This is a genomic window from Lolliginicoccus lacisalsi (assembly GCF_014841105.1).
GTDB classification, from domain to species: domain Bacteria; phylum Actinomycetota; class Actinomycetes; order Mycobacteriales; family Mycobacteriaceae; genus Lolliginicoccus; species Lolliginicoccus lacisalsi.
On the sequence record NZ_JACYWE010000001.1, the window covers coordinates 91,828 to 149,498 of the forward strand.

The following is a 57,671-nucleotide window of genomic DNA, read 5'->3' on the forward strand; positions in this document are numbered from 1 at the left end:
GCCACCAGGGCGTCCTTGCTCCCGAAATGGGTATACAAGGTGGCTGCGGAGACTCCGGCCTCTTGCAGAAGCTCGTCGACCGGAGTCCCGCGGATCCCACGATCGAACAGCACGCGGTCGGCTGCCTCAAGGAGGCGCGAGCGGGCGGGTGATCGCTGGGCCGTGGTCACGGTTCCAGTCTAGTGATCCCTTCAAACAGAACGATCGTTTTGATACGGTGTTACGCGCGTTCCGGTACCCGATATTTCCCAAGGGGGCGCGATGCGAGCTCTCGTGATCAGCGGAATGGCCCTGATCGCCGCCACCTACGGGCTCGCGCGCTTCGGGTTCGGGCTCTTCCTGCCCCGGTTCACCGATGCCTTCCAGATCGGCCCGTCGGTCTCCGGGCTCATCCAGTCCGGGAGCTTCCTGTCCTTCTGCCTCGCAGCCGTGATGGCCGCCCGCATCGCCGCCCGCCCGCGGCTCGTCGTCGCCTGCGCGGGCACGACTGCCACGCTGGGCTCGATGGGAATCGCGAGTGCCCCCAGCGCGATCATCCTCGCCCCGAGCACGATCCTCGCTGGCGCCGGCGCCGGGTTCGCCACCCCCGGCCTCGTCGCGCTCGTCGAGCGAAACATCCCCCGGCAGCGCCGGGACAGCGCCGGGACGATCGTCAATGCCGGCACTGGCGCCGGAATCGTCGCTGCGGGCATCCTCCTGCTCCTCACCTCCAGTCAATGGCGCCTGGGCTGGCTGGCCATCGCGGCCCTGGCCAGCCTGGCGACCATCGCCACGCTCCGCTCTGACCGGGCCGCCGACGAGCCTCCGGACCCACCGCAGCGGGCGTCGATCCTGGCACCGCTGCGCCTTGCGCTCGTGGCCGCAGGGCTCGCGGGAGCGTCGAGCGCCGCGATCTGGACGTTCGGGCGCACCGTCATGGTCGACTCCCGCACGGAAGGCGAAACGTACTCCATCATCGCGTGGATGGTGCTGGGAGCATTCGGCGTGCTCGGTGCCATCGCCGGAAGGCTCGCGCACGCGATGAGCCTGCGAGCCGCCTGGATGCTCACCGCTTCCGCCATGGCCGCCTCGGCCATCGTCCTGGCAGCGGCACCCGCGGCGCCGCTCGCCTCGTATGCCTCGGTCGCCGTGTTCGGCGCCACCTACACCGCTGTCTGCGGCCTGCTGATCGTGTGGGCATCGCGAGTCGTCCCCGGTCACGCCGCGCAAGGCACCGCCGCGCTGTTCATCGCTCTCGCCACCGCGCAGGCGTTCGGCGCGGCCTTGATCGGCGTCATCCTGGGTAGCACATCGCCCCTCGTGGCTTTCGGCATCGCCGCCGCGGTCGGGTTCCTCGCCGTGCTCCCCGCGACCCGGCGAGCCACCGAATCACCAGCTACCAGCCACCACGGGTTCTCCTGAAGCACAGCCTCCCGGCACTGAGCCCCATGGGGGCAACGCAGTGCGTGCTTCTTGAATGAGTGCAATATTCGAGAAGCCCCGAACATGCCCGCCACACCCGTGAACAGGAGGAGGAAGATCAAGCGCGAATCTGGAGACCGCTTACCACCAGGAATCGTTTCCCCACCCAGAACTCTGCGGCCACTACGACCGCTCAGCCGTAGAGAGGCCGCGACCGGGTATGAACATCGCTGCCCTGTTCGAACTACTGAAGCGCACGATCCTCCGCTACAGGCAATTCGAGCACGGTCTCATCTCGGTTCAACTTCGCAGGATATGCGGCGACTTTCAGATCCTGGCCCGAACCGCTCGACGTTGGAGTGAGGCCGATTACCTCGAGTGACGAATTCCGAACCGGAAGCATTTCGTCTCTGGGCGAAGCCGTTGCACAGCGGAAGGTGAAGCGCGGCCAGCATCGTCAGATCGACCGAGCAACATATCGCTGTGTCGGCTGACCAATAGCCAAACTGGGCGACCCAGAGTCATAAACCCAGCTCCGTCGGTCCGCCCATTTCGCCCCCTGTGCGCAACATCATCCCATCCTATACAACCAATATAGCATTGTAGCCCTGCTTCTGCCGCGAAAACACTCAGAGACTAGGGCCGCACAGGGCAGCATCCCAGCGCACAACTATGCCTGAGCGCCCAAGTACGGCTATCAAGATCGAGTACAATCACGAAATCGCACCCCTCAACAAGCCCGTGATGGTCTAGGCAGGTACGGATAGAGCTGAAGGCTGTACCACCGCCGGTACGGGTAACCTTGAGTTCCACCCCGATCTCAGAGTCAAAGGTGATCGCCTGCGGAGTTGCTCGGAGCCCGAGCCGCCAGGCTAGCCACCTATTCACAAGGAATCCACTTCCCCGAGCTTGGTCGTAAGTGACCTTCTGGCGCACGCCGACTTTGCAGCCAGACGCCACCATGTAATCAGGTCGGGCTGGTTCTATTTCCTTCGGCTTTACAGCCCCATGCTCCACGAGCCAGATCCGACCATCGGGCATTCGACCTATCCTGTAGTCGTCTAAGCATTGATTGATGCGCCAGGAAGTGACATCATGAACCGCTGCAACCTTGCGGACCAATTCAGCGGCATGCTGGGGACCATGCTCCTCGAGAATGTCGAGAATGGCAGGTAGGGCACTACTGTAGATTGGTCGATCTACGCTTCCGGCAAGCGCCCACCAGCCCTTTGATAAAGAAATAAAGTCATCGAAATGATCGAGTGCTCCACGAACCGAATTTGCACTAAGGCCCGTCCTTACGCAAATTTCATTCCACGGCAACGCACCGTTCATCAGCACTGCCGCAACTCGATCGTGCCGCTGAGCGTTTTTGCGTACAAAAAACGGGCTGAACTCAATTATAGAGTTGCGCCAAAGCACATGTTCACGGAAAGCAAATGGCAACTCTGATGACTCATATGCCTCGTCCCACTCCTCCTTCAATATCGGACCAGTAAGCGCAAGGGACTTCATAGCTACCTCCACAGCTTGGGGGTCGCCCGCGTACCACCACTTTACCTGCTTCACCGGATGCAAATTAAGCTCCTCAAGGATGACAGGGGCATACGACAATCCCACCTCATCGGCACTGATTGTTTGAGCAACATGGCTAAAGTGAACGACGGTCCTCCCACTAAGGGAATCAGCAAAGCGCCGTCGCCATCCAGGGGCGATGGTGTCCAACGAGTGTTGCAGCGAGCTCTTCGCCTTGCTCTCAAGCTGACGAATCCGTTCGCGGGACACTTGGTACTTCTGGCCGAGCTCTACCAGGGTGCGGGCACCAACAGCCTGCCCGTACCCATGACGCAATAAGGCATCCTGCTCCCTGGGGTCAAGTAGCAGGAGTTGCTCCTTCAAGCGTTCTAGCCCCGCAGGGCCGAAAAGGAAGGAAACGTCCGCAGGGTCGGTCATTGCTCGATCACCCTGATTTCTGTGCCAAGCTTGAGCTCAAGCGTGCGAATGAGTGACTTCACATCACTGGTTAGCGGCTGGGAAGGCGTGGTGACAACGACCAACTGGACTTCACAGTAGGATGGAGCAATCAGTCCAGCCCACACTATGTGCTTGAGGTCGGAAGGAGCACCCCAGATAACTGAAACTTCAATATCATCCTGGCCTACGGCTATAAACCTGGAAGGCTTGACATCAATGGTGCTTTCACGCACTTGCCACTGATCACCAAGCAGAAGAACAGTGATCTTACCCTCCATGGCCCTGGCATTGGGCACATACTTTGCATACGGCCCCAGCCCGCGCCTAGCCCTCTGGTACTCCTTAATCGGACCGTCTTTGATCCAGACTCGGATTCGGTCATTTGGCAGGTACTCCCCAATTACGCCGCCGACCTCAGGGTCGACTACCCATTTGCTATAGGTAGCAGAGCGCTCCGCGAAGGTTAAGTCCTCCCAGCCCACTTCGACTGCACGACGAAGGATCGTACGTGACACGTCCTCGCGAACTCTTGCTGGCATCCTCCCAATGGCCATCGGAACTATCCTTCCGTTCGCAACGCAACTCAGGCGGGAACTGCAGCCTGACGTCTTCTCCAGAATACTCTACGTCAGCAGCGTCCTTCAGCCAATGGTCGAGAAGTGTGCCGATTGTCCTATCGGAGAACGTGATTTCACTAGCTACTGCAGGATTCAGGTTGAGACGTTCAGTCTCACCATCAATCTCGCGACGAAGCTTCAGCGTGGCAGCCACTCGTCGTACGTCGGTGACGAAATCAAGAACCTTTAGCCGGTGCTTATTCGGGGCGAGTCGGAGCCCACGGCCAAGCTGCTGGACAAAGATGCGGCGGGAGTGGGTAACGCGAAGGAACGCAATGATGTTCACGTCGGGAACGTCAACACCTTCGTTTAGCACATCAACGCAGGTCAGAATTGGCGCCCGACCCAGCTTAAATTGGTTCAACAGGATGTTGCGCCGTAGGGAGGAAACGCCTGAGTGGAGTGCAGACGCGTTGTTCCATTCTGGGTTGTTCTGCCGCAGCAAACGGGCGAACTCTTCTGCGTGTGCAATCGTGCGGCAGAATACTATCGCTCGAGGTTCGATCGTACTCATCCACACATTCCGAAGTTCATCGAGGATCCTAGCGTCACGCTGAGGAAGAAATAGCCTGCTATTGAGCTCCCCTATCGAGTATCCGTTTTCTGACTCTGAGCGGACAAGTTCCCAGTCGATATCGTCGACATACATGCGATAGTCAACTTCGGATAGCCAGCCCCGCGCCATACCTTCCGCTATTCCCATTTTGTAGGACGCCTCGCCAAACACTGAAGATAGATCGAACTCGTCGCCTCTCCAGGGTGTAGCCGTCACTCCAAAGTACGGCACGCCAGGAACTAGATCGAGCAGCTCTCGGTAGCGACTGTTCTCCCCGACGTGGTGGGCCTCGTCGATCATAATTAAATGCGGAAGGTAGCCTTCATGGATTGCACCCAGCGCCGACTCGATAGTCGCGGCTAACACACCGTCAAAGTTTGCGGGAGTAGCCTCGCCGGTCAGCAAATTAGTGTGTACCTTCTTTGAAAGATGGTACCACATCGCACGTTCGAGTTGCGCAGACAACTCTTTAAGGTGCGAAAGAATCAATATCCTTGCTCCAGGATTGCGGTTTAGAAGACTACTGATGACGTAACCGCCGACTACTGTTTTTCCTAATCCGGTGGCCAGGACAAGTAGAGCCTTTTGGTTGTTTCCCAGATCTCGCTCTATAGCCTCGACAGCAGTCTTCTGGTAGTCCCGAACATCATGGCGGTTGGGCACTCTATCGAACATGGCAGATCCAATAGCTTCAAGACTCGCCCCATTCCACACATCGATCTTAAGGCCAAGACGCTTCAACTCTTCCGCCCGTGCTCGCGCTGGTCTAGTTAGGTCGGTATTCGTAACCAATACAGCCCGCTCTGCCCGATAATATGCGAACGCCTCATTAACTTCGTTGACGCCAGCAGCATCGATGGCTCCATTCAGCGACCATTTGCATTGAATAACCCATTCCTCATTGTTGCGAACCGCGAGTATATCCGCACCCCTGTCTCCCGCGCCGTCAATGGCGCGCACATCACTGAATCTCAGGTGCCAGAGGACCCGTTCGATCGCTTTGACCAAGCCGACTGGGCCGCCGCTCCTAAGCGCAGAATCGCTTAGCCACGCTGGGGCGCTCATGCCTGAACAATTTTCTGCTCTAGCATTTCTAGCGACAACCGAGCCCGCTTGAGAATGTTGAGTGAAGCGATGCCCTTCTCTTCGGAGGCTACCGAGGCGCAATCAAGAAGCAGGCTCATGAGCTGAGCCTTGACTACCTGCTTGGCTTCGTCCGACGCAAGGTGCGTATAGCGATCCTCAAATACGGCGCCATCGGTGAAGACCTCCGGCCATTCTTCGAGCAATCGCACTAGGTAGAGAGCTGGTACATCGGAAACAAAGTCCGAGTTGGTCGAGCACAATACTTGGCCCCGGGATGCGTATTTTGTTTCCAGTCGCGAGATATCCTGAGTACTGAGTAGCATCCACGCGCGCTGGGGGTCCGCATCAACGTGCACTGCGACGAGCATGCGGATTTGGTCAATGACACTACGGGTGGACTCCTGGACTGTAGTGAAGTCCAAGTTCGCGTCTTTAAATGTGTCCCGGCGCAGTTCGGCAACTAGCTGCGAGATGCTATAGCCATTGCCGATGACACTCCGACGGACCCCAAGAAAATAGGCGACTTCAGCGACTGCGACATCTAGCGCCTCGGCCCCCTGAGTTCGAAATAACTCATGTGTCACGTCAATGAACAACTCAGCGTCCCCGCCGCCTGTCGGGTACAGGTAAACCGGCGATGATCTAGCATTCTCTTTCATCTTTATTGGTTCCCCGACGACCCATGCGGTTACGTTTAGGTAGTCGCTGATCGCGTTTATCCGGTACTCACGGCTCAAATTTGTTTCAGCTTTGGCGCCCTTATGGAGCGCTTCGACCTGTTCTGAAAGGCTGATTGGCCTAGCTGCTAAGCCGTCGCCGATGGTCTCAGCGTCGGAATCGACGCCATGCACGATTCCCGTCGTACCGTCCGATATAGTAGACGTCGGATCACCTAAGGCGCGAAGTATTGCATCTTCATCGCTAGAACCGCTCGATTCGGGAGCGGGCGCGTTCTTGCGCGCGACTTCTGCCTCGTGGTGAAGCACCGCCATCCACCACTTCTCATCGGTCTGATAGCGAGCATCTCCGCGGTGGAACATCTGACCCCATTCAGCGGCTTGCCAATGAGTGGCATTCTTGCCGTCACCCGGGATCAGGCACTTTCGCCCTGGATCGTTGCGCTGGTACCCACGAAAAAGGCGACCAATGGGCGAATCATTCTGGTCGTATCCGGCCCTCTTAGCTGCTTGCGGGCGCAGCGGCCCCTCGCCGCGCAGGTAGTTAATTGCGTAAATCCAGTCCCGCGATGATGTCTCAAAGCGATCCTTCTTATAGTCAACCGGAACGTGATCAAGATGGATTTCGCCAACAATTCTACCTTTGGTAGCTGGAATCTCAATTGGGTACTCATGCTGTCCAACAATAGAATCGTTAGGGTCCTTCCACTCAAAAACTGATTTGTCGTGCACGAGGATTTTTCGCCCATTGCGAATGAAATCTATTCCATAATTGTTGGAGTCCAGGTATCGCTGTATTCCGACCCATCCGTGTATCCGGCGCGCACGCAGCTTTAGGGAGGTACTGTTGCAACGCTCACATTTATATTGTCCTAGGCTTTGCCAGTGACCGCACATTGTGCAAGCCTGGGCGTCACTTAGCTGCTTTTCAACCTTGATTATCGCTGGGATTTGCTCGTGATTTCGACCTTTTCCGTAGTTGACGTATCGAGACCTGTCCCACACACAGTGCGCGCGCGGCCGAACAACTTTTCCGTTTACACGCAAATTCACTGGGGTAGACTCCAGGAGCCACGAATAGACTTCACCTAGCCGCGTCCGGATTACCTCGGCACGACCTGTCATAAACTGATACCTGGACGGGTCGAGGCGAGTAATGCGGACTCGAGTTCCGTGAGCCCCCGGATCAGATTTCGGGAGCGTGAACTCTGGGACACTGAAGTCTTCACCAATTTTATCTAGGTCGATCCGAACACCACGCCACTTCAATTCGCCCGCCGTGGTCGTAATCACTTCAGTAACTCGTCCCAGTCGCGCAGTCGCGACATTGAATCCCATTCCGAAAAGTCCGAGATGTTCAAATGGGTCGTTACCAGTCCAACCAGCACGCACGGATTTGCGAAGTTGGTCCTCGCTCATACCGCGGCCACGATCCCGCACCTCAATTTCGGCGTTGGAAAGTTCAGTCTTAGGAGAGGGTAAGAGGACTTCGATCTGTGAAAGCGTATCGACTTCATTACAGTTCAGCACCTGCTTATCATTGCGTTTTTGGATCTCGTCGATACTGTTGTCGATGAGTTCCGCTAGACATTGCCAGTCAGCAATTTCTATCTCACCGAGCATCGACAGAATGCGCGGGGACGGGGTGATTTGCAAGCGGTACTCCTTGCCTACCGGCCTACTAGACGCGGCGTGAACGTTTCCGCACGCACAAACCTACAGGCGCTGGTACTGGTCTGGTGCTATTCAATGTACGTCGATACCTCGCAAGATCATTTCCCAGAGTGGCTCACGGTGGGGACCGGCTTGTGGTCACCAGTGCGTCCGTAGTCAAGTCTACTAGAGCTCGATGGGGCTGCGTTGGTCGATTTCGAATGCTCTCGGTTGGCCTGCTCTCCGACCTACGTATCGACTGCAGCCACCCGTTGCTGCTCTTGGTTTGGTCGCAGACTTTGGCGATTGTTCGATTTGGGTAGGTCGTCTACTGGCGTTCGTATCTTGAAGGAGCCCTCGATGCACTGCCTGGCTCAGGCAGCTACAATAGCACTGGACACCGGTCCACACCCACCATACTCTTCCATGTTCGGTTCGAGTCCTAAGCCCGGCGGAGCTAGTGCGGGGGCCCAGGATTCACGGCGGACTTGGCGTCCCTATATGGTTGGTGGCATGCGTTCAGTAGAGCTCTTCGCAGGAGCTGGCGGCTTGGCTCTCGGATGTGGGCTTGCCGGCTTCCGGCCGGTCATCGTATGTGAGTGGGACAAGTGGGCTTGTGACACGGTCCGCCAGAACCGTGACGCGGGGTACCCCCTTGTGTCCGGTTGGGACGTCCGGGAGGGAGATGTCCGCGACGTCGATTGGAGCGGCATCCGAGATATCGATCTCGTCGCAGGTGGGCCGCCATGCCAGCCGTTCTCGGCGGGAGGCAAGGCCCGTGCAGCCGAAGACAGGAGAGACATGTTTCCTGTCACCGCCGAGGTCATTCGCCAGTTGAGACCACTAGCGTTCATCGTCGAGAACGTACGTGGACTTACGCGTCCTGCATTCGCGAACTACTACTCATATGTCCAGGCACGCCTTCGGCTTCCCGAGATGGCGGCACACGACGGCGAATCGTGGCCGGACCACTACGCTCGCCTCCAGGTAGAGGCTACATCCGGAAAGCACGATTCGCTCGAGTACAGCGTCATCCCCACCCTTGTGAATGCAGCGGATTACGGTGTCCCACAACAGCGCTGGAGGGTTTTCCTAGTCGGGTTCCGGCGCGACGTCGAGGCTGAGTGGAGCTTTCCGGCCTCGACTCATTCCGCTGACGCCCTGCTGCGCGACCAATGGATTACGGGAAGCTACTGGGAACGCACTGGTGTTCCGAAGGCAGACCGCCCAACTGCCACGGCGCGGCAGATCGCACGCGCAGAGCGGATCCGAATCGGGGAGGTGGCGATCTCTGGCAAACCATGGAGGACTGTCCGCGAGGCGCTGGCGGGCCTGCCCGCACCAACACGAATTAGTAGCAAGCGGCACCTAAATCACGTACTGAATCCCGGAGCCCGCAGTTACCCTGGCCATACTGGGTCGCCGTGGGACCAGCCTGCAAAGGCACTCAAGGCAGGCGCGCATGGTGTGCCTGGAGGCGAAAACATGCTCCGTCGGTCCGACGGTTCGGTCAGGTATTTCACTGTCCGAGAGTCGGCTCGCATTCAAACCTTCCCAGACGGGTACGAGCTGCACGGCTCATGGGGTGAGGCGATGCGACAGCTTGGCAACGCGGTGCCCGTCCTCCTTGCCCAGACTGTAGCTGCATCGGTTCGCACTCACCTTGAATTGGCAGCGGTTCGGCAAAACTCCTTAAAGGCCCCCTATTTAGGGGTGCTGGCATGAGATTTTGTGCACGCATAAATCTGCACGGTCTGCATGGGTGATCGGAGTTGACGACCAAGGTAGCGTTCTGCCGAAGCGGCAACGAACCACCGCAATTGGGCGCTGTTCGCTCGTGCAGGTGAACGGTCAAGCAAAGAATACCCACCATAAGCGCGACATACTGTATCTCGCCGGGCCGGTTCGCCACACACACGGACAATTCGACGGCGCAGCGAAGACTTGCCACGGGTCGAGCACACTGCTCTCTCTCGCAATCTATTGCTGAACTACGCAGTTTGCAAGGTCCTCGAGTTGGTATGACTGCACGATCACCGCAGCGATTCGATTGTTTCCCGGCGGCAATCCTATAGCGTCTTGCGGGATCACGTTCGACTCCCGGGGCGGGGCTACACGATATCTGCGAACACCTGGAATATGCCGGACTCGCTCGGGCAAGAACTGTGGGCAAGTGGCCGAAAACATCAGTAATTCTTTTCACTGCCGTGGGCGTAACCGCTCGCGCTGTTTAGAATCTGCGTTCGCTGTAGCGAGCAACGACCAAGGCACCCGCTGACGCGCCAGCACGCCGTCACTCGTGTTTCGCGGTCTCTGCATCCTTCATGGCCTGCCGGAGCGCGTCGCGCTCGTCGCGCTCCGTGCGTAGCGCGGTGATGTCGGCGCGCAGGTCGCTGATGCGCTCGCGGGCGTCGGCGAGCTGCTGGCGCTGGTTGTCCATGGCCTCGCGGTGGCTGGCCGTTGCTTCTTCGAGCGCATCGCGGCGCGCCTTCTCGAGGTTCTGGCTGTGGTCGCGGGCGTCGGCGAGCCGGGCAGCCTGCTCGGCGCGCAGCTCGCGGGCGCGCTCGGTGAGCTGCGCGCGCAGGCCCCGGGATTCGTCGACCGCCTCCGTGCGGGCTGCCTCGGCACGGCCTGTCGCATCGCGGGCCGATTCGAGCGCTTGCTCGAGCCGCCCGATGGCCGCGGCATGCTGGGCATCGCGGTCGCGCTGCTGCTGATCCCATTCCTGGCGGGCGCGCGCGTGCTCCTGCCCGACGGTGTCGATGTGCTGGTGGAACTCCTGGCGCGCTTCCTCGAGCTGGGCACGGGCGGAACGGGTGGCGCCTTGTTCCTCGTGGAGCTGCTGCTCGAGCTGCTCGCCGCGCTCCCATGCCTGGGCGGCGGACTCGACCGCCTCGTCGCGCTCCTTGCGGGCGGTCTCCTCGGCGGCGCGCGCCCGTGCGAGCGCGGCCTTGGTCGTGGCGGTCTCCTGCTGGGCGCGGGCGACCTGCTCCGCGCACTCGGCGCGGATGGTCTCGAGCTGCTCGTCGACCGCGGCGGGATCCGCGATGCGGGCGAGCGCCTTGTCAATGCGCTCGGCCACGGCAGTGAGCTCGCGAAGATGCTGGCCGGTGGCGGCGCGCAGGGCGGGAATGGTGGCCGCTAGCGACTCGACTGCTTGCTCGGGCGTCTCGGGTTCGGCAGGCGCGTCTCCGGCGAGCTGCTTCTCGGCCTGGCGGGCGCGCCAGGCGCGGGCTCGCTCGGCCGCGGTGGCGTACTTGCGGACGCGCCCACCGGTGGGTGGCGCCTCACCGACCTGGGTGGGAGCAGCAGCGTTGTCGGTATTCGTTCCGGCCACCGGCACAGGGTACCCCAGCCGCGATCGCCGTCACGGCGGCGCGGAGACTGATCACCGAGGGGCCGCTGGGGGTCACCCGATCGCGGCGAGGAGCTCGCGGCACGTCTCCTCGCAGCGGCGGCAGACCTTCGCGCACGCGCGGCAGTGCTCCATCGCTTCGCCGTGCTCCTCGCAGTGCTCCGCGCACTCGGTGCACGCGGCCAGGCATGCATGGATCGTGGCCTTGACGACCTGCGCGCTCGTGCCCTCCTGCCGGGACAGGATCTGACTGGTGGCGCGGCACAGCGTCGCGCAATCGAGGTTGGTGGCGATGCAGGTCACGAGGTCGGATACCGCATCCTCGGCGAGACAGGCATCGGCGCACGCGGTGCAGGCCTGCGCGCACTCCATGCAGGCCTCGATGCAGGAGACGAGCGCGTCGCGGTCACCGGCGATGCGGGCGGCGCCGGGATGGGTGGCCAGCATGATCGATGGGGTGCCCATGGGGAGCTCCTTCGTTGTCGGGGGCGTTTCGTCGGTCATGTCCCGTCATCGGGGCGGATGGTGCATACCCGGACCCGAGGCAGCCAAACCCCCTTGCACCATCCCCCTGCGCGCTACGCGTCCGTCCGGTTTGCCTGCCTTGTCCGCGGGTAGGCGACGATCATGTGGTTTGACACTCTTGAGGAAATCATCCGGATCATCGTCGTCGGCACCGCGGCCTATGTCGATCTCATTCTCGTGCTGCGCATCTCGGGCAAGCGCACGCTGGCCAAGCTCAATGCTTTCGACTTCGTCGTCACAGTCGCCCTCGGTTCCACGCTCGCGACCATCGTTCTCAGCGGGGACGTCTCGTGGGCAGAGGGCGCCACGGCGCTCGTGCTGCTCGCTGCGCTCCAGTTCATCGCCGCCTTTGTCAGCAGCCGCATCCCTGGTGCCCGGGACGCGCTGACCGCCGCCCCGACGCTGCTTCTCGAGGACGGGGCGATCGTGGAGCCCGCGCTGCGTGCACAGCGGGTCTCGCGGGCCGAGGTCATGCAAGCAGTGCGCTCGACCGGCCTTGGTGATCTGTCCCGCGTCGCGGCGGTGGTGCTGGAGACGAACGGTTCGCTGAGCGTGATCCCGGCGGATGCGCGTGGCGATGGCTCGAGCCTGGCAGATGTGCGGGGCCGTGGCGCGGCCGAGGATGCGTAGCGGCGGGCTTGCCGGGCGGGTTCCTGCTCGACAACATTCGTTCGCGTCGTACGTTCGTTCGTGCGTTCGTTGCGCAACGCATGGACATCGCCGTGAGGACACCTTGAGCTGGGGCGATCATGCGGGGCGCGGAAGGATGTTTCATAAACGTCCGTTTTTGGCACATAACGAACGAGCCCCTGGAGCCACATTGACGACCAGGGGCAACGATGGTGCAAAACCTCGTTTCATAACCAATGATGCGAAACTCAGCGATCTCGCGGGATATGAAACAAGCCCCGCGCAGGGGGCGCCAGCGGAGGGTCCACCGGGCAACGAGGCGGGAGCGGGGCGCCGGGGCCGCAGAAGCGAAATGAGCGGCGAAAGGCGGCGGGGCCCAAGCGGGAAGGCCTTAGCGACCCTCGGGCGGGGTGTAGCTCCGCGACCGGCGGGCCAGGTCCGAGAGGGATTGGACGAACACGGCCCGGTCCTCGTCCGCGAAGCCGTCGAAGAACGCCTGCTCCGCGCGCAGGACCTGCTGGGAGAGCATCTGGTACTGGGCGATCCCCTCCGGGGTGGCGATCACGGTGCGGACCCTGCGGTCGCTGGGATCGTCCTGGCGCTGCACGTAGCCCGCGCTCTGGAGGTCATCGACGAAGTACGGCATGACGGTCCGGTCGATCCCGAGGTAATCGGCCAGGGCGTTCTGCGTCGGGATGCGCTTGTGGACGACGGTGTGCAGGAGCTGATAGCCGCGGGCTCCCCGGGGGAAGTTCTCGAAGACGGGATCGACGATGGCCGCGTACCGGCGCCCGAGCATGGCGATGGACCATCCGAGGTCGCATGCCTCCCGCGCCGTGGTGTCTTCGTTCATTACTTGATGGTACGACGCCCTGGTGCACCCCATGCACTTACGGTATGTTGCGCATATGGTTGTGATTACAAACGATCGCCTCGGGACCCGCATTGCCCCGGCCACGCCGGGCGAATCCACCGGCATCGCTTGAGCACCTCGAAGGCCAACCGGCCCTCGGGACGCGCCAGCACCAGGAAAAGGAAACTCGAACATGGTTGACACCACTGCAGATCGCAATCCCGCGGCCGATCCCGCGGAGCACAATGCCTTCTTCCCCTCGCCCTACTCGCTGAGCCAGTACACCGCGCCGCGGACCGACTTCGACGGCCTCTCCACCGAGGAGAAATACACCGGTGGCCGGTGGAAGATCCTCGTGATCGCCACCGAGGAGCGGTACATGCTGATGGAGAACGGAACGTTCTTCTCCACCGGCAACCATCCCGTCGAGACGCTGCTGCCCCTGCACCACATGGCCGAGGCTGGCTACGGCATCGATGTCGCCACGGTCGGTGGCGCGCCCGGCAAGTTCGAGTGGTGGGCCTTCCCGAAGGAGGACGAGGCCACCAAGTCGGCCTGGGAGGCCACGAGCGAGTCGTTCAAGGCCCCCAAGAGGCTCGGAGACGTTCTCGCCGAGGGCCTCGACGACTACGCGGCGATCTTCGTCCCCGGTGGGCACGGCGCCATGAACGGTATCCCGTTCAGCAAGGAGATCCAGCAGGCCATGGACTTCTTCCTGGAGAAGGACCGTCTCATCATCACCCTGTGCCACGGGCCGGCCGTGTTCCTCGTGGGCGGCCTCGATCGCGAGAAGAACTCGTTCGCCGGCTACAAGATCGTGGCGTTCCCTGATTCCCTGGACTTCGGGGCGAACATCGAGATCGGCTACCTGCCCGGAGAGATGCCGTGGAAGCTGGGCGCCACCCTGAAGGCTGAGGGCATCGAGGTCGTCAACGACGACATGGCGGGGGCCACCACGCGCGACCGCAATGTGCTGACCGGCGACAGCCCGCTCGCGGCCAACCAGCTCGGCAAGGAATCCGTCGCCGCGCTCCTCGAGAAGTTCGGCAACTGACACAACCGCCCCTCGGTGCAAACGCGATAGAAGCCGCCCAGAACTTAGGTCCGCTTCTATCGCGTTTAGCAGTTTCTATCGCGTCTGGCGCACTCGAGCCCCCGCTAGTCGCCGCCTTCGAGCCGAGGGCGCAGCTTCGCCCAGTACGCCACAAGCTGGCGGGCAGCGAGTGCTGGCGCGAAGCGCTGCACGAGCACGGCCCGCCTGGCATCGGGATGGGTGATGACGCGGTACGTGCCGCGATCGACCGCGTGCACGATCTGTCGCGCGACATCTGCCGCGGTGACCTTCGATGACTTCATGAGCTTGCCCATCAGCCCCACCATTGCGGGATCAGGACTGCGCATGCGGTCGCCGAGATTGGTGGCGAAGAACGACGGGCACACGACCGTTGTCCTGATCCCGTAGGGCGCGAGCTCGTGCCGGAGCGTGTCCGACAGCGAGATGACCCCAGCCTTCGACACGTTGTACGAGGCCATCCCGGGCACATTGAGCACACCGGCCATCGAGGCGATGTTGACGATGTGGCCACGACCGGCCTGCTTGAACAGTGGTGTCACCGCGCGGCATCCGGCGACAACACCCATCAGGTTGATCCGCAGGATCCAGTCCCAGTCGCTGGCCGGGATCCGTTCGAACCGGCCCGCCGCCGCCACCCCGGCGTTGTTCACCAGGATGTCAAGCCCGCCCCATTCCGCGGTGCACCATTCCACGGCATCAGCCCAGGCGGATTCGTCGGTCACATCGAGCGCGCGGAACTCGACCACACCTCCGGCACCAGCGAGCTCCGCGCACGTGGATTCGCCCGCCGCGCTGTCGATGTCGGTGATGAGCACGCGTGCCCCCGTCCGCAGGAAGGCCGCCGCGACCTCTTTGCCGAGGCCCGAGGCGCCACCGGTCACCAGGACGCGCCTGCCCGCCGTCACGGGTTCCTGCCTTCATCCGCGCCGGGGCGGGCTCGCTTGTAGTCGCCGAAGGGTTCATCGCGCTCGCGCACCGCCTCGCGAAACCCGACGGTGGCCGAGCGCAGCTGGAAGGCATAGCCCTCGCGGGTATGGCGGGAGACGCCGTCGAATACCGTACTGATCATCCCGGAGTTGGCGACTCCCTGCGCGAGCAGCGCCGAGTTCAGTGCCAGTTTGGCCATCATCAACTGGTTCACCGGCATCATGGCGATACGGCCGACGAGTTCCTCGGTCCGCGCATCGAGCTCGTCCGCGGGCCAGGACTCGACGGCAAGCCCCCACTCCTGCGCTCGCTTTCCATCGATGCAGTCGCCGGTGAACAGCATCCGCTTGGCGCGCTGGTCACCGATCCGGTGGGCCCACATCCCCGCCGCGGGAATCCCCCAGACGCGCGTGGGCGGGTAGCCGATCTTGGTGTCGTCGGCGCAGATGATCTGGTCGCAGTACAGCGCGATGTCCGTGCCACCGGCGACCGCGAACCCGTGCAGCTTGGCGACGGTCGGCTTGTTCGCGTGCAGCAGCGAGGAGAATCCCCGGTTGAAGCGGCTCATCATCGCGTAGTCGGCCATGGGATCCCAGGTGCCCCAGGGATTGTGGTTGCTTGCCTGGACTGCGGGATCGACGACGGTCCCGGCCGCGCCATCAGGTCCGTCTGCTGTATCGAAGCCGCTCTCTGCGAACATCTCCAGGTCGTATCCGCCGCAGAACCCTTTGCCGCGCCCGGAAAGCAGGAGCACGTGCACGCGCGGGTCCAGGTCGGCTCGCTCGACCGCGTCGGCCAGCTCGACCGGGGTATCGGAGGTAATGGCGTTGCCACGCTCGGGGCGGTTGAACGTGATGCGGGCGATACGCCCATCGCGCTCATAGGTGAGCGTGCGATAGGTGCGCTCCTCGTCCGGATCGGGGCGCCCCGCCCAGGGCGATCCAGGCGTCTCGGCCCAGTTCTCCTGCCATGCGGCTGCCCTCGTGCCCGAATGCTCGTTGTGGTCCACGAGTGTCCCCTCTACTTCTCGGTCGTTCTGGAATCGGCGAAGCTGCCGTGGCGCCCGAGGCCGGCGGCGAACCTGCCGGCACCGGAGAAGGCGTCGACCAGTGAGACCATGCCGCGCTTCCATTCGTTGGCGATCGCCTCATCGAGCGGCAGGCTCTCCTGCTCGTAGCTCGATAGGCGGTCCTGCCTCATGCACTCTTGCGGGAACCGGGCGAGCTGCTCGGCGAGCTCGATGGCCTCGTCCAGGGCCCTGCCCGGTGCGCTGACCCGGTTCGCGAGCCCCATTCGCTGGGCTTCCTCCGCACCGACCGGGCGACCCGTGAGGATCATGTCGAGGGCGTGCGAATGCCCGATCAGCCGCGGCAACCGTATGGTTCCGCCATCGATGAGGGGCACGCCCCAGCGGCGGCAGAACACGCCGAACGTCGCTCCCGGATCGGCCACCCGGAGATCGGCCCAGATGGCGAGCTCCAGTCCCCCTGCCACCGCGAAACCGTCGACGGCAGCGATCACGGGCTTGCTGAGCAGCAGGCGGGTCGGGCCCATTCCGGCTGGTCCCTCGTCTCCAGGCTCCGCGATATCGATGTCGTCCTTCGCGACGGCCTTGAGGTCCGCTCCCGCGCAGAAGTTGCCGCCCGCGCCGTGGAACACTGCGACAGAAGCGCTCTCGTCGCTATCGAATTCCTGGAACGCCTCGGTCAGTGCGCGCGCATGGTGGTGGTCGACGGCGTTGCGGACGTCCGGGCGATCGAGGGTGATGACGGTGATCGGCCCGCGCCGCTCGACGGTGACAGTCATGAGCCCACTTTCGGGTTCGCGCGATCGATGATGGTGCCGGTATCGATGCCGGTGGGCAGGATGCCGAACACGTCGCCCCAGTTCTCGCCCAACCGGCTCGCGGTGAAAGCGTCGGCCACCGCGGAGTGCCCGTAGCGGACGAGCAGCGACCCCTGGAGCACCTTCGCCATCGCGCCGACGATGCCGCGGGCGCGGTACTGCATGGTGTCGAAGTCCGTGAACTGGGCCTGGAGCCCCGAGATTGCCTGGTCCAGGCGCTTGTCCGCCCCGGCCGCGGCTCGCACCTCGTCGAAGAACACCTCCAGCGTCTCGGGCTGCTTCGCCATCGCGCGCAGCGTGTCCAGCGCGGCGACGTTGCCGGAGCCCTCCCATACCGACAGCAACGGGGCCTCGCGGTAGATCCGCGGCATCCGCGACTCCTCGACGTACCCATTGCCGCCAAGGCATTCCAGCGCCTCTCCGGCGTGCACCGGGCCGCGCTTGCACACGTAGTACTTCGCTACGGCCAGGCTGATACGGCGCAGTGCGATCGCGCGCTCATCGCCGGCGGTTGCCTGGTCCGTCAGGTCGGCCAGCCACAGCCCGACGGTGGTTGCCGCCTCGGCCTCGATAGCGAGGTCCGCGAGCACGTTGCGCATGGCGGGCTGGTCGATGAGGAAGGCGCCGAATGCTTGCCGGTGCGCGGCGTGGAACGTCGCCTGCTGCACGCCAACGCGCATGAGGACGCTCGTGCCGAGGGTGCAGTCGAGGCGAGTCATGTTGACCATCTCGATGATCGTGGGAACGCCGCGTCCCTCCTCGCCGACGCGCCAGCCGGTCGCGTTGTCGTACTCGATCTCGCTGGAAGCGTTGGAGTGGTTGCCGAGCTTGTCCTTGAGCCGCTGGAGCGCGATCGCGTTGCGTGTTCCGTCCGGAAGCACCCGTGGCACGAAGAAGCACGTCACCCCAGCGTCCGTTTGCGCGAGGGTGAGGAAGAAGTCCGACATCGGCGCGGAGGTGAACCATTTGTGGCCGGTGATGCGGTAGCTGCCGTCGGGCTGGAGGACAGCGCGGGTGGTGTTGGCCCGCACGTCGGATCCGCCCTGCTTCTCCGTCATGGACATGCCCGCGAGCAACGATTTCTTGGTGTCCGGGGGCGCGAGGACGGGGTCATAGGAACGAGCCGCGAGCAGGTGCTCGTACCGCGCGGAGAGCTCCGGGTTGTGCCGCAAGGCTGGCACTACGGCGTAGGTCATCGAGATGGGGCACTGGTGGCCGGCGTCTGCCTGGCCCCACGTGATCATCTTCGCCGCGCGGACGAGGTGCGGGCTGGGGGCTGTGTCCACCCACGGTGCGCCGTGCAGTCCGAGGCTCGTCGCGTGCGTCATCAGCTCGTGGTAGGCGGGATCGTAGGCGACCTCATCAATGCGGAAGCCGTATCGGTCGTGGGTCTTGAGCACCGGGGGGTGCGCTTCAGCGAGGTCACCGAGGTCGAGCGCGTGCTCGGTGCTCGCGAGGGCGCCCGCGTGCTCCACCTCCGCCCATCGGCCTAGCGCGCCAGCCCGTTCGAGGGCTTCGGCGATCGGTGGATAGCTGGCCGGATTGTAGCCAGTGGTCTGCACTGCTTGGTTGAGGACTTCATGGGTGGGCATGGTCGGCTACCTCGCCTGGGTTGGTCGCGCCTGGGTTGATGGTGGCACCGAGAGCACGGGAGACGAATGCCTCCAGCTCGGCGATCGTTGCTGCGGGATCGGCATGCTGCACCAGTGGCGCGAGCAGTACGTCGTTGATCGCTCCGACGATGGCGGCGCCGGAGATCTTAGGGTCTTGCCGGGGGAACTCGCCGCGCGCGATTCCCGCCTCGACGACTGTCGCGAACAAGTCAGTGAAGGCCGCGCGGAACACGAGGCGCTCCGCGTCGACCAGCGGATCGACAGGTTCCGCGAGCAGCGCGTAGGCGAGCCTGGGCGATTTGAGCGCCCGGTGGCAGAACGTGCGCACAGCGGCGATCGCTGCCTCATGCGGCGATTGCTGCGCGAAAGCGCGATTGCCGGCCTCCGTAACCGCGGCAACCTCCCGGGCGACCGCCTTGCGGAACACCTCGGCGAACAGCTCCCCCTTGCTGGGGAAGAACCGGTACGTCGTGCCGGTGGCTACCCCGGCCCGCTCGGCGACCCGCGCCATCGAGCATCCCGCGTAGCCGTGGTCATGGATGAGCTCGGTCGCGGCGGTGACGATGGCGCGCTTGGTCTCGTCGAGCCGTGCCTTGACCGCTGGTGTCTGGCGGTATGCCATGAAAGAAGTGAACACTAGTTCATAGCTTAGGTCAAGGGTTCGCGCGCGATGCGGCATGAATCGCAACCCGAGCCCCGCGCGCCGCGACCGTGCACGCCCTGCTCGGCCCAAGCACGCGGGCAGCTAGCCGTGGCACTCCCGTCCCTAGCTGATCGCCTAGCCCACGGCGTAGCCTGGGACGATGCGGTACACCGACTGGGGTGAGCGCGTCGGACGCTGGTCCGGAATTCGCAGCGAGACAGTCAGTGTCCACGGCACGAAGGTGCACTACCTGGTAACCGATCGAACGACGACGCCAGCTGCGCCGGTCCACCTGCTCGTTCCCGGCGCAGCAGGCAGCGCCTCGCAGTGGCTCGATGTGCTCGCGGAACTGCGGCCCCGCGCGCACGCGATCGCGATAGACCTGCCCGGCACGCTGGTCGGCCACACTGCGCTGCCGAACCGGCGCGCGGTAGGCATCGAGACCAACGCGGCGTTCCTGCGCGATTTCACCGACGCGCTCGAGCTCGATCGGGTCGTGGTGCACGGCTGGGCGGCGGGCGGGATGATCTCGTTGCTGTTCGCCGACCAGTCGCCCGAACGGGTTGACGCGCTCGTCCTGGTGGCGCCGGCGCTTCCTCCCCCGCTGAGCCACCGCGAGGCGCGCATGTGCAAAACCCTCGGCAGGGCGGGATTGGCCGTCATCGCGCCGGTCGCCCGTGTGCTGCTCCGCCTGTCGGGGCGGCGCATGCTCGCAGCCTCGCAGCGGCACCTGGCCGATCCCGCGTCGATCGCGGACACGAAATGGAATGCGGGCGGTGGCATGACACGAATGTCGCCGGAGATCCTCGGTCTCATGCGGGAGGAGATGGCGGCGGTCGAGCCGAAGCGCATGGCAAGCATGGTCACGGTATACGCCTCGCTGATGTCGCTGATTCTCGTCCGGCGGCGCTCCGCGCTCGAAGCGATGCACCGCGTCACTGCGCCGACTCTCCTGGTCGTCGGCGATGAGGATCGTCTCGCTCCCCGCGCGTCGATCGATGACTGGACGGCGCAGCGGCCCGACTGGAGCGTGATGGTCCTCAACGGCGTGGGTCACGCGCCGCCGTTCGAGGTCCCCGCCGATTACGCTCGCACCGTCATCAAGTGGTGTGATTCCCGGGTGCGCGACCGGTAGGGCTACACGGCGCCCTTGCTCAGCGGACGCGCGCGCGAGGCCGACGCACTAGTTGTGCAACACTTGCCGATCATGGGCGAACTCCTCGGCTACGCGCGCGTGAGCACCACCGACCAGACCACAAGCCTGCAGCAGGACGCGCTCAATGCCATTGGCTGCTACCGCATCTGGACCGAGACCGGCAGCGGCGCGAGCACCACCCGGCCGCAGCTCGCCGCGATCCTCGATGCCCTGCGCCCCGGCGACACGCTCGTCGTGTGGCGGCTCGACCGGCTCGGCCGCTCCCTGCCCCACCTCATCCAGACCGTCGAGGACCTCAACGCCCGGGGTGTCGGCTTCAAGTCCCTCACCGAATCGATCGACACGACCACCCCCGGCGGCAAGCTGATCTTCCACATCTTCGGTGCGCTCGCCGAGTTCGAGCGCAACCTCATCCGCGAGCGCACCAACGCCGGGCTCGCCGCGGCCCGGTCCCGCGGCCGCACTGGAGGCCGTCCCCCCAAGCTCACCCCGGCGAAGCTGCGGCAGGCCAAGCGCATGCGCGAGTCCGGTGCCACCCTCGCCGAGATCGCTGCCGTCGTCGACGTCTCGCGCACGACCCTCTACCGGCACCTGTCGAAGGCTTAGCGCAGAGCGCTGCGGGCCGGGAGAACCCCTCGGCAACCCGGCCCGCTGCGCTCGATCGCCGGCGAACGCGATAGAAGTTGTCAAACGCGATAGAAGCGGAGCTGGTATTTCGCTCAGCTTCTATCGCGTTTGGGCGCTTTGGTTGGCTTGGGCGATAGGCCCGTCCCGCTACTCGACGATGACGGTGGCGGTCATCCGCGGGTGGTAGAAGCACACGTAGTCATAGGTGCCAGGCTCGGTGAAGGTGCGGCTGTAGGACTCGCCCTCGGTGAGGTCACCGGACTCGGTGCCGTCGGTGAAGTCCACGGTGTGCAGGGAGTCATCCTTCTGCACCCAGGTGACGGTGGATCCGGCGGGCACGGTGATGGTGCCCGGCGCGAACCGGAAGTCAATGATGTCGATGGTTTCCTCCACCGCGTCGGCCGACGCGGACGGCTCCTGCGGAGCAGGCGCCTGGGTGCTAGGCGCCTGGGTGGCCGGGGGCGGCGTGGGCGCGGTGGTCTCCCCTGCCGCGCTCGTGGTCACCCCGGTGGCCTGGGCGGTGGTCGTGTCATCGGCGGCGGTGCAACCGGTGAGGAGCAAGGCCGCGGCGACGGCTGGAGCGAGGATCGTGGTGCGCATGGCGTACTCCTAGGTGGTCAGCTCGGCGAAGGCGATGATGTTGTCGCGGTAGCTGTCCGCGCCCTGGTCGAACTCGCCGCCGCACGTGATCAGCCGCAGCTCGGGCTCGGGGGTGGGCAGCCACACCTCCTCGGTGGGGAACAGTGCCTTCGCGTGCTGCTCGATGCCGGTGATGGTGAAGACCAGTTGCTCGCCGCCGGTGGTGGTTATGGTGACGGTGTCGCCGGGGCGCAGTTCATGGAGCCGGTAGAACACATCGGGCCCGCTGCGGCTATCGACGTGGCCGAGGATGCCCGCCGGCCCGGGGTTGCCCGGGGTGGCGCCCTCGTCGTACCAGCTGATGTCACCGAACTCCGGGACCGCGAGAGTGTTGTCCGGGTTCAGCCCGGTGTAGGAGAGCGGAGCGTCGATGCCGAGCGCGGGTATGGTGATCCGGGCCGGCGGCGCGGTGTCGCGCTGCTCGCGCACGGACTGGAACTCCCGGACGCTGTCGAGGTTTGCGGGCGGAGCAGCCGCGACGCTCTGCGAGACCGCGGGGCCCGGCGGGGGCGCGGAGTCATCGGTGGCCGCCCCGCAACCGGTCACGAGGATCGACGAAGTGGCGAGAACAGCAGCGAGCCTTCGGAGCATGGTGGTCATTCCCCCTGGATAGGACTGCTGGTGGCACAAGGGTCGCTCGTGCCACCAGCAGGGTCTGTCGGGCGAGGTGGAGGGTGGTTACTTCACCGCTCCGCCGGCGCCGGTCTCCACGCCACCTGCGGGCATCGAGTCACTCATGAAGGCGACGATGCCTGCGGCGAGAGCCTCGGCGGTGCCATACATGTGGGTGTAGGCGTCGTATGCCTCGCTGAACGCGGTCTCGTAGTCACCGGCGTGGTAGGCGTCGATCTGCGCCACGAGCTGGTTGACGTGCGTCTGGAGGCCGTCGGCGACGACATCGGCGGGGATGTTGCCGTTGGACGCGGTGTCGAGGAACTGCGAGAAGTCCTGGCGGTACTGCGACAGCCGCTCGAGCGCATCCTCCTGGGCCTGCTCGTCCTCCTCCGCGACGCCCACGGTGTACTGGACGAAGAAGTCGATGTGGTCGGACCACATCTCCATGAACGCCTGTCCGCCTTCCTCGCCGAACACTCCGCTGATCGAGGCGGTCAGGTCCTGGGTGTTCTCGTTGAGAGCACCGGCGAGGGCTTCGAAGTCCTCTCCTCCGGTGACCCCGGCGCGCATGGCCTGCACCGCGAGCTGAGCGTGCTCGCCGAGCTGCTGGCCGAGGCCGGAGCGCAGGTCAATGGCCTGGTTCTCAACCGAGCCCGTGATCCCGTCCTGAGTGGTGCTGATCGCGCCGGCGAGGCCCTGGGCGGTGCCGAACATGTGCGCGTATGCCTCGCGCGTCTGGGCCGCTGCGGTGGTGTAGTCACCGGCGGCGTAGGCGCGGACCTGCTCGACGAGCTGGTCGACGTGCATCTGCAGGAGGTCAGCGACCGCGTTGGCGGGAAGCTCGCCATCGGTGGCGCCGTCGAGGAAGCCGCCGAAGTCGGCGCGGTACTGGTCGAGGCGCTGGATGGCCTCATCCTGTGCCTGCTGGTCGTCCTCGGCGAGCCCGACGGTGAAGTCAACGAAGAAGCCGATGTGGTTGCTCCACAGTTCGTTGAACTGCCCGGCGGCCTCGTCGCCGTAGACAAGACGGATGGACTCGGTGAGGTCCTCGGTGTTCTGGCCAAGGGACGCGGCCGCGGCATCGAACTGCGGCTGCCCGGCGACACCGGCGCGCATGGCCTCGACGGCAAGCATGGCGTGCTGGCCGAGCTGGCGCTCGAGGATGATGCGCAATTCCTCGGCGGTGACGCTGCTGTCCTGGACGAGCACGATCTCGCCCGGGGTGTAGGTGCGGTCAAGGAAGCTAGAAGTGGTGCCCACGGTCACGACGCCGCCGGCGAGGACGCCTGCGGTGGCTAGCGCGGCGAGCTGGGTCTTGGAGATCTTGAGCATGACTGCTCCTCAAAGGTTGAATTATTGATCTTCCATCAAGCATTCGCCGCCCTGGCCCTAGCGGATTGGTGCAAACGCGACTATCCGAGTCGGAGCTCCTAGCTCGCCGGCACGGCGCACCGGCGGGCCTAGTGCTGTTCGACTGCCGCGGGCAGGGGCTCCCAATCAAGGCTGGCCAGCGGATCAGCGGGGGCAAGCGCGTGGGCAGCCAGCGGAAAGGTGCGCGCGGGCCCGGGCCCGGTAGTGCGCGTCTCGAAGCGGACGGTGATCACCCCTTGCCCGCACCCTTGCACCCACCCGTGGCCGTGCTCGGGGTGATGCACATCAAGGCCGGGCCAGTAGTCGGACTCGTACCGCGCGGGCAGCGCGACGTCGGGAGCCTCCTCCAGCGGTGGCGAAGCGTCGAGCTCCGGGAAGAGGATCTCCTGCCGGGAGTCGCTCAGGCCGGAATAGCTCACCCCCACGAGCCGGATGGCGCCGAACGTGGCGGGGTCGACGGCGAGCTTGTGCGCGGCGCCGAGCAGGATGTCCTTGTCGCTGGTGGCGTGGGCGAGGGTGGTCGAGCGGGACTGGATGGACATGTCGGCCCTGCGGAGCTTCACCGTGACGGTCCGGGCGCCACGCCCATCGCGCTCGAGCCTGCGGTGCGCGGCGATGCCAGTCGCGGTGATCGCGGACCGCACTTCGCCCCGGTTGATGAGATCCCGCGCGAAGGTCGTCTCCGCGCTGACCTGCTTGGCCACCGCGCGTTCCGTCACGGGACGATTGTCGATCCCCCTGGCCAGCTCATGCAGCGCGCCGCCTACCGCGGACCCCAGCAGCCTCCCCGCTTCGTCCGCGCTGATCGCCGCGAGCTCGCCGATCGTCGTGATGCCGGTCGCCCGCAGCCGCTGCTCCGCGACCGGGCCGATGCCCCACAGCTTGCGCACCGGCAACGGTGCGAGGACCTCAAGCTGCTCGGCGGGCTCGATCACCCGATGGCCCCGGGGCTTGGCCATGCCCGAGGCAATCTTCGCGACCTGCTTGCCCGGCCCCGCGCCCACCGAGGCCTCCAGCCCCGTCCGCTCCCGCACCCGGTCCCGCAGCGACGCGCAGAACTCCGCGACCTCGCGCCCCGTCGCCCCGCGCAGTTCCACGGGCTCACCGAAGGCCTCATCGAGCGACAGTTGCTCGATGACCGGGATGACCTCCCGGACCTCGGCGAACACACGCCTGCTCGCCTCGGAATACACCACCCCGCGCGGCGGCAGCACCACCGCCGTCACCCCCACCATCGCGCGCGCCTGGTGCATTGGCATCGCCGATCGTGCGCCAAACACACGGGCCTCGTAGCTCGCCCCTGCCACGACGCCCCGGCCGCCCGCTCCACCGACAAGGACAGGACGACCCCGCAGCGTGGGCCGCGCGAGCTGCTCAACGGACGCGAAGAACGCATCCATGTCCAGGTGCAGCACCCAGCGCGACGAACCATCCACGCTGCCTAGTATGACCGCGCGCACCGACAATCATGGCGCGCGCCAACCATCGACCTAGCTATTGCTCCAATCGAAGTCGTAGCCGATCCAGTTGGTGTCGGTGAAGGCCAACGACAATCCACCCGCGTTCACCTCGAAGTCGCCGATGCCGCAATTGCCCTCCGTCCAGATGAAGCCCTCCGGCAGGACGATGCGCGCCTCATGCTTCTCGTTGGTGACAGGATTGCGCAGGCTCCTGCCCGTCGCGGTGCCATGCCCCTCCGCCGTCATGACCTGATCGATGCCCTCGCCCTCGAAGGAGAGCGGAGCCCGCTCGAGGCCCACGACCTCGAAGGTGCTGCCGAGGATCGCCCACGGATCACCGCCGAGCGAACCCGTATAGATCTGGCTGAGGCACTCGACCTGCTCCTCGGTCACCGACGGGTCGACGATGAACACCGCGCGCCCGCCGCCGTCGTGGATCGCATGCGGCCAGTCCACCACAGCGATGGCCTTGACCCCCGCGAGGTCGACATCCCCGCAGTGGCCCTCGGCGATGTCGTTTCCGACCATCGCCCTGCAGGCTCCATCCGACGAGCTCGGGAACCCGGAGAAATTGCAAGTGCAGCCCGGCTGGCAGCTGCAGAACTCGTATCCCGTGCCTCGGATGTGCCACCGTGTTTGTTGCATAGTCGCGGACATGAAGTCCCCTTTCTCACATCAGGATCGCCGCGAGGCCGGGTGAGACCAGCAATGCCACACCGAGCGCGGCGAACGCCATCCCCGCGGCCATGCCTAGCGCGCGGCCGTGCGGGGCGGTCTTCTCGATCAGGATGATGATCGCCACGACCACCATCCACACCAGGTTCATCGCGCCGAGCGCGATCATCAGCCCCATCAGCATCCAGCAGCAGCCCAGGCACACGACCCCGTGCCGCAACCCGGCGACCATCGCGCCCACCGGTCGGTCAAGGTGCTTGCCGTGATGCAGGAAGAAGCCCAGCGGGCTCCGGCAATGCGCCAGGCACGCTTGCTTGAGCGGCGTCAACTGATACACGGCCGCGAGCAGCGCGACGATCCCGGCGACCCGTGCCGCTGACGGGCTTGCCTCCTGGATGGGACCGTTCCACTGCTGCCACGCCACATAGCCGGGAAGGCCCACCGCCGACCACACCGCCAGGTAGCCGACGACGAAGAACGGCACCGGGGCGACCCGGCCCTGCGCGGCGGCACGCGCATAGATGCGCACGACGGGCGCGGTCGCGGGGAACATCATGGCGGTCATCATCACGACCCACGCGACGAGGAAGCCCACGAAGGTCATGGTCATGCCTTGCTCGGCCATGTCCATCCCGGAGCCGGTCATCTCGCTGCCGGACATCGATGGGCGGGTCGCGAGCCACCACCAGCCAGCGATCGCTATCAGCATCATCACCGCGGGTGGCATGCTCTCCCGCATCCACTCGCGCTTGCGGTCGCGTGTGATCTTCTGCGATGTGACCATATGGGGCACGTCCCGCATCTGTTGCCGCGCTCGCCCGGTTCGGGGCCTTTCCCGACCTCTTATTGTCCCACCTAGTGACGGCGGCGCATAGGGTTCGCGTGATCCCGTTCGATCAGTTGCTTCCGGGCCGCCGAGCATCGCCCTAGGCTGGAAGCATGCCAAGTGATCTCATGCTCAAGACGATGAATGCCGTGCACCGGGGGATCGTCAAGGCCTCCGGCGGCCGCCTCGGCAACACGCTCGCCGGAATGCCCGTGATCGAGCTCGTGACCGTGGGCCGCAAGTCCGGCCAGGAGCGCGTGTGCTACCTGACCTCCCCCGTGCAGCGCGGCGACACCCTCATCGTGGTGGCCTCCCGGGGCGGGGACGACCGCCACCCTGCCTGGTACCACAACCTGCAGGCCAAGCCTGATGCGGAGATGATTCGCGATGGCAAGCGCATCCCCGTGCACGCCCGGACCGCCACGCCGGAGGAGCGGGCGGAGCTGTGGCCCGAGGTCGTGCGCCGCGCCCGCAACTACGGCGGCTACCAGAAGAAGACCTCCCGCGAGATCCCGTTGGTGCTGCTCGAGCCGCGGTAGGGAGCGGTAGCTACTCCTCGGGGAGCATTGCCGCGAAGAGCTCGGCAAGATGGTGGCCAGGCTTGGGCGCTAGGTCAGCGAGCTGCGTGCGGCATGAGAACCCGTCGGCGAGCACGATCGCGCCGGGCTCGGCGTCGCGCACAGCGGGAAGCAACTGGTGCTCGGCGACCTTGACCGATACCTCGTAGTGGCCTTGCTCCACCCCGAAGTTCCCGGCGAGGCCGCAGCAGCCGCCGAGCCGCTGCACCTTCGCTCCGGCCTGGGCGAGGAGGCGCGCGTCGGCGTTCCAGCCCATGACGGCATGGTGGTGGCAGTGCGGCTGGGCGACCACCGTGGTTCCTTCGAGACGGGGTGGTTGCCAGCCCCGCTCGGTCAATAGCTCGGCGAGGGTTCGGATGTTCTCGGCAACGGGCGCCGCCGTTCTCTCGCCCAGCAGCTCGCCGGCATCGGAGCGGAACACACCGGTGCAGGACGGCTCCATGCCGACGATCGGCATCCCGCCAGCCGTGTCGTCGCGGCGGGCATGATCGCGCAGCGCGCGGACGCTACGGCCGAGGATGCGGCGCGCCGCGTCGAGCTGCCCGGTGGAGATCCAGGTGAGGCCGCAGCATTGCTGCCGCTCAGTGATCTCCGGGCGCATGCCCGCCGCCTCGAGCACCCGGACGGTGGCGATGCCCACCCCTGGCGTGAAGTGGTTGGTGAACGAATCGACGAACAGCAGCACCGGGTCGCCGGTGGTGGCGCGCTGATCGGCGGTGCGGCGGAACCATTCACGGAACGTGACGGGCGCGAAGGCCGGAATATTGCGGCGCGGATCAGCCCCGGCAGCCTTCAGCGCGACCTGCCCGCCCGCGCGCGTGACCGTGTTGACCAGACCGGGCGCGATCTCGGCGAGGCGCGCCCAGCGGGGCAGCCAGCCGAGCGAGTAGTGCGAGGGCGGCCGCACCCGCTTCTTGTAGGTCTGGTGCAGGACCTCCGCCTTGTACATCGCCATGTCCACCCCGGTGGGGCAGTCCGAGAGGCATCCCTTGCAGGACAAGCACAGGTCGAGCGCCTCATGGACCTCGGGCGAGGCCCATCCGCCGTTGACGCTGGTGCCGTTGAGCATTTCCTGCAGCACGCGGGCACGGCCACGGGTGGAGTCCTTCTCCTCGCGGGTGGCGAGGTAGGACGGGCACATCACCCCTCCGGTGCCCGTGTTATCAGCCCGGCACTTGCCGACGCCGGTGCAGCGGTGCACGGCCTGGGTGAAGTTGCCGGCGTCGCCGTGGTAGCCGAACGCGAGATGGCGGCGCAGGGGTGGAGCGGCGGGGATGCGCAGATCCGCATCGATCGCGGCCGGTTCGACCATGACCCCGGGATTGAGCAGGTTGTCGGGATCGAAGACGCGCTTGACCTGCTGGAAGAGCGCGATCGCCCGTTCGGAGTACATGTAGGGCAGCAGCTCGCTGCGCGCCCGGCCATCACCATGCTCGCCGGAGAGCGACCCGCCGTAGGTGGCGATCAGCTCGGCCCCGGCCGTGACGAACTCGCGGTAGACCTTCCGCCCGTCGGGCATGTCGAGGGGCAGGTCGATGCGGATGTGCATGCAGCCATCGCCGAAGTGGCCGTACGGGATCCCCGTGCAGCCGAACTCAGCCATTAGCGCGTCGAGATCGCGTAGGTAGGAGCCGAGCATGTCCGGCGGCACGGCCGCGTCCTCCCATCCCGCGTGGGCAGGCTTGCCCGCGGGGCTGCGGGCGGACAGGCCAGCACCGTCGGCGCGGATGCGCCACAGGGCGGCCGCGGTGGCGGGATCCTCCTCGATGAGCGTGCCGACCGCCCCGGACCCGGCCGCGAGCTCCTCGGCCTTGGCCCGCGCCTCATCCCGGGTATCGCCGGTGACCTCAGCGAACAGCCACGCCTCCCCCGCCGGCAGGCTGGGCACGGCGTGCGCGCCCCGGCGCTCCCGCACCACATCGGTGATGCGCTTGTCGATCCCCTCGCAGGCCGTCAGCCCAAACCGCAGCACAGTGGGCGTGGCGTCGCCCGCCGTGCCGATATCGGGATAGCCGAGCACCACGAGCATCGTCGCGCGCGGCTCGGTGGCCAGCGAGACGGTCGCCTCGGTGACCACGGCGAGCGTGCCTTCGCTGCCGACGAGCATCCGTGCCACATCGAAACCCCGCTCGGGCAGCAGGTGCTCGAGCGCGTAGCCAGACACCTGGCGCCCGAACCGTCCGAACTCGGTGCGGATGGTCGCGAGGTCGCTGCCAGCGACGCGCTCGAGATCATCGAGCAGCGCCGGTCCACGCCGCAGGTCGCGCCCTGCGGTGGTCGAGTCGATGCGCAGATCCTCGCCTTTCGCGGTGAGCAGGCGGGCGGAGACCATGTTGTCGACGGTCTTGCCGTAGCCGAGCGTCCGGGTGCCGCAGGCGTTGTTACCGATCATGCCGCCGATGGTGCAGCGGGTGTAGGACGACGGATCGGGGCCGAAGAGCAAGCCGTGCGGCTTGGCCGCCTGCTGCAGGTCCACCTGGATGACCCCGGCCTCGACCGTGGCGGTGCGCGCATCCGGGTCGATATCGAGGATGCGATTCATGTGCCGCGAGAAATCGATCACCACACCCGTGCCGACAGCGTTTCCGCACAGCGAGGTCCCGCCCCCTCGGCTGGTCACGGGGATGCCGTTGGCACGGCACGCATCGAGCGTCGCGGCGACCTCGTCGTGATGCCGCGGCCGGACCACGACCATCGGTGGCACCCGGTAGAGGCCCGCGTCGGAGGAGTAGGCGGCGATCGTGGTCGAGTCAGCGAGCACCTCCCCGATCCCTCGGGCACGGAGTTCGGACGCAACAAGATCGGCCATGCTCATCTCCCCGATGCTAGCTGCTCGGCGGGCGCGCGGCAGGGCTGTCGGCGACGGCGAGCTAGGCGCTGTAGCGGTGGAGCGCGGGGGCAAACGCGATAGAAGCTGCCGGGAACCCGGCCAGATTTCTATCGCGTTTGGCAGTTTCCCGTGCTTTTTCGACCGATCGGGCGCACGGCACCCCCGCGCCGCCGACGGCGAGCCAGGCGCTAGCGCTTGCGTTAGTCCCGCGATGCGTCGTCGCGCTCAGCGGGCGCTGCCTGCGACGCCCACACACCCACCAGCCGGGCCACCACGATCGTCAGGAACAGCGTTCCCACCACGGTCTCGAGCGACGCTAGGGCACGCGCCCACGGCGCCACCGGCAGGATCTCCCCATAGCCGAGGGTCGCCATGGTGACGTAGCTGTAGTAGATGAACTGCTGGAAGCGCATCTCGGTGTTCTGCGGATCGCTGAAGCTTCCCGGCGCCGCCAGCTCGATCAGCGAGAACACCGTTGCGAAGAAGCCGCCCAGGATGAGGTACACGCACACCGCCGCGAGGATCAGCGAGACCCCGCCGGAGCTCGACCTGCGGAAGACGTAGCCCATCAGCTCGACTATCAGCAGCAGCATGAACGTGCCCACGCTCAGGAGCATCCCGGCGTATGCCACCGTGCTGTGCTGGGCGAGCGCGAACCACAGCGCGAACCCGGCGAAGAGCAGCCCCACCACCATCGTCGGCGTGCACGCTCGGCCCCGGCCACGCACCACCTGCACGCCGAAGAAGATCATGCCGCCGTAGAACATCAGGTACGCGGCTGTCCACCACTCGCTGTAATGGGTGAGCGGATACCCGAACTGCAGAAGCACCACGAACGCCAGCAGCAGGCCAAGCTTTCTCTCCATGCTCGGCATCTAACCATGCACGGCGCCTGTGATAGCTTCGGCCCATGCAGTCGCCCAGTGCTGTCCTGCGCCGTACGAATAACGGTCACGTCGGGACCGTCGAGCTGTTCTTCGACCTCGTCTACGTCCTCACGATCATCCAGCTCTCCCACTTCCTGCTCTACGACCTCTCCCCGCGCGGGGCGCTCGAGGCACTGATCCTCTTCGCCGCCGTGTGGTGGGGCTGGAACTACTCGGCTTGGGCAATGAACTGGCTCGATCCGGATCATCCCAAGGTGCGGCTGCTCGTGGTCTCGCTCATGCTCGCGGCCCTGACCATGGCGATCGCCATACCGGACGCGTTCGGCGATCGGGCCGTGCTGTTCGTGGCGGGCTATCTTTTCCTGCAGCTCGTGCGGTCGGCATTCATGGTGGTCGCGTTCCGTGGTCAATTGATGGCCCGCAACTATGCCCAGCTCCTCGCCTGGAGCGTCGGATCGGGCGTGCTGTGGGTGGCGGGCGCCCTGGCGGATGATGAGGCCCGGATCTACTTGTGGATCGCCGCCCTCGCGGTCGACTACCTCGCCCCTATCGCCGGCTTCTATCTCCCGCGACTCGGGGCCACGTCGATGCTGGACTGGCCGCTCACCGAGGAGCACCTCGCGGAGCGTTGCCGCCTGGTGTTCATCATCGCGCTCGGGGAATCGATCCTCATCCTCGGCGGTGTCCTCGCCGATGCCGAGCTCGACCCGGGTACGGTCACCGCCGGCGTTGTCGGTTTCGCCTCGATCGTGCTGATGTGGTGGCTGTACTTCAGCCCGCGCCACGGAAACGTGGAGAAGGAACTCCCCTCGCACCTCTCGTCGGCTGCCATCGGCCGCGCCGCCTACACCTACGGGCACGCGTTCATGGTCGGTGGCGCCATCGTTGTGGCCGTGGGCATCGAGCTCGTGACTACCCACCCCGCCGACGCTGCCTCGTGGGCCGCCGTGCTCACCATCCTCGGCGGGCCCGCTATTTACCTCATCGGCAACATCATCTTCAACGAGTCGCGCAATCAGCAGATCCCCGCGTCGCGCGTCCTCGCCCTCGCGGCATTCGTCCTCGCCGGAGCGATCGTCCTCCTGCTCGGCGCCCCCTACCTCGTGGTGGCGCTGACTGCCCTCGGAATCCTGCTCGTCACCGGTTCGCTGACCAAGGAACTGTGGGAGCGCCCCGCGCACCGCCGTGCCGCGGTGGAGCAGCACTAGGGGCTCGGCGAAGTTTGGCGGCGGCGGCCTTCGCGGCGGCCTTGGCGGCGGCGAAGTTTGGCGGCGGCGGCCTTGGCGGCAAACGCGATAGAAACTGCCGGGAACCCGGCCTGATTTCTATCGCGTTTGGCCGTTTCCGGTGCTTTTGCCGCCACGCGAGCACCTTGCGCAGGCACCCCGCTCGCCCGCCACGCCCCCCGTATCCGCACCAGAACCCGCCACGTCGCTAGACGCGGATGCCCGCGGTGAGGATCTCTGCCGCCGCCCGGTCCCCGTGGATGGCCAGCTTATCGAGGGAGTCGCGCCGCCACAGGGCGAGCAGGAGGTCCTGGGCGCGGCCGCGGAGCGCGACGTCACCTTTCGCATGCTCGTAGGTGGCGGCGGCCTGTCCGTCGGCGAAGCGGATCATCCATTCGGCGCGGTCGGTGTCGGTGCCGTGGATGTGCACGCTCCGGCCGTCGAGGTCGGCGCAGACCGTGCTGCCTTTCGCGATCGCGCGGGGGATCATCACCTGGCACCATTCGTCGATCCCATCGGCGGCGGCTACCGGATCGGCATCATCGGGGCTGCCTCCCCCGGCGGCGTTCAGCGCGTAGGCGATGTCGAACCGATGGATCGTCGCCTCGTGGGCCTGGCGGCGCGCCCACCACGCCACGGCTCGTGGGCCGAGGAAGGTGGTCGTGGGCTGATCCGGGTCGCGGCGGGCCAAGTCGTCGGCGAGCTGGGTGACCGCATCGCGGTAGGCCTCGATGCAGGCCTCGCCGCGCGGCATGACCGGCATCGCGGAGGGATCCGGCATGGGCGCGCTCGCGGGCAAGCGAAGCGCTGCGAGCACCCAGGAATGGACTTTCGCGGTGTGCCGCACGACATTCTCGACCGTCCAGCCGGAGATGGTGGGCACGGGCAGCGCCAGGGCGCCCGGGCTGGTGGCGGCAATCCGGTCGCCCTCCGCGCGGAGGACGGCGATGAGGTGCTCGGCGGGCACTGCGGGGCCTGGTGCGTCCAGCGGTGACGCGTCGCTGTGATTGTCTGCCATGGTGACCGACCCTACCGGTGCGCAGGATCCAAGCGAATCGGCCATACTGGACGCCCCGGCTGCTCGAGAACCGTGAGGTGCACCATGGCGAATCGTCGCCGCCCGTCTCGTCGTCCGATCCTGCTCGCGATCGCGGCGATCCTCCTGGTGTTGCTCGTGGTGCTGCTCTACCTGTTCCAGCCGTGGAAGCTGTTCGTCGATGAGACCGTGGACGAGGCAGCGCCGTTCACCGCGGCCACTACTACCGCGGCCACTACTACCGCGCCCGCGGCCCCAGGCTCACCAGAGACCGACCCACCGGCGCCGGCCCGCACGGAGCCACGCATGATCGCCCGGGGCACCTTCATCTCCCACGAGCACGCCACCTCGGGCAGCGTCGTCATCTATGAGTCCCCGGATGGATCGCGGGTGCTGCGCATCGAGGATCTCCGCACGTCCAACGGGCCTGACCTGAAGGTGTGGCTGACCGACGCCCCGGTGATCGAGGGCTTCGCAGGCTGGGGCGTGTTCGACGATGGCCAGTACGTTGACCTGGGCGCGCTGAAGGGCAACATCGGCAGCCAGAACTACGAGATCCCCCCGGACGCCGACCTCACGGAGCTGACGAGCGTCTCGGTGTGGTGCGCGCGCTTCCGCGTGTCGTTCGGGGCAGCCGAGCTCCTTCCGGTGTGACGGCGCGCTAGGGTCGGTCTCATGTGCGTGATCTTCGTGGCGTGGCAGGTTCATCCGGGTTGCCCGTTGATCGTGGCGGCGAACCGCGACGAGTTCCACGAGCGCCCCACCGAATCAGTGCACTGGTGGGCTTCCGAGCCAGAGATCCTCGCGGGCCGGGACGCGAGGTCGGGCGGCACCTGGTTGGGCGTGACGCGCACGGGCCGGTTCGCGGCCGTCACGAACTATCGTGGCCCCGACGAGGCGGCGGGCACCGTCTCTCGCGGCGACCTACCGGTCCGGTTCCTGCTGGGCACCGCCACCGCCGGGGACTACGCGGCCGGGGTCGCGGCGGCCGGGGACGAGTACGCGGGCTTCTCGCTGCTCGCCTCGGACGGGAACGAGCTCTGGTATGTCTCCAATCGTGGTGACGGCGCCCCGCGCGCGGTGGAACCAGGGTTCCACGGCTTGTCCAACGCCAACCTCGATACGCCCTGGCCGAAGGTCGAGGCCGGTCGTGCTGCGTTCGCCGAGGCAGTGGGGGCGGATCCGGATCCGTTGGGCGGGGGTGCTGGCGCTGACCGGTGCCTGAGGTTGCTGCGCAATGCCGATATCGCTGTGGCCGATCTCCCGGATACCGGCTTCTCCGAGGAGATGGAGCGGGGCTTGTCGAGCATCTTCGTGGAGCTCCCCGGCTATGGGACTCGTAGCAGCAGCGTCCTTGCCCTGCGCGATGGACGAGGCCGTTTGGTGGAGCGACGCTTCGGCGCGGATTCAACAGTGCTCGGGACCTCCGCGACGGAGTGGTGAAGCGCCGCCCAGCGAACTGGCTGCTCAGCGAGTGCTGGCCACGATGCCCTCGGCAAGGTCCCCGAGATCCACAGCAGTGAGTCCGGGCCATCCGTGCAGCATCGCGACGAGATCGTCGGGAAGGCTGCTCGCGCCCCAGCGGGCACCAACGAGCATTCCGGTGATCGCAGCGGTGGTGTCGGTGTCGCGGCCCGCGCGGACCGCTCGCTCCATCGCCTCGTGCGCATGAGTGGGCGCGCCCGCATCGGTGGTGGTGATCGCCCACCATGCGGTTTGCAGCGCGTGAACGACCCAGCCATTGCTGGCGAAGTCCGCGGGGCTGCCCGTCTCGGCCTGATCGAATAGCGGTGACCAGTAGGAACGGGTCGATCCCGCGACGCCGTCAAGGTAGGCGCGCGCGCCATCGAGGGTGCCAGTGAGCACTGCGTGGCGAATGGCTGACGACCAGATCTGGCACGCCTCCCGCGCCCGCTCGTCGTCGTGGGTGAGGTCGCTGACCAGCGCGGCAGCATCCGCGCATCCTTCGGGGTCGTGGAGGTAGGCGAGACCGATCGCGGCGGTCCGCATGAGCGATCCATTGCCTCCCTTGAGGCCGGTGATCGCGCTGGCCCGTCGTGCCATGGATGCGGCGTCCGGACCAGCTTCGTGCAGCACGCGCGCGGTCTGGTTGCCGATGTCCTTGGGTTCCGAGCGCAGCCAGTCGAGGAATCCTGCCGCGACGGCATCGAGGCCTGCTGCGGCGCGCAGGTCCAGGCCGGAGTGGGCGGCGCGGGCGACCGCGATGGCCATGCTGGTGTCGTCGGTCCACTCCCCGGGGGCAAACGGGCCGATGCCGCCACCGATCATGCCGATCTCATCGCTGGGCGCCGGGTAGGTGAACTCATAGCCCGCGCCCAGCGCGTCACCGAAGGCGCAGCCGATCAGGGCGCCGCGCGCTCGATCGAGGACGTTTCCGGACCATTGCTCGCGTGGATCCATGCCACCCTGCTTCCTTGTCGATGTGGTTTCCCGAGGCTATCCCGGGCGGTCGGTGGTTGACGGGAATGACCCCCAATCGGCCCGCACCAAGATCACATGGTGATAACAGTCACAGGTTTCTCGTAACAACGCGCCACCCAGGGTTGATCAACAACACGTCACGACACGCAAGTCTTGCTGCCGCCCAGCGCGGCACACGGAGGGGGAGCTACACGATGATTTCTGCCCGCAACACAGCACTGACGGCCTTGCTAGGGGTCGCGCTGCTCGCCGGTCCCGCATGCGGATCGGGCGTCGATGTCACCCCGGTATCGGGGTCGTCGAGCGCCAGCCCTACCGAGAACGTGATCGACAATGGCCAGGACGCCGGGCCGCGCGCGGACGGAAACAGCACGGGTGGCGCAAGCACTCAGGGCTCCGGCGCGAGCGTCCCGGGGAGCGAGGCCCCCGCTACTGGCTCGCCAGCCTCGAGTACCTCTGGTCCCGGCTCCATCCTCGTCGAGACGAAGACGTTCTCCGGCGCCGCTATCCCCAGCGTGCCCGTCTCCCTCATGCTCGCCGCGGAATGCGACGCCGCCAACCGTGACATCCCGCTCGGCGCGGACTTCACGACGATCTACGACGGCGTCACCAATGCCGCGGGCGAGGCCCTGTTCGCCGACATGCCGCTCGGCTGCTACCGCGCCAACATGGATGTGCCGCAGAACACCAACCCCGTTCCCGAGGGAATGCACACGGTGATCCTGACCGAGGCGATCCCCGACCAGTCGTTGTGGTTCCGCTTCACCGATGATCCCATCGGCGAGGGCAACCTGCGCCTCGGCCAGATCTTCGTGCGCGACAGCGTGGGCAATCCGATCTCCCGCGCGGCACTCGAGCTGGAGCAGTGCGGCACCAGCAACCGCATGACCACGGTCAACAGCGACCGGGAGGGCCGCATCCTCCTTGAGGTTCCGCGCGCCGAGTGCTACACCGTTGTGGGTACCTCCGGCACCTCCGAGTGGACCCTGACCAGCCGCCCGGTGATCGATAGCGGAACCAGCAACTTCGCCCTGGACATCGTTCTCGAGCGCGCGGGCACCGAGCCCACGTGCGAGGCGACGGCGATCGAGGCCGATCTGGCCCTGCCCTACGAGTACGGCACCACCCCGGTGTCGGTGGATTGCGCCGACGGCTGGGCCGCGATCCGCTGGCCCGAGTCCCCCGGCGACAACCAGCGGCTGGTGCAGCTCGTAGACGGCGAATGGACCACCTACATCGGGTTCCCGCACCAGCAGTGCTGGGCCGAGGCGCGCGGCAACGGCGTGCCCGACCGCTTGCAGAAGTACTTCCAGGAGTGCTGATCCCGCGATAGGGATGCCGCGCGGTGCCCTGGCCAGTCCTTTGGGACGGTCGGGGCACCGCCTGCTCGCATGGTGGCCAGTCGCTCAATCCCGGAGCGGAGCTGGAGGCCGGAAGTGCCCGACCGCGCGAACCGCAATAAGCGCGGCCACGACAGAGAGCCCGGCCGCGCTCATCAACCGGTAGCGGAGCTTCTGCGCGCATCTGGTCTCCAGCCAGGTTTGCGGAACCGGGCTGTAGGACTCGTTCGGCGGGCCCCGCACCACGGAGACGGTCAGCTCGCTGGCCTCCACCGGTGCCACCACCGAGCCACACTGCACGACGCGCGCGCCCACGCTATCCACCGGAAGATTGGCCGGTGCGCGGATCACCGCCACGCTGAGCCACACGGCCGGAGCAGCCAGGAGCACGCAGGCGATGCCGGAGACCAGCGAGAGCCGCGTGCGCCGACGCCGCTGCCACCACATCCCGGTGAGCCCCGCAGCGACAGCGGCGAACAACAGCCACTCCACCCACGTGACGGTGCCCGCGAGCCGGTAGCCGAACGCGAGCGCCACCAGCCAGAACGCCGCGGTGAGCCACTTCGTGCGTGATCGTCCGCTGCGTTGCCGCGTGACGCCCTCCCGGGCAGCCACTATTCGGGGACGGCCGAGGCCGGGTCGGTGCCCACGAAGTCGTGCGGGAGGCTCGTGCGCGCGGCCCTCAAGTACGCATACGGGGTGTGGCGGCCGAAGTTGACCACGCGCGAGGTGTAGACGTCCGCGAACTTCTCCACCTGCCGGGCGAAGAGGCTCTTGTCATTGCCCGCTCGCATCAGGGGACCCCACGCTGTGTTGCCGATCGCTCCGGCGGCCTGCGCTAGCGGCGCGATCTCCTGGTCGAGCGCGCGCAGTTCCCCGTACAGGGCGCTCATCGCCGAATCCGCGGGCTGGGTCGGTTCGCCGCTGGCCTGCGCGCGCGTTCGATCTAGCCGCGCATGGGAGAGCTTGTCCTCGACATCGACCTTGTGGGCCATGAGCGCGCGCAGCTTCCGCTCGTCGTCGACGAACGCGGCGGCGTCCGCGATCTCGGCCTCGAGCTCGCGCATGATCAGCGCGGTCCTCCAGCGCAGGACCGACTTCGACACATGCACGTCACCAAAGAGGTGGTCGCCGACGTAGAGGATGTTCGCCCCATCGAGGTCGAGGCTCCGCTCCACGAGGCGCGCGCACCCGCCGTGATACACGCCGCCTTGCTCGAGCAGGCCCTGGTGCGGCTCGAGCAGGCTGCGCTGCTCGTCGACGACCCGGAACACCGGCGGCTCCTCGGCGAAGAACCGCGGCTTGGCGGCGGCCACCACCACGATGTCGAACAAGTCGCGCCAATTGCCGCTCGGCACGTGGCGATCGAACGCGTAGCTCATCATCGCGCGGGTGTAGAACCATTCGCTGTTGGTGATCAGCAGCAGCTTCTTGCCCGCGAGGCGCTGGTCCATGAGGGTCTCGGCGGTGTCGGCATCGAGGTCGCAGAAGCGGTCCGGGTCCGCGATGATCTCCGCCTTGAGCGTGCCCATGGTGTGCGACATGTCGAGCGCGGACGAGACGAGCTTGAACAGTTCGTCGTAGCCCACCGGTTGCTTGATCTCGCCCGCGTCGAGCAAGTCCACGAGCTGCGCGTAGAGCGCGGCCTCGGAGATGGAGAACAGCGTGTTGAGGAACCGGAAGCGTGGCTCGGCGAGGTCGACGAATACGCCATCGTAGGCGCGGCGGAGCTCGTCGAAGGTGAGCTTGCGGGTGCCATGCTGGGCCTGGATGACATAGCCGAACCGGGTGGCCTTGACGAGGTTGCCGAGATCGAGATCGAGGGCGAGGCCCTGCAAGTACTTGTCTGCCTCGAAAACGAGGTCGCCGACCGGGTAGCCGCGATCAGCGAGCGAGCGGCGCGCATGCTCGAACGCTGCGCCCTCCCACACCTCGGTGCGGTAGTTGAGCAGCGTGTAGTCCATGTCGTAGCCGATCGCGCCGACCGATCGGAGGTTGAGGGTCCTGTTGGCGTACACGCGTCGTCCAGGCTCGGTCACAGTTGTCGAACCTACACTTTGAGCCGGGTTCGCATCAGCGTTCTCCGCGCGTGGCCTCGTTCGTCCCTGCCGCGCTCGCGAGCGCGCGATCCGCGACACGAAACCGCTCGGGGGCTGTCGCTTTTCGCACGCTCGCGAGGCTCTGGCGGGTCACTCGAGGGTGATCTCCTCGGCGAAGCTGCCGCCGACCTGGTCGGTCCAGGTGATGGTGCCGTTCTCGAACTCGCTCTCCCAGCCGCCGTCGATGGACTGCTCATCACTGGTGGGGAAGCCGAGCTCGCCGGTGGGCCCGCCGTTCTCGATGTAGACGCGCAGGATCTCGCCCTGCACGACGTAGGTGCCGGCACTCTCGCTCCAGTAGATGGTGCCGTCCTCGAGCTCGGCCGCCATGCCATCGCCCACCTGGGCGGGCGCGGACACGAGGTCGCCCAGTTCGCCATCGAGCTCGTTGTACTTCTCGGCGATCCCGCCCTCGAGGGTCACCTCGGTGCCGTCAACGGTGGTCGCGGTCGTTGAGTCGCCATCAATCATGCTCATCGCGTCATCGGTGGCGTCACCGGCTGCGTCCATGCCGGAATCCAACGCTTCGCCGGCGGACTCGGTGGCGTCGGACATCGCATCGCCGGCCTGATTCCCAGCAGCGTCGGCGGACTCGGTGAGCTGCCCCGCGCCATCACGGATCTCGTCGCCGACGGAGTTGCCCTCATCGCCGCAGGCGGAGAGCGTCACCGCCGCCGCGAGGGCCGCTGCCAGTCCGGTCGCGCGAATCGCCGTTTGCTTCATGCATGTGCCTTTCATGGTCGTTGTGCACCAGTAGCACCGGTGCCGAACGCACACAGACAATCATATGAAGCACGCCATTAAAAGCTCATCCGGCTGCCGACAATATCCTGACACCGCGTCAAAAGGACATCGCGGGCATTGAGCCAATGCGACCATTCCACGCGAATAGTGGAGGCAATCCGGTCACCGGCACGCTTCCTCCATCTCGGCGAACTCCACGCCAATGCGCTCCTGCGGTCGCGGGGCAAGGAGCGAGACGACCACGGCAACGGCCGCGCACGCGATGAAGCCGGGCACGATCTCGTACATCGCCGAGGACAGCGCGTCGACCGATCCCCAGATGCCGACCGTCACCGCGCCGGTGATCATCCCGGCGAGCGCGCCGTGCGAGGTCAGCCCGCGCCAGTAAAGCGACAGCAGGATGATCGGGCCGAACGCCGCCCCGAAGCCCGCCCAGGCGAAGCCGACGAGCTCGAGGATCGTCCCGCTGGGGTTCACTGCGATCAATATGGCCACGATCGCCACGGCAAGCACCGCCGCCCGCCCGTACATCACGTACTTCTGCGGGGTCGCCTGCTTGCCGAAGATCTTGTAGATGTCCTCCACGAGCGCCGAGGAGCACACGATCAGCTGGGACGAGAGCGTCGACATGATGGCTGCGAGCACAGCCGCGAGCACCAGGCCAGCGATGAACGGGTGGAACAGGATCTGCGAGAGCCGCAGGAAGACCGTCTCGGGATTGGCCAGCGTCTCGGGGTTCTCGAAGAAGTAGGCGATGCCGATCAGGCCAGTGCTGATAGCGCCGAGCGAGGAGACGACCATCCAGCTGATGCCGATGCGGCGGCCCGCGCGAGCATCATCCGGGGAGCGCAGCGCCATGAACCGCACGATGATGTGAGGCTGGCCGAAGTAGCCGAGCCCCCACGCCGCGGCGGAGATGACCGCTACCACGCTGCCGCCGAAGAACAGGGACATGCGTTGCAGCTCCTCGCCCGGGCTCGCCGCGTTCTGCGCCGCATCGGCCGCGTTGATCCCGGTAGTCACCGCGTCGAGGCCGCCGAGCGCGAGGAAGGCGGCCACCGGGACGGCGATGAGAGCGGCAAGCATCAGCAGGCCCTGTGCCACATCGGTGAGCGAGGCCCCGAGGAATCCACCGAACAACGTGTAGCTGAGCGTGATGCCCGCGACCAGCAGCATCCCAAACAAGTACGAGGTGTCGAATGTGGATTCGAAGAAGACACCCCCAGCGACCATTCCTGCGGAAACATAGAAGGTGAAGAATCCAAGGATAATGAGGCCCGCGCTGATACGCAGCACGCGAGAGGTGTCCTTGAACCTGTTCTCCAGATAGCTCGGCACGGTGATCGAGTTATTCGAGATCGCGGTGTAGGCCCGCAATCGTGGGGCAACGAACCGCCAATTCAGGTAGGCGCCGATGACCAGGCCGATGACGATCCAGGATTCGCCGAGACCTGATGCATAGATCGCGCCCGGCACACCGAGCAGCAGCCAGCCCGACATATCGGACGCGCCCGCGGACAGGGCGGCGACGCCGGGTCTGAGCTTGCGCCCGGCGAGCATGTAGTCATCGAGATCGCTGGTCTGGCGGTAGGCGTAGATGCCGATCGCGATCATCGCGGCGAAGTACAAGCCGATGGCGGTGAGCTGGTAAGCCTGCATGGACATGAGGGCCTCGGATCCTGGGATCGGCTGATAGTGAGCGCCTGGCGCGCCGCGGCAGGCCGGGATGTGATGCCGGGGCGCGAGAGCGTCAAGCTACCACGCCGCCTCGACGCTCCGGGCCGTTTCGCGCAGCGCCTCCCGCACCGCAGCGACTGCCGGATGGTGGCCAGCCGAGATGCGGGTGGCGGTGAAGATGGTGCGCCGTGGAGCCCCCGCGAGCGGGACCAGCCGCACCTCGGCCGCGCGATGGACCCACACCAGCTCGGGCAGGAAGGCCACCGCGTTGCCGGACTCTACGAGCCGCACGTGCGCCTGCAGGTCGGCGGTCTCGTAGCGCACGTCCGGCTCGAAACCGGATTGGCGGCAGGCTTGCTCCGCCCAGTGCCGCGAGGCCGCGCCGTGCGGCTCCATCACCCACGGCAGGCCCTGAGCGCCGGCGACAGTGGCCACGCCCGCCGCCGGCACAGGGACAGCGAGCTCGATCGCATCATCGAGCAGGGGCTCCCGGTCGAGCCCGGGGTGGTGGGCTGCGGCGTGGCCGGGGTATTGCTCGGCGATCACGAGGTCGAACTCGCGCGCCCAGGTGTCGTGCAGCGCCTCCTCCGGCTCGTGCTGCACCATCTCCACCCGCAAGCCGGGATGGCGCTCGGCGAGCAGGCGCAGCGCGTCGGGCATGAGCGCGAGCAGGGCGGTCTGGAACACCGCGAGACGGATCGTTCCGGTCACGCTGGTGCTCGCGGTGGCGAGCTCGGACTCGGCGTGCTCGATGGCCTCGAGGATGCGCCCGGCATGCTCCACGAGCAGGTGCGCCGCGGGGGTGAGCTGCAGCAATCGACCGGTCTTGCGCAGGAGCGGCACCCCGGCTTCCCGCTCGAGGATGGACAGTTGCTGCGATACCGAGGAGGGGCTGTAGCTGAGCGCCTCGGCGACGGCGGCGATGGTGCCGCGGATGCTGAGCTCGCGCAGCAGCCCGAGGCGATGCACGTCGAGCATCACATTCTCCGATCATTCGGTTTCCCTGAAGCATATCGTTCGGAAACCATCGCTTTTCCTTCATTGATAACGGGCCCATACTCAGGGGACACCCCGCCGGATCGCAGCTCGCCCACCCGGACAGCCAAGGCCATGAGGAGCCCGCCACCATGAGCACCCCCACGGACCACGCCACACCCACAGTCGAGCCCGCCGACCTCGCCGACGATGCCGTCTCGCTCGTGCGCTACTGGCTGGTCGAAGGCGCCCGCTACCCGGTCGATCCCGCGGCCCGCAAGCTCGCCGGGGTGCTCGACGACCCCAACGGCCTCGATTTCACCGTCGGGTTCGTCGACGGCGTCATCCGCCCCGAGGACGTGCGCGTCGCCGCCCGCAACCTGAAGGCCATCGCCCCGCGCGTGCCCCGCTTCCTGCCCTGGCCCATGCGCCTCGCCGTCCGGCTCGGCGCCGTCCTCGCCATGATCGCCCCCCAGCTCGTCATCCCCATTGCCCGGCGCGTGCTGCGCCACATGGTCGGGCACCTGATCGTCGACGCCCGCGATGCCAAGCTCGGCTCCACCCTCGCCCGCATCAAGCAGGCCGACACCCGCCTCAACGTCAACCTGCTCGGCGAGGCCATCCTCGGCGAGAAGGAGGCCGCCCGCCGCCTCGAGGGCCTCCACCGCCTCCTCTCCCGCGACGACATCGACTACCTCTCCATCAAGGTCTCCTCCACCGTCGCCCCGCACAACCACTGGGCATTCGACGAGACCGTCGCCCACGTCGTCGACACCCTCGAGCCGCTCTACCGCCAGGCCCGCGAGGACGGCAAGTTCCTCAACCTCGACATGGAGGAATACAAGGACCTCGACCTCACCATTGCCGTGTTCACCACCCTCCTCGACCGGCCCGGGCTGACCGACCTCGAGGCCGGCATCGTGCTGCAGGCCTACCTGCCCGACGCGCTCGCCGCGATGATGCGCCTGCAGGAATGGTCCACCGCCCGCGTGGACCGGGGAGGCGCCCGCATCAAGGTGCGCGTCGTCAAGGGCGCCAACCTGCCCATGGAGACCATGGACGCCGACCTCCACGATTGGCCGCTCGCCACCTGGCCCACGAAGCAGGACACCGACACCTCCTACAAGGCCGTCCTCGACTACGCGCTGCGCCCCGAGCACACGCGCAGCATCCGCATCGGCGTCGCCGGGCACAACCTGTTCGACATCGCCCTGGCCTGGCTGCTCGCCAAGGGCCGCGGCGTCACCGAGGCCGTCGATTTCGAGATGCTGCTCGGCATGGCGACCGGCCAGGCCGCCGCCGTGCGCAACGATGTCGGCTCCCTCCTGCTCTACACGCCCGTCGTGCATCCCAAGGAGATCGACGTCGCCATCTCCTACCTGATCCGCCGCCTCGAGGAAGGCGCCTCGCGGGAGAACTTCATGTCCGCCGTCTTCGAGCTCGACCACAACGAGGAGCTCTTCGAGCGGGAGAAGAACCGCTTCCTCGCCTCCCTCCACGCCCTCGAGTCCGCCCGCCACCACGGGGTGCCCGCGCCCAACCGCGACCAGGACCGCCGCCAAGCACCCGCTCCCGCCCCGCGCGACCACTTCACCAACACCCCTGACACCGACCCCGACCTGCCCGGCAACCGCGCCTGGGGGCGGGCCATCGCCGAGCGCATGCGCAGCTCCAGCCTCGGCAACCGCACCGCCGAGAACAACTGGATCACCGACGCCACCAACCTCGACAGGCTCATCACCGACGCCGTGCATGCCGCACCCGAATGGCAGCGCCTCGGCGCGGCGGCGCGCGCCGAGATCCTCCACCGCGCCGGGGATGTCCTCGCCGCCCGACGCGCCGACCTGCTCGAGGTCATGGGCTCGGAATGCGGCAAGACCCTCGACCAGGGGGACCCCGAGGTGTCCGAGGCCATCGACTTCGCCCACTTCTACGCCGAGCAGGGACGCGAGCTCGAGCTCATCGACGGCGCCACCCATCAGCCGTGCAACCTGACCGTGGTCACCCCGCCGTGGAACTTCCCCGTCGCGATCCCCACCGGCTCCACCATCAGCGCGCTCGCCGCCGGGTCGAGCGTCATCATTAAGCCCGCCCCGCAAGCAGCCCGGTGCGCCGCCGTCATGGTCGAGGCATTGTGGGAGGCCGGGGTCCCCCGCGACGTGCTGCACTACGTCCAGCTCGACGAGCAGCAGCTCGGCTCCGAGCTGATCGCCCACCCCGCGGTGGATCGGCTCATCCTCACCGGCTCCTACGACACGGCCGCGCTGTTCCGCTCCTTCCGCAACACCCTGCCGCTGCTCGCCGAGACCTCCGGCAAGAACGCCATGATCGTCACGCCCTCGGCCGACTACGACCTCGCCGCCCGCGATGTCGCCCAGTCCGCGTTTGGCCACGCCGGGCAGAAGTGCTCCGCGGCATCGCTGGTCATCCTCGTCGGCAGCGTCGCCACGTCCGCCCGGTTCCGCAACCAGCTCCTCGACGCCGTCCGCTCCCTCACCGTCGGCTACCCCTCCGACCTGCGCACCCAGATGGGCCCCATCATCGAGCCCGCCACCGGCAAGCTCCGCGAAGGACTCACCACCCTCGGCCCCGGCGAGACCTGGCTGCTCGAGCCCACCCCCCTCGACGACACTGGGCAGCTATGGAGCCCTGGCGTGCGCGAAGGCGTCAAGCCCGGCTCCGAGTACCACCTCACCGAGTACTTCGGCCCCATCCTCGGCATCATGACCGCCAACAGCCTCGACGACGCCATCCGCATCGCCAACGCCGTCGACTACGGCCTCACCACCGGGCTCCACTCCCTCGACCCCGGCGAGATCACCCACTGGACCAACCACATCCACGCCGGGAACCTCTACGTCAACCGCGGCATCACCGGAGCCATCGTGCAGCGCCAGCCATTCGGCGGCTGGAAGAAATCCGCCATCGGCCCCGGCACCAAAGCAGGAGGCCCGAACTACCTCATCGGGCTGAGCAACTTCACCGATGCGCCCGTCGAGCACCACCACGAGGCACCCCTCGCGCGACCCGTGGCGCAACTGATCGACGCCCTCCGAGGAACCCTCGACGCGGCTGACCACCAGTGGCTCCACGCCGCAGCCGGCAGCGATGCCCACGCGTGGAACACCGAGTTCGGCCAAGCGCTCGACCGCACCGGGCTGCTCGCCGAGCGCAACCTCCTGCGCTACAGGCCCACCGCAGTCACCATCCGCTACGAGGAGCCCACCTCCGGGCATGGCATCGCTGAGCTCGCCCGCGTCACCGCCGCTGCCCTGCGCGCCAATGCCCCCGTCGCCGTCAGCACCGCCACGCCGCTCCCCCTCGAGCTGGTCGACATCCTCGGATCCCTCGGCATCCCCGTCCACAACGAGGACGAGCACGCCTGGGCCCGTCACGCCGCCAGCCTCGCCCAGCGCACCGGCCCCACCTCGGCCGGGCGGATCCGGCTCATCAGCAGCACCCCGTCCCGCACCTATGACGCCACCGGGGGCAAGCCGGACATCGCGATCTACCACAACCCCGTGGTGTCCGCCGGGCGCATCGAGCTGCTGCCGTTCCTGCGCGAGCAAGCCATCTCCATCACCGCGCACCGCTACGGCACGCCTAGCCACCTCGCCGACGCAGTCGGATAGCAGGAGGCTGGTGCACTCACCCCGGCGGTCGGCATGGGAGGCGAGGCCGCCGGGTGAGGGCGCTGGCGCGCGGCTCGCGGTTGGCGGGGGTTCACGCCAGTGGAAACTTTTCCCCCTCTGAGGCGGAAAAGTTTCCACTACCGGAGTCGTCCTGCCTCGTGCTCGCCCGGGCGTCCGAGTCCGATCGGGTAGCGCTGGTAGCTCGGGGGCGGACCCAGTGCGTGGCCTTGCTCCGGCGACCCAATTGCGCCGAGCTGCCACCCTTGGCGCTCTCTGACCACGGTTGGCACTGAGCGACCACCCCTATTTCCGTGGCTGATCCGCGCAAGGGTGGCCAACGTCGGGCATGGGTGGCAGGAATCCTCAAGGCGCACGCTCGGAGACCGGCGCACGCCCGGTAACCGATCGCGCTCCTGGCTGCTTCTAGCCGGTAGAGACGAACTGGCGGATCAGATCAGCGACACGGTCGGGCGCCTCGATCATCGGTGAGTGCCCCACGTGCTCGAGAACGGTGGTCGTGATCGTTCGCACTGCCCGGTAGCGCGCCAGCGAGGCATCGACGTTGTAGAAGCGGTCCTCCCGGCCGAAGATGACGAGCGTCGGCAATGCGAGATTGTCCAGCCGTCCGTCCAGGCCCAGTCGTCTGGTCCACGCTTGCCGCTGCCTCATGGATTGGGTGAAAGCAGGGTGGTTCAGGCTGCGTGCGTCGCGGAGGCCCTGGCTGGGGTTGGCAAATGCTGTGGCCATGTCGAAGCCCGGCGCGAATGCTCGCCGCACCACGCGTCTGGTAGCGAAGGCGGGACCATATTGCTGCACCATCGGGCCGATCCACCGGGTGTGGATCACCCACTCGCCCGGTGGCAGCGTTCCGGTGCTCGTGTCGGGCCCTTCGCCCATCAGTACGAGCCGAGTGATGCGGGTGCTGTGCTCGGCGGTCGCCACGCCGAAGAGGCTGCCCATCGAGTGTCCGACAACCGTGACGTCGTTCAGGTCGCGCTCGGAGAGCAGGCGAGCATAGAGGCGACCTTGGCTGTCAGGGTCGTAGCCGGACGCAGGTCGTGCAGAACCACCGTGCCCGAGGAGGTCGAGCCGGATGCTCCGGTATTCCGGCAGGCGGGCAACGACCTGATCGAACCACGCCGTGGAGGCACCGAAGCCGTGCAGCATCAGGAGCGCGGGCCCGTCGACCGGGCCGTCCGCTCGGACGTGCAGGTCGATGCCATCGACAGACATCACCTTTCCTGCGCCGCCTGTTGCCGGCTCGGCGCTGGTGCGACCGGGCAGTCTGCCGACACGCCAGCGTCTGGGCGTCGATGAGTTCATGGTGGTCACGACTGGAGACCCAGCAGGCGGACCAGGACGGTCCCGATCGTGTCGCCTGGAACGCTGCCCGGATCGGCGAGCTCTTCGATGGCGAGGCCGTTGTTCAGGGCCAGCATGGTGAGCATGAGAGTGCGCGAGGAGACGGCTGAATTCGAGCCCCAGCTGCTGAGCGCTTCGTCGGCCAACTCTGTCAGTTGCTGGTGGTAGTCGCGGCGCTTGTGGGCCCATCGCTCGCGGAGCTCGTCGTCACGGGCGGCACGAAGCCAGAACTCGGTGAACAGCAGCTGCCATTCGCGGTTCTGCCGCATCGCAGCGGTCAGCCGCTGACCGGCTTCGAGCGCGGTCGCCTCGTTGACGACGGTGAGGTCGGCCTGGCCGAGGATTTGCCGTACTGCTGCGATGCGGCCCGTTATCTGCCGGTCGAATAGCTCGAAGAACAGGTCGTCCTTGCTCGCGAAGTTGGAGTAGAGGGCACCGGTGGTGAACCCGGCGGTGGCCGCGACCTGTTGCATGGTGGCTCCGGCGAAGCCGCGCTCGGCGAACACCGTGGAGGCCGCTCGCAGGAGCCGGTCGCGGACCTCGGCGCGGGGCGTCCGGCGGTTGATGGGGGCCGGGGCTGGCTTCATGATTGCCCTCCGTCGGCCGACTGTGCGAGTCCGGCCCGCAGGAAAGCCCCGGTTCCTCGCGTCGTGCCGAACCCGTCAGAAAAGGTTCCGTACTGGTAGGCGACATGCCCGCCCACGATGGTCGCGGCCACGGCGCCATCGTTGCGGTTGACCATTCGGGAGACGCCCCCGAGCCCGTCTAGGACGGCTTCGGCGTAGTCGGCCGACGCCTCCGAGAGCCCTGCGGGGTCGATGACGGCGATGTCTGCGCGGCCCCCCAGGCGGAGGGTGCCGGCGTCCAGGCCGTACCAGTCGCCGAGCTCGCCGGTGAGCCGGTGCACGGCGCGTTCGAGGCTGAGGAACTCGTGGCCGTTCTCGGCAGACTCTTTGACCCGCTTCAGCAGCCGGAGGCCGGCGTTGTAGAACGCCATGTTGCGCAGGTGGGCGCCGGAGTCGGCGAAACCCATCTGGATCTGAGGGTTGCCCGCGATCTTGTCGAGCACGTCGGGACGGTGGTTGGCGATCGTCGTGCGCCAGCGCAAGGCGGCGCCATGGGCGACCACTAGATCAATGAAGGCGTCAGCGGGATGAATGCCCCGCTCCTGGGCGACGCGGCCGAACGACTTGCCGATCACCTCGGCATCCGGGCAGCTGACGATGTCTGCGTCGAACAGGTCGCGGTGCCACAGCTTCGGACCGAACCTGCGCTCGATGTCCTTGCGGAACTGGCGGCGGTACGCCTCGGAGTCGACGAGCTTGCCGCGCTCGACCACGTCGCGCACGTTGAGAGCCGCCGCACCGGAGCCGAACTCCTCGAAGACGACCAGGTCGATGCCATCGGCGTACACCTCGAACGGCACCGGCAGGTGCTGCCAGCGCAAGTCCGAGGCGACAGCCCGGTTCAGCAATGCCGTCGCCTTGGTGAGCAACCAGATCAGCTTCGGGTCTGCCTTGAGATCAGCTGCGGTGAGCATCGTGGTCTTCAACGGCGCCCTACCTCGACCAGCGCTCTGGGCGAAGAACTTGCCGACCTCGGCCTTGCGGGCAGCGTTGGGCGTGCACTGGTGCACACGCCCGCGGTCGCGGAGCACGCGGTTGAGCGCGCGGTACTCTCGCCAGGTCGCGTAGGTGGAGGGAAGTTGGCGCGCAGGGTAGCGCACGCCCTCCAGCTTCGAGAACGAACTTCTGATGGTCGACAGTCCCACGAACCCGGCGTCGAGCGCATCGGCCAGCATCGCGCGCATCCGGCCCAACTCCGCGGGAGTCGGGCGTTCGCCTGGATCGGTGGCCCGGTCCAGGCCCATGACCGCCGCCCGGATGTCGGAGTGGCCGATGAACGCCGCGACGTTGGGTCCCAACGGGCGAGACTCGAGTGCCTCCACGTAGCTGTGGGGATCGGCCCAGGTCTGGTTCTCCTTGACCGCTGAGTGGACAGCGTCCCACGGCAGGGCCTCGACGCGCGAGAACAGGTCCGCGCAGTCGTCGGGGGAGGCATAGACAGTGGAGAGGGAGCAGTTCCCGAGGACCACAGTCGTGACGCCGTGGCGCACTGATTCCGAGAGTCCGGGGGCAACCAGCACCTCGGCGTCATAGTGCGTGTGGACGTCGATCAGGCCCGGCATCACCCACAGGCCCTCGGCTTCAACGACGTCCGCTCCCTCGGTCACCAAGGGTTCAGCACTGATCGCCGCCACTCGTCCTTCGCGCACTCCTATGTCGCGGATCGCCGGTCGAGCACCGGTTCCGTCGAAGAAGTATCCGCCCCGGATCACCAGATCGAAACCATCCATGACGTTGTCCCTCAATCTCGATAATGGCCGTTACTCAGTAATCAACATTATCGGGATTCGCCTACGGGGTCAATAGCGCCATCCGGCCGGGCCTTCCGAGCCACCGCGCGCCGGGCCTTCCGAGCCACCGCGCGCCGGGTCGCTGGGGGCTCGGGGTGGCTGGGGGCTCGCCGCGCGGTGGCGGTTCGCCGCGCGCCAGTGGAGACTTTTCCCCCTCTGAGCCGGGAAAGTTTCCACTAGCGGAGTCGTCCTGCGTCGTCCTCGCCCGGGCGTCCGAGTCCGATCGTGTAGCGCTGGTAGCTCGGGGGCGGACCCAGTGCGTGGCCCTGATCCGGCGACCCAATTGCGCCGAGCTGCCACCCTTCGCGCTCTCCGACCACGGTTGGCACTGAGCGACCACCCCTATTTCCGTGGCTGATCCGCGCAAGGGTGGCCAATGTCGGCCATGGGTGGCAGGAATCCTCAAGGCGCACGCCCAGAGACCGGCGCACGCAATCGCTGCGGGGTGCCCGTGGCTAGTCGCCAACTCTCGGCGGGATCAATCCCGGCCCTGCCCCGGTAGTGGAAACTTTTCCCCTTGGAGGCGGAAAAAGTTTCCACTGCCGCCCGCCGCCCGCCGAGCGCCCGAGGCCGACCGCCGACCGCCCGAGGCCGCCCGCCGCCCGCCGCGCGCAGACCGCCGAGCGCCCGAGGCCGACTGACGCGCGCCGACCGCCGCCCGCCGCCCGCCGCCCGCCGAGCGCCAGTACCCGACCGCCGCGCGCCCGAGGCCGACCGCGCCGTGGTCCAGGAGAGAAAAGCAGCGGGGGCACGACGCTCGCCGTGCCCCCGCTGCTCGTGACGCTTGCTATCAGACGCGGTCGGCGGCCCAGCTGCCAATGGCCATCTCGCGCACCGCGACGATCTCCTCCTCGGGCACGGGAAGCGTGCCCAAGGTTCCGGCGGGGTCATCGTGGAAGATGTAGAGCCGGGAGATCATCTCGCGGAATGGCAGGGACGCTTCGCCATATCGCTCGCCGTGGCCACTGGTGGAGACCACGACACCGTTTCCCCAGTTCTGGCCGCTGTCGTTGTTGGGATTGTAGAAGTACACGCGCATCTCCCCGTCCTGGTCGAGGGCGACACGGATGATGGTGATGGCGTGCCAGCCGACGAACGAGGCCGTTGAGTCGGTGACGGCGAGGCCCGCGGGCTGGGGGTGGATGAGCGGCTGGTTGCCGTTGTAGAGCGGGTGGCACGAGCCGTAGAACGCGCGGATGTAGTCGTCGAACCCGTGGAGCTTGCCGGTCTCGATATCGACGGCGATGCGGAACTCGCGGCCGACCCACCAGCCGTGGAACTCCGGGTTGATCCACCGGTGCGGGTCCTCGCCGCGCTCGTTGCACATGCGGCCCATCTCGTTGTAGATGCGGTCGAGGTGCGGCACGAGCACGGTGGACACCGGGTCGGTGTCGAGGATCGCGGCGGTGGCCAGGCCGCGGGGCAGCTCGTCGGACCGGATGGGCGTTCCCTCGAAGTGCATGAGCACGGAGTCGAGCCTGGTGGCCTGGTACAGCACGTTGAGCAGGTAGGCAGGCTCGCTGTAGGACCACATGGAGAGCGCCCGCGCTGACTGGCAGGTGGGGTTGTTGCCCTGCCCGATGCCGAGGGGCTGGCCGAGCACGAGGATGGTGCCGGCGAGGAGGAACACCCGGGGCGGGTGGGCGCTGCCGAACGTGGCGGTGATGGCTGCCGCGGCGCGCTCGCAGGGTTGCAGCGCGATCTGCCGCCATAGCCCGGGCGCGATGGGTGGCGAGTAGAGGATGCCGCGCTCGAGCAAGTTGACAAGCCCGTAAAGGGCTTGCGCGGTCGCCGGGTGGATCGCTTCGCGGATGAGCGCGTGCACGAGGTCGGTGTAGCACTGCAGCACGTCCTGGCCCGTGATGCTCAGGCCGAGCGCGGACGACAGGAGCGTGCCGTAGCCGTTGTCGAGCAACCACCGCACGAGCGTGACGTGGTAGTCGGAAACGAGCCCGGTGTCGAGCATGGCGCGCGCCATGCCGGTGGCTTCCTGCTGCAGCCCCGCTTGGTCGATGGATTCGAGGCGCTCCCGATACAGGTCGATCCCGGGATCGTCGCGGCACGCCTGGGTGGGGCCGAAGAGGGCGCTGATGAGCCGATCAGCGCCCAGCCTTGCCTCGCCGACGCCGCTGCTGCTGCTGGCGAGGGTGATGGCGATCTGCGTGATCATCGACTTGACGTGGGCGACCTGGACGGGTCGCTGCGCGAGGATGCGCCAGATCTCGTCGATGAGGCTGGTGAGGATGTCATCGAACCCGATGTGGGCGACGAGGAACTGGAACATCTCGGTGACTGCACCGTCGAGGGGCCGTGCCCTCACGCGCGCGGCCTCGGTCATGTCGCCGAACAGCCGCTCGAGATTCATCGCGAGCACCTGGGTGAGGAAATGCCGCGCCTGGTCAGGCGGCAGGTCAGGATGCTGCGCTCCTCCCGTGGCGACGGCGAGCAGCCGCAGCTCGCTGAGGCACTCGAGCGTCACCGCCCGCGTGCTGCCCTCCTGGAAGGTGGAATTAACCAGCCCGGGCAGGAGCGTGCTGGGATTGTCCCAGTCGGTACCGGCAAACACGCCGGCCCGGTCGAGGCGGGTGGCCCGCTCATACAGTGCCTCGATGCCGCCGGCCCGCGTGAGCAGGCGCTTGGACACATCGAGCACGGCGGATTGCCCCGATTCCTTGCCGAACCGTCCTGCCCGCTCCAGGCGCGCTGCCGCATCGTCGAGCTTGCTGCAGAGGCCCGGGAGGGCAGGATCGGTCGCGGTCGCGGCGCTCACCACCGGCACTCCCACCGGCCGTGGCTATCACACATAGAAATCGAGTTCCTCCTGCTTGGTGAGCAGCTCGCGCATCTCCGCGGGGTCATCTCCGAAGAAGTACACCAGGCCCCAGTGCGTGCCGAATGCCGATCGCTTGGTGACCTTGTTCTCCCGTGGTGCCACGAGCTCATGGAAATCAAAGTACTCGTGGTTCTCGGTCTCCTCGGGGATCTCCAGGTCACTGACCACGCGACGACGCGGGTAGACACCGAAGCACCCGGCATGGCCCTTGGCATCCACCACGGGCTCCGGGAAGAACGCCTCGATCTCTTCCTCGGTGGTCTTGGGGTCGAACATCAGCACGAGCGCCTGGTAGGCGTTGAAGCCGTAGCTGCGCTCGAGCAGCTCGAAGACCTTGAAGCCGGGCGGCCGGTAGGCGACCTCGCCGAAGTACATCTTGCCGTCGCTGGTGACGAAGTACTCGGGGTGGATGAAACCGAAATCGATGTCGAAGGTCTCGATGAGCTTCTCGATCTCCTCGGTGATGCGGGGCCGCCACTGCTCGAGCTCCGGGCTCGCGGGAACGAAGACAGAGTAGCCCAGCTTGACGTACTCGGAGATGTTGAGGAAGCGGATCTTGCGGTCCTGCACCCATGCCTCGACAGCGAACTCCCAGCCATCGAGGTGGCTCTCGAGCAGCGCGGGGAACTCGTCGTCGCTGATCCCGGCGACGTCCTCGACGGTGCGGACAACGCGGTGCCCGAGGCAGCCCGCCTTGTCGAATGCCTTGAGGTGGATGGGGTCGTTCGGATCGCCGTCGAGCTTGAGCAGAGTCTGGTTGACACGCTTGAGGAAGCGCACCACATCGTCGCGGTCATGCGCCTCTTCGAAGATGCCCACCCGGATGCCGCCGAGCTGCGCGCGACGCTTCATCAGGGCCTTGTCGCGGAAGAGCATCGCCTGCCCGTGCAGCCGCGGGTTGTGCTGCAGGACGGCATTGATCGCGCCCGCCCACTCGACGGTCTCCTCGAACAGCGGGATCGCCACATCGACGCCCATGTCCTTGAGCGTCTGCGCGATCTCCATCGAGCGGTCGTTCAAGCGCTCGAAGTTCCAGGGCACGAACGGGATGTCGTTCTGCCTCGCATAGTCCTCGGCCCACTCCGGGGCAACCACAACGTAGCGACGATCAAATCGATCCAGGGCGTCGATCGCGTTCAGCGTCCACCCCAGGATCGCTACATAACCCTTGTTCGGGTCCTTCTCCATGAAATTTCTCCTAGCTCCGTGGCTCGCATGTTGGATCCAGCCGTGGCTCCAGGGCCACCGCTCGCAAGGCCTATCCCGCCCGCGCCACGGACCAGACGGGACGAAACATGCCTCCCGCGGAACCCACCTTGCCACTGATCTGTGAACTGCGCCACCAATACCCGACACCCCGGCACGGAAGGCTTCGCGGCGCGGCGCCCAGTGGAATATCCTCCCGCCCGGGCCGGGAAAAAGCTCCACTCGCGCCACGCCCCCAGGCTCCCGCTGGCTTCCCCGCCGCCGCACCGGCACCATGGTGGCCATGCCCGCCCCCAGCAGCACCCCCGCTCCGACCGTTGCGCACGTTGAGCTCCGCGAGCATGCCGAGCGGCTTCTCGCCGACCTTGCTGGCCCCTCCGCCAGGCTGCGCGACGACCAGTGGACCGCCATCGAGGCGCTGGTGGTGCAGCGGCGCAGGGTACTGGTGGTGCAGCGCACGGGGTGGGGCAAGTCAGCGGTGTACTTCCTGGCCGCGAAGCTGCTGCGCGCGCAGGGGCTCGGTCCTTCGGTGATCGTCTCTCCCCTGCTCGCCCTCATGCGCAACCAGGTGGAGGCGGCGGCGCGCGCGGGGGCGCGGGCGGCGACCATCAACTCCGGGAACATGACGGAGTGGTCGGCGATCCATGCCAGCATCGCTGCCGGCGAGATCGATGTCCTCCTCGTCAGCCCCGAGCGGCTGAACAACCCGGATTTTCGCGATCAGGTCCTCCCGCACCTGGCCGATGACGCGGGGATGGTGGTCGTCGACGAGGCGCACTGCGTGTCGGACTGGGGCCATGATTTCCGGCCCGATTATCGCCGCATCCGCACGCTTGTCGCTGGCCTGCGGGGGGATGTCCCGGTGCTGGCGACCACCGCGACCGCCAATGATCGCGTGGTCGCTGATATCGCCGCGCAGCTCGGTGTGGCAGGCAGCGCCGACAACGGCGCTGGAGCCGATATGGGCAGCGACCAGGACGGTGCGCTCGTGCTGCGGGGCAGCCTGGATCGCGAATCGCTGCACTTGTCGGTGATCGACGTGGGGGCGAGCGCCGACCGGGCCGCGTGGCTCGCGCAGCACCTCGGTGACCTGCCAGGCAGCGGGATCATCTATTCGTTGACCGTGTCCGCCGCGGAGGATCTCGCGACGGTGCTGGGCGAGCACGGGCACGAGGTGGCGGCCTATACCGGCCGTACCGATCCGGCTGAGCGCGAGGCCCTCGAAGCTGACTTGCTGGCAAACCGGGTTAAAGCGCTGGTGGCGACGTCCGCGCTGGGGATGGGTTTCGACAAGCCCGATCTCGGGTTCGTGGTGCATGTCGGCTCGCCCTCCTCCCCCATCTCCTACTACCAGCAGGTGGGTCGCGCGGGCCGTGCGGCGCAGCGGGCGGAGGTGCTGCTGCTGCCGGGGGCCGAGGACAGGCGGATCTGGGAATACTTCGCGTCGGTATCGTTCCCGCCGGAGGACACGGTGCGCGGTGTCCTGGCCGCTCTCGATGGCGAGCGTCCCCAGTCCACGGCTGCGCTGGAGCCGCGGGTAGACCTGTCGAGGTCGCGCCTCGAGATGGTGCTGAAGGTGCTCGATGTCGATGGCGCGGCCCGGCGGGTGAAGGGCGGCTGGGTCGGCACGGGCCAGCAATGGCTATATGACACGGAGCGATATGGCCGGCTCGCGGAGGCGCGCCAGCGGGAGCAGCAGGCCATGCTCGATTACCTCACCACCTCCCAGTGCCGCATGGTCTTCCTGCGGCGGCAGCTCGACGATCCGGATCTGGGGCCTTCGCCCGCAGGCTGCGGCCGGTGCGACAATTGCGCCGGCGGCCGGTTCGCCGCGACGGTCGACGATTCGATGCGCCAAGCAACGCGCGAGACCCTGGAGAGGCCCGGGGTGGTCCTCGCCCCACGCCGGCAATGGCCCACCGGGATGTCCACGATCGGGGTCGGCCTCTCGGGACGAATCAAGGATGGTCCCGAGCCTGGCCGGGCGATAGGTCGGCTCACTGATCTGGGGTGGGGCCCGCGCTTGCGCGCGGTTCTCGATGCGGGGGACGGCGACGCCCCCGAGGCGCTGGTGTCCGCTGCTATCGAGGTGCTCAAGGCCTGGGAGTGGCAGCAACGCCCCACCGCGGTCATGGCGCTCGGCGCGGGCAGCCATCCGCGGCTCGCGGCCTCGCTAGCATCCCGCCTGGCGAGCATCGGTCGGCTCCGGGATCTGGGGGCCCTTCCGCTGCGGCCCGGCGCGTCCTTGCCCGTGGCGCAGAACTCGGCGTTCCGGGTGGCCGCTCTGCATGACGCGTGGGACGCATCCGCGGTGCCTGATCTCGATGGCCCGGTCCTGCTCGTTGATGCGGTCGCCGATACGGGATGGACGCTCGCCCTCGCGGCGCGCGCGCTACGGGCCGCCGGCGCCTCCGCCGTGCTGCCCATGGTCATCGCGGCCACCAGCTAGTGGGCTAGGAGCTCGGCGGCTGGGACAATCCGCGGCGTGCTTGCTCGACATGCTCCCGCCACGGACGATCGAGCGTCATCACTCCGCTGTCGCCGACGAACGCGCTCGAGATGACGATGTCGGGCTCGAGGCGGGCAAGCTCGGTGAGAGTCTCGTCCAGCGCCGCACGGTCACTGATGCCCGGTATGTAGCCAGGCGCCCAGGATCCATTCCGGAGGTACACGGTGTCGCCGGTGAACAGGTATGTGCCGCTGGCACCGTGGGCGAGGTAGCACGTGCTGCCCGGGGTGTGCCCGGGCGCCGGGATGACTTCGAGCACGCTGCCGACGATGTGGGCAGCGGTGAACGGATCGTCCACCGTCACTCCGGCGAGGTGGGCCTCCGAGGCGTGCAGGTGGAGAGTGGATCCGAACCGATCCCGGATGGTTCGCAGCGACGGCGCGATCTCGTCCTGATGGCTGAGGTAGTGGCGCGTCACTCCTCCGAGCCGGGCCATGTGGTCGACCTCGTGGCCGTGGGTCGTGTTGTAGAACAAGATGTTTCCCACCGGCGATGTCCACAGGTAGGCATGCGTGGTCAGCCCCGGGGCGGGTTGCTCGGTGCCGGTCTCCCACAGGTCCGGCTCGATTTGCTTCATCTCGGCCTCCATTCCATTACGTTACGTAGTGTAACGCTACAATAGGGGCATGACCACCCCAGGACGCCCGCGCGACCGCAATCTCGATGCCGCGATCCTCTCGGCAACCCTCGAGCTATTGGCCGAGCGCGGGTACCTCGAGCTCTCCCTTGAAGAGGTCGCCCACCGCGCGGGAACCTCGCGGCCAGCGATCTACCGGCGGTGGCCAGGGCGCGCGCCGCTCGCCCTCGCCGCGATCGCGGACCGCCTCGCCACTCCTCCGCCGCCGGACACCGGCTGCACCCTGTGCGACCTCAGCGAAGGCATCGAAGTCTTTCTCGCCGCGTACCGCACGATCCGCCCCGACGTGCTGAGCTCGGTGTTTGCTGACTGTTCCGCCGACCCCCTCCTGCGCGACCGCTACATCGAGGCAATCGTCGAGCCGCCCCGGCGGGCAGTCGCGCAGACCCTCGACCGAGCGATCGCGCGCGGTGATATCCGCCCGGACGCCGACCGGGACGGCC

48 protein-coding genes (2 of these 48 only partly in view) are annotated in these 57,671 nt (G+C 66.6%); 14 read left to right on the top strand and 34 right to left on the bottom strand.

Going from position 1 to position 57,671, the window contains the following annotated elements:
* Nucleotides 1–170, bottom strand: the 5' end (the start) of a protein-coding gene (locus tag HT102_RS00455) for a TetR/AcrR family transcriptional regulator (protein ID WP_192037452.1). The gene continues 412 nt to the left of window position 1, outside the view; the window shows 170 of its 582 coding nt (coding positions 1–170); the start codon lies at nt 168–170; its stop codon lies off the left edge, out of view.
* 91 nt (nt 171–261) lie between these two features.
* Between HT102_RS00455 and HT102_RS00460 the strand changes: the two genes are divergently transcribed.
* Nucleotides 262–1,401 (top strand): MFS transporter, encoded by a 1,140-nt coding sequence (locus HT102_RS00460; RefSeq protein WP_192037453.1) that lies wholly within the window; start codon nt 262–264, stop codon nt 1,399–1,401.
* A gap of 636 nt (nt 1,402–2,037) precedes the next feature.
* Here HT102_RS00460 and HT102_RS00465 read toward each other — a convergent pair.
* The 4 genes from HT102_RS00465 to HT102_RS00480 form a co-directional block, all read right to left on the bottom strand.
* A complete protein-coding gene (locus HT102_RS00465) occupies nt 2,038–3,354 on the bottom strand; it encodes a sigma factor-like helix-turn-helix DNA-binding protein (protein WP_192037454.1) in 1,317 nt (438 codons plus the stop codon).
* Complete coding sequence (locus HT102_RS00470; protein ID WP_192037455.1) at nt 3,351–3,653, bottom strand: hypothetical protein; 303 nt, start codon at nt 3,651–3,653, stop codon at nt 3,351–3,353. The genes HT102_RS00465 and HT102_RS00470 overlap by 4 nt, the downstream gene beginning before the upstream one ends.
* A 157-nt stretch (nt 3,654–3,810) precedes the next feature.
* Nucleotides 3,811–5,613, bottom strand: a complete 1,803-nt coding sequence (locus HT102_RS00475) for a DEAD/DEAH box helicase family protein (RefSeq protein ID WP_192037456.1) — start codon at nt 5,611–5,613, stop codon at nt 3,811–3,813.
* The gene (locus HT102_RS00480) at nt 5,610–7,967 is read right to left on the bottom strand and encodes an ATP-binding protein (protein WP_192037457.1); all 2,358 of its coding nucleotides are present in this window, start codon (nt 7,965–7,967) and stop codon (nt 5,610–5,612) included. Before HT102_RS00480 ends, HT102_RS00475 begins: the two co-directional genes overlap by 4 nt.
* A gap of 510 nt (nt 7,968–8,477) precedes the next feature.
* Here HT102_RS00480 and HT102_RS00485 point away from each other — a divergent pair.
* Complete coding sequence (locus HT102_RS00485) at nt 8,478–9,689, top strand: DNA cytosine methyltransferase (protein ID WP_192037458.1); 1,212 nt, start codon at nt 8,478–8,480, stop codon at nt 9,687–9,689.
* 568 nt (nt 9,690–10,257) lie between these two features.
* Here the strand turns inward: HT102_RS00485 and HT102_RS00490 are convergent.
* Nucleotides 10,258–11,301, bottom strand: a complete 1,044-nt coding sequence (locus HT102_RS00490) for a coiled-coil domain-containing protein (RefSeq protein ID WP_192037459.1) — start codon at nt 11,299–11,301, stop codon at nt 10,258–10,260.
* A 72-nt stretch (nt 11,302–11,373) separates the two neighbouring features.
* Nucleotides 11,374–11,784 (bottom strand): four-helix bundle copper-binding protein, encoded by a 411-nt coding sequence (locus tag HT102_RS00495; RefSeq protein WP_192037460.1) that lies wholly within the window; start codon nt 11,782–11,784, stop codon nt 11,374–11,376.
* A 162-nt stretch (nt 11,785–11,946) separates the two neighbouring features.
* On the opposite strand from HT102_RS00495, the gene HT102_RS00500 reads away from it, so the two are divergent.
* The gene (locus HT102_RS00500; protein ID WP_192037461.1) at nt 11,947–12,474 is read left to right on the top strand and encodes a DUF421 domain-containing protein; all 528 of its coding nucleotides are present in this window, start codon (nt 11,947–11,949) and stop codon (nt 12,472–12,474) included.
* A 391-nt stretch (nt 12,475–12,865) separates the two neighbouring features.
* Here the strand turns inward: HT102_RS00500 and HT102_RS00505 are convergent, their stop codons facing one another.
* A complete protein-coding gene (locus HT102_RS00505) occupies nt 12,866–13,327 on the bottom strand; it encodes a MarR family winged helix-turn-helix transcriptional regulator (RefSeq protein ID WP_225443040.1) in 462 nt (153 codons plus the stop codon).
* A gap of 193 nt (nt 13,328–13,520) precedes the next feature.
* On the opposite strand from HT102_RS00505, the gene hchA reads away from it, so the two are divergent.
* Nucleotides 13,521–14,381, top strand: a complete 861-nt coding sequence (hchA, locus tag HT102_RS00510; protein ID WP_192037462.1) for a glyoxalase III HchA — start codon at nt 13,521–13,523, stop codon at nt 14,379–14,381.
* A 104-nt stretch (nt 14,382–14,485) separates the two neighbouring features.
* On the opposite strand, the gene HT102_RS00515 is transcribed toward hchA, so the two are convergent.
* Genes HT102_RS00515 through HT102_RS00535 form a run of 5 tightly spaced genes read right to left on the bottom strand, consistent with a single transcriptional unit; the run spans nt 14,486 to nt 19,409 of the window.
* Nucleotides 14,486–15,307 (bottom strand): SDR family oxidoreductase, encoded by an 822-nt coding sequence (locus HT102_RS00515; RefSeq protein WP_192037463.1) that lies wholly within the window; start codon nt 15,305–15,307, stop codon nt 14,486–14,488.
* Nucleotides 15,304–16,338 (bottom strand): crotonase/enoyl-CoA hydratase family protein, encoded by a 1,035-nt coding sequence (locus HT102_RS00520; RefSeq protein ID WP_333473214.1) that lies wholly within the window; start codon nt 16,336–16,338, stop codon nt 15,304–15,306. The genes HT102_RS00515 and HT102_RS00520 overlap by 4 nt, the downstream gene beginning before the upstream one ends.
* An 11-nt stretch (nt 16,339–16,349) precedes the next feature.
* Nucleotides 16,350–17,135: a crotonase/enoyl-CoA hydratase family protein gene (locus tag HT102_RS00525; protein WP_192037465.1), complete on the bottom strand. Its 786-nt coding sequence runs from the start codon at nt 17,133–17,135 to the stop codon at nt 16,350–16,352.
* A complete protein-coding gene (locus tag HT102_RS00530) occupies nt 17,132–18,766 on the bottom strand; it encodes an acyl-CoA dehydrogenase family protein (RefSeq protein ID WP_192037466.1) in 1,635 nt (544 codons plus the stop codon). Before HT102_RS00530 ends, HT102_RS00525 begins: the two co-directional genes overlap by 4 nt.
* The gene (locus HT102_RS00535) at nt 18,753–19,409 is read right to left on the bottom strand and encodes a TetR/AcrR family transcriptional regulator (protein WP_192037467.1); all 657 of its coding nucleotides are present in this window, start codon (nt 19,407–19,409) and stop codon (nt 18,753–18,755) included. Before HT102_RS00535 ends, HT102_RS00530 begins: the two co-directional genes overlap by 14 nt.
* Nucleotides 19,410–19,590: 181 nt before the next feature.
* Between HT102_RS00535 and HT102_RS00540 the strand changes: the two genes are divergently transcribed.
* Both HT102_RS00540 and HT102_RS00545 read left to right on the top strand, forming a co-directional pair.
* Nucleotides 19,591–20,565, top strand: a complete 975-nt coding sequence (locus tag HT102_RS00540; protein WP_192037468.1) for an alpha/beta fold hydrolase — start codon at nt 19,591–19,593, stop codon at nt 20,563–20,565.
* A 72-nt stretch (nt 20,566–20,637) separates the two neighbouring features.
* Nucleotides 20,638–21,192, top strand: coding sequence for a recombinase family protein (locus HT102_RS00545; RefSeq protein WP_192037469.1), 555 nt, complete (start codon nt 20,638–20,640; stop codon nt 21,190–21,192).
* Between the two features lie 168 nt (nt 21,193–21,360).
* On the opposite strand, the gene HT102_RS00550 is transcribed toward HT102_RS00545, so the two are convergent.
* The 6 genes from HT102_RS00550 to HT102_RS00575 all read right to left on the bottom strand — a co-directional run bounded on the left by HT102_RS00550 (nt 21,361) and on the right by HT102_RS00575 (nt 26,757).
* Complete coding sequence (locus HT102_RS00550) at nt 21,361–21,813, bottom strand: cupredoxin domain-containing protein (RefSeq protein ID WP_192037470.1); 453 nt, start codon at nt 21,811–21,813, stop codon at nt 21,361–21,363.
* Nucleotides 21,814–21,822: 9 nt separating this feature from the next.
* Nucleotides 21,823–22,452, bottom strand: a complete 630-nt coding sequence (locus tag HT102_RS00555) for a class F sortase (protein ID WP_192037471.1) — start codon at nt 22,450–22,452, stop codon at nt 21,823–21,825.
* A gap of 78 nt (nt 22,453–22,530) precedes the next feature.
* On the bottom strand, nt 22,531–23,799 hold the full coding sequence (locus HT102_RS00560) for a copper amine oxidase (protein ID WP_192037472.1): 1,269 nt from the start codon (nt 23,797–23,799) through the stop codon (nt 22,531–22,533).
* A gap of 128 nt (nt 23,800–23,927) precedes the next feature.
* A complete protein-coding gene (locus HT102_RS00565) occupies nt 23,928–25,274 on the bottom strand; it encodes a DNA polymerase IV (protein WP_192037473.1) in 1,347 nt (448 codons plus the stop codon).
* A gap of 54 nt (nt 25,275–25,328) precedes the next feature.
* Nucleotides 25,329–25,955, bottom strand: coding sequence for a DUF1326 domain-containing protein (locus HT102_RS00570; RefSeq protein WP_192037474.1), 627 nt, complete (start codon nt 25,953–25,955; stop codon nt 25,329–25,331).
* A gap of 13 nt (nt 25,956–25,968) precedes the next feature.
* Nucleotides 25,969–26,757, bottom strand: coding sequence for a DUF2182 domain-containing protein (locus HT102_RS00575; protein ID WP_192037475.1), 789 nt, complete (start codon nt 26,755–26,757; stop codon nt 25,969–25,971).
* 155 nt (nt 26,758–26,912) lie between these two features.
* Between HT102_RS00575 and HT102_RS00580 the strand changes: the two genes are divergently transcribed.
* Entirely contained in the window at nt 26,913–27,338 is a 426-nt protein-coding gene (locus tag HT102_RS00580; protein WP_192037476.1) for a nitroreductase/quinone reductase family protein, read from the top strand.
* Between the two features lie 10 nt (nt 27,339–27,348).
* On the opposite strand, the gene HT102_RS00585 is transcribed toward HT102_RS00580, so the two are convergent.
* Together HT102_RS00585 and HT102_RS00590 are read right to left on the bottom strand one after the other, a co-directional pair.
* Nucleotides 27,349–30,192 carry an FAD-binding and (Fe-S)-binding domain-containing protein gene (locus HT102_RS00585; RefSeq protein ID WP_192037477.1) on the bottom strand — a complete coding sequence of 948 codons (2,844 nt, stop codon included), beginning with the start codon at nt 30,190–30,192 and terminating at the stop codon, nt 27,349–27,351.
* 215 nt (nt 30,193–30,407) lie between these two features.
* Nucleotides 30,408–31,073 carry a potassium channel family protein gene (locus HT102_RS00590; protein ID WP_192037478.1) on the bottom strand — a complete coding sequence of 222 codons (666 nt, stop codon included), beginning with the start codon at nt 31,071–31,073 and terminating at the stop codon, nt 30,408–30,410.
* 44 nt (nt 31,074–31,117) lie between these two features.
* Between HT102_RS00590 and HT102_RS00595 the strand changes: the two genes are divergently transcribed.
* Nucleotides 31,118–32,302 carry a low temperature requirement protein A gene (locus HT102_RS00595; RefSeq protein WP_192037479.1) on the top strand — a complete coding sequence of 395 codons (1,185 nt, stop codon included), beginning with the start codon at nt 31,118–31,120 and terminating at the stop codon, nt 32,300–32,302.
* A gap of 226 nt (nt 32,303–32,528) precedes the next feature.
* Here HT102_RS00595 and HT102_RS00600 read toward each other — a convergent pair whose 3' ends face one another.
* A complete protein-coding gene (locus HT102_RS00600) occupies nt 32,529–33,338 on the bottom strand; it encodes a maleylpyruvate isomerase N-terminal domain-containing protein (protein ID WP_192037480.1) in 810 nt (269 codons plus the stop codon).
* Between the two features lie 84 nt (nt 33,339–33,422).
* On the opposite strand from HT102_RS00600, the gene HT102_RS00605 reads away from it, so the two are divergent.
* Together HT102_RS00605 and HT102_RS00610 are read left to right on the top strand one after the other, a co-directional pair.
* On the top strand, nt 33,423–34,010 hold the full coding sequence (locus tag HT102_RS00605) for a DM13 domain-containing protein (protein WP_192037481.1): 588 nt from the start codon (nt 33,423–33,425) through the stop codon (nt 34,008–34,010).
* Between the two features lie 21 nt (nt 34,011–34,031).
* Nucleotides 34,032–34,799: an NRDE family protein gene (locus HT102_RS00610; RefSeq protein ID WP_192037482.1), complete on the top strand. Its 768-nt coding sequence runs from the start codon at nt 34,032–34,034 to the stop codon at nt 34,797–34,799.
* 24 nt (nt 34,800–34,823) lie between these two features.
* On the opposite strand, the gene HT102_RS00615 is transcribed toward HT102_RS00610, so the two are convergent.
* On the bottom strand, nt 34,824–35,777 hold the full coding sequence (locus HT102_RS00615) for an ADP-ribosylglycohydrolase family protein (RefSeq protein WP_192037483.1): 954 nt from the start codon (nt 35,775–35,777) through the stop codon (nt 34,824–34,826).
* 215 nt (nt 35,778–35,992) lie between these two features.
* Here HT102_RS00615 and HT102_RS00620 point away from each other — a divergent pair, with 215 nt between their 5' ends.
* On the top strand, nt 35,993–37,120 hold the full coding sequence (locus HT102_RS00620) for a hypothetical protein (RefSeq protein WP_192037484.1): 1,128 nt from the start codon (nt 35,993–35,995) through the stop codon (nt 37,118–37,120).
* A gap of 84 nt (nt 37,121–37,204) precedes the next feature.
* On the opposite strand, the gene HT102_RS00625 is transcribed toward HT102_RS00620, so the two are convergent.
* The 5 genes from HT102_RS00625 to HT102_RS00645 form a co-directional block, all read right to left on the bottom strand.
* Nucleotides 37,205–37,753 carry a hypothetical protein gene (locus HT102_RS00625; RefSeq protein WP_192037485.1) on the bottom strand — a complete coding sequence of 183 codons (549 nt, stop codon included), beginning with the start codon at nt 37,751–37,753 and terminating at the stop codon, nt 37,205–37,207.
* Nucleotides 37,753–39,177 (bottom strand): HAD-IG family 5'-nucleotidase, encoded by a 1,425-nt coding sequence (locus HT102_RS00630; protein ID WP_192037486.1) that lies wholly within the window; start codon nt 39,175–39,177, stop codon nt 37,753–37,755. Before HT102_RS00630 ends, HT102_RS00625 begins: the two co-directional genes overlap by 1 nt.
* Nucleotides 39,178–39,327: 150 nt before the next feature.
* Nucleotides 39,328–39,960, bottom strand: a complete 633-nt coding sequence (locus HT102_RS00635; RefSeq protein WP_192037487.1) for an LGFP repeat-containing protein — start codon at nt 39,958–39,960, stop codon at nt 39,328–39,330.
* A 183-nt stretch (nt 39,961–40,143) separates the two neighbouring features.
* A complete protein-coding gene (gene putP, locus HT102_RS00640) occupies nt 40,144–41,646 on the bottom strand; it encodes a sodium/proline symporter PutP (RefSeq protein ID WP_192037488.1) in 1,503 nt (500 codons plus the stop codon).
* A gap of 90 nt (nt 41,647–41,736) precedes the next feature.
* Nucleotides 41,737–42,636, bottom strand: a complete 900-nt coding sequence (locus HT102_RS00645) for a LysR substrate-binding domain-containing protein (RefSeq protein WP_192037489.1) — start codon at nt 42,634–42,636, stop codon at nt 41,737–41,739.
* A 149-nt stretch (nt 42,637–42,785) separates the two neighbouring features.
* Between HT102_RS00645 and HT102_RS00650 the strand changes: the two genes are divergently transcribed.
* Nucleotides 42,786–46,265 carry a bifunctional proline dehydrogenase/L-glutamate gamma-semialdehyde dehydrogenase gene (locus HT102_RS00650; protein ID WP_192037490.1) on the top strand — a complete coding sequence of 1,160 codons (3,480 nt, stop codon included), beginning with the start codon at nt 42,786–42,788 and terminating at the stop codon, nt 46,263–46,265.
* A gap of 423 nt (nt 46,266–46,688) precedes the next feature.
* Here HT102_RS00650 and HT102_RS00655 read toward each other — a convergent pair whose 3' ends face one another.
* The 5 genes from HT102_RS00655 to HT102_RS00675 all read right to left on the bottom strand — a co-directional run bounded on the left by HT102_RS00655 (nt 46,689) and on the right by HT102_RS00675 (nt 54,064).
* Nucleotides 46,689–47,498: an alpha/beta fold hydrolase gene (locus HT102_RS00655; protein WP_192037491.1), complete on the bottom strand. Its 810-nt coding sequence runs from the start codon at nt 47,496–47,498 to the stop codon at nt 46,689–46,691.
* A gap of 95 nt (nt 47,499–47,593) precedes the next feature.
* Nucleotides 47,594–48,214 carry a TetR/AcrR family transcriptional regulator gene (locus HT102_RS00660; RefSeq protein WP_192037492.1) on the bottom strand — a complete coding sequence of 207 codons (621 nt, stop codon included), beginning with the start codon at nt 48,212–48,214 and terminating at the stop codon, nt 47,594–47,596.
* Entirely contained in the window at nt 48,211–49,983 is a 1,773-nt protein-coding gene (locus HT102_RS00665; RefSeq protein WP_192037493.1) for an N-acyl-D-amino-acid deacylase family protein, read from the bottom strand. Before HT102_RS00665 ends, HT102_RS00660 begins: the two co-directional genes overlap by 4 nt.
* An 850-nt stretch (nt 49,984–50,833) precedes the next feature.
* Entirely contained in the window at nt 50,834–52,813 is a 1,980-nt protein-coding gene (locus HT102_RS00670; protein WP_225443041.1) for a hypothetical protein, read from the bottom strand.
* A gap of 27 nt (nt 52,814–52,840) precedes the next feature.
* Entirely contained in the window at nt 52,841–54,064 is a 1,224-nt protein-coding gene (locus HT102_RS00675) for an ATP-grasp domain-containing protein (RefSeq protein WP_192037494.1), read from the bottom strand.
* Nucleotides 54,065–54,356: 292 nt separating this feature from the next.
* Between HT102_RS00675 and HT102_RS00680 the strand changes: the two genes are divergently transcribed.
* Complete coding sequence (locus HT102_RS00680) at nt 54,357–56,531, top strand: RecQ family ATP-dependent DNA helicase (RefSeq protein WP_408611282.1); 2,175 nt, start codon at nt 54,357–54,359, stop codon at nt 56,529–56,531.
* A 4-nt stretch (nt 56,532–56,535) separates the two neighbouring features.
* Here the strand turns inward: HT102_RS00680 and HT102_RS00685 are convergent, their stop codons facing one another.
* Complete coding sequence (locus HT102_RS00685) at nt 56,536–57,168, bottom strand: MBL fold metallo-hydrolase (protein WP_192037496.1); 633 nt, start codon at nt 57,166–57,168, stop codon at nt 56,536–56,538.
* A gap of 49 nt (nt 57,169–57,217) precedes the next feature.
* Between HT102_RS00685 and HT102_RS00690 the strand changes: the two genes are divergently transcribed.
* Nucleotides 57,218–57,671: the 5' portion of a TetR/AcrR family transcriptional regulator gene (locus tag HT102_RS00690; RefSeq protein ID WP_192037497.1), read on the top strand. 155 nt of this gene lie beyond the right edge of the window; 454 of the gene's 609 nt are visible here — the first part of the coding sequence; it begins with the start codon at nt 57,218–57,220; its stop codon lies off the right edge, out of view.

Excerpts from the sequence above, each read along its gene's own strand:
- HT102_RS00460 (WP_192037453.1), top strand. The coding sequence starts at position 262 with ATGCGAGCTCTCGTGATCAGCGGAATGGCCCTGATCGCCGCCACCTAC.
- HT102_RS00465 (WP_192037454.1), bottom strand. The coding sequence starts at position 3,354 with ATGACCGACCCTGCGGACGTTTCCTTCCTTTTCGGCCCTGCGGGGCTA.
- HT102_RS00470 (WP_192037455.1), bottom strand. The coding sequence starts at position 3,653 with ATGGAGGGTAAGATCACTGTTCTTCTGCTTGGTGATCAGTGGCAAGTG.
- HT102_RS00475 (WP_192037456.1), bottom strand. The coding sequence starts at position 5,613 with ATGAGCGCCCCAGCGTGGCTAAGCGATTCTGCGCTTAGGAGCGGCGGC.
- HT102_RS00485 (WP_192037458.1), top strand. The coding sequence starts at position 8,478 with ATGCGTTCAGTAGAGCTCTTCGCAGGAGCTGGCGGCTTGGCTCTCGGA.
- HT102_RS00495 (WP_192037460.1), bottom strand. The coding sequence starts at position 11,784 with ATGGGCACCCCATCGATCATGCTGGCCACCCATCCCGGCGCCGCCCGC.
- HT102_RS00500 (WP_192037461.1), top strand. The coding sequence starts at position 11,947 with ATGTGGTTTGACACTCTTGAGGAAATCATCCGGATCATCGTCGTCGGC.
- HT102_RS00505 (WP_225443040.1), bottom strand. The coding sequence starts at position 13,327 with ATGAACGAAGACACCACGGCGCGGGAGGCATGCGACCTCGGATGGTCC.
- hchA (WP_192037462.1), top strand. The coding sequence starts at position 13,521 with ATGGTTGACACCACTGCAGATCGCAATCCCGCGGCCGATCCCGCGGAG.
- HT102_RS00525 (WP_192037465.1), bottom strand. The coding sequence starts at position 17,135 with ATGACTGTCACCGTCGAGCGGCGCGGGCCGATCACCGTCATCACCCTC.
- HT102_RS00530 (WP_192037466.1), bottom strand. The coding sequence starts at position 18,766 with ATGCCCACCCATGAAGTCCTCAACCAAGCAGTGCAGACCACTGGCTAC.
- HT102_RS00535 (WP_192037467.1), bottom strand. The coding sequence starts at position 19,409 with ATGGCATACCGCCAGACACCAGCGGTCAAGGCACGGCTCGACGAGACC.
- HT102_RS00540 (WP_192037468.1), top strand. The coding sequence starts at position 19,591 with ATGCGGTACACCGACTGGGGTGAGCGCGTCGGACGCTGGTCCGGAATT.
- HT102_RS00545 (WP_192037469.1), top strand. The coding sequence starts at position 20,638 with ATGGGCGAACTCCTCGGCTACGCGCGCGTGAGCACCACCGACCAGACC.
- HT102_RS00550 (WP_192037470.1), bottom strand. The coding sequence starts at position 21,813 with ATGCGCACCACGATCCTCGCTCCAGCCGTCGCCGCGGCCTTGCTCCTC.
- HT102_RS00555 (WP_192037471.1), bottom strand. The coding sequence starts at position 22,452 with ATGACCACCATGCTCCGAAGGCTCGCTGCTGTTCTCGCCACTTCGTCG.
- HT102_RS00560 (WP_192037472.1), bottom strand. The coding sequence starts at position 23,799 with ATGCTCAAGATCTCCAAGACCCAGCTCGCCGCGCTAGCCACCGCAGGC.
- HT102_RS00570 (WP_192037474.1), bottom strand. The coding sequence starts at position 25,955 with ATGTCCGCGACTATGCAACAAACACGGTGGCACATCCGAGGCACGGGA.
- HT102_RS00575 (WP_192037475.1), bottom strand. The coding sequence starts at position 26,757 with ATGGTCACATCGCAGAAGATCACACGCGACCGCAAGCGCGAGTGGATG.
- HT102_RS00580 (WP_192037476.1), top strand. The coding sequence starts at position 26,913 with ATGCCAAGTGATCTCATGCTCAAGACGATGAATGCCGTGCACCGGGGG.
- HT102_RS00585 (WP_192037477.1), bottom strand. The coding sequence starts at position 30,192 with ATGAGCATGGCCGATCTTGTTGCGTCCGAACTCCGTGCCCGAGGGATC.
- HT102_RS00590 (WP_192037478.1), bottom strand. The coding sequence starts at position 31,073 with ATGGAGAGAAAGCTTGGCCTGCTGCTGGCGTTCGTGGTGCTTCTGCAG.
- HT102_RS00595 (WP_192037479.1), top strand. The coding sequence starts at position 31,118 with ATGCAGTCGCCCAGTGCTGTCCTGCGCCGTACGAATAACGGTCACGTC.
- HT102_RS00600 (WP_192037480.1), bottom strand. The coding sequence starts at position 33,338 with ATGGCAGACAATCACAGCGACGCGTCACCGCTGGACGCACCAGGCCCC.
- HT102_RS00605 (WP_192037481.1), top strand. The coding sequence starts at position 33,423 with ATGGCGAATCGTCGCCGCCCGTCTCGTCGTCCGATCCTGCTCGCGATC.
- HT102_RS00610 (WP_192037482.1), top strand. The coding sequence starts at position 34,032 with ATGTGCGTGATCTTCGTGGCGTGGCAGGTTCATCCGGGTTGCCCGTTG.
- HT102_RS00615 (WP_192037483.1), bottom strand. The coding sequence starts at position 35,777 with ATGGATCCACGCGAGCAATGGTCCGGAAACGTCCTCGATCGAGCGCGC.
- HT102_RS00620 (WP_192037484.1), top strand. The coding sequence starts at position 35,993 with ATGATTTCTGCCCGCAACACAGCACTGACGGCCTTGCTAGGGGTCGCG.
- HT102_RS00635 (WP_192037487.1), bottom strand. The coding sequence starts at position 39,960 with ATGAAGCAAACGGCGATTCGCGCGACCGGACTGGCAGCGGCCCTCGCG.
- putP (WP_192037488.1), bottom strand. The coding sequence starts at position 41,646 with ATGTCCATGCAGGCTTACCAGCTCACCGCCATCGGCTTGTACTTCGCC.
- HT102_RS00645 (WP_192037489.1), bottom strand. The coding sequence starts at position 42,636 with ATGCTCGACGTGCATCGCCTCGGGCTGCTGCGCGAGCTCAGCATCCGC.
- HT102_RS00650 (WP_192037490.1), top strand. The coding sequence starts at position 42,786 with ATGAGCACCCCCACGGACCACGCCACACCCACAGTCGAGCCCGCCGAC.
- HT102_RS00655 (WP_192037491.1), bottom strand. The coding sequence starts at position 47,498 with ATGTCTGTCGATGGCATCGACCTGCACGTCCGAGCGGACGGCCCGGTC.
- HT102_RS00660 (WP_192037492.1), bottom strand. The coding sequence starts at position 48,214 with ATGAAGCCAGCCCCGGCCCCCATCAACCGCCGGACGCCCCGCGCCGAG.
- HT102_RS00665 (WP_192037493.1), bottom strand. The coding sequence starts at position 49,983 with ATGGATGGTTTCGATCTGGTGATCCGGGGCGGATACTTCTTCGACGGA.
- HT102_RS00675 (WP_192037494.1), bottom strand. The coding sequence starts at position 54,064 with ATGGAGAAGGACCCGAACAAGGGTTATGTAGCGATCCTGGGGTGGACG.
- HT102_RS00680 (WP_408611282.1), top strand. The coding sequence starts at position 54,357 with ATGGTGGCCATGCCCGCCCCCAGCAGCACCCCCGCTCCGACCGTTGCG.
- HT102_RS00685 (WP_192037496.1), bottom strand. The coding sequence starts at position 57,168 with ATGAAGCAAATCGAGCCGGACCTGTGGGAGACCGGCACCGAGCAACCC.